This window comes from Cohnella fermenti (assembly GCF_004801405.1).
GTDB classification, from domain to species: Bacteria; Bacillota; Bacilli; order Paenibacillales; family Paenibacillaceae; genus Cohnella; species Cohnella fermenti.
The window spans coordinates 1-57,671 of the sequence record NZ_SSOB01000048.1; the positions used below are offsets into that span (position 1 = coordinate 1).

Consider the following 57,671-nt stretch of genomic DNA (forward strand, 5'->3'; position numbering starts at 1 on the left):
TTACAAAGGGGTACACGGTAATGAATACAGGATTGAGGATGTCCGTAGCACAACTGCAGAATAGTCTCATGGAACGCAAAACAAAGGACCGTCAGGGAATGAACTCATCCCTGACGGTTTTTCTTACAATGCAGCCTGGCCGGTTTATGCATGATCGAGGGCAGGTAACATGACGCGAACGCTGCTATTTTTGTCGACGACGAGGACTTGTGTCATATTTAATGACAAGGAGAGCGTTTTCAAAACGAATTTTCTGTCTTGGAGCGATTGACAGCGTGCAGAACGGGAATATATAATGGGTCTAACAACTGGTATAGACAACTAAATGACTATATCATTGACTGTGAGGGAGAGGGAGATGACGGATCCGACGGGATTGATTGACAAGCAGAGCGTTGTGCCGTTGTACTATCAGCTTAAAGAATACCTGAAGCGGGAAATCGAGAGCGGACACTACCAGGTGGACGAACTGATCCCGTCCGAGAGGGAATTGTCCGAGAGGTTCGAGATTAACCGAATGACGGTGAGGCAAGCCATCAACGAATTGGTTCAGGAGGGGATGCTGCAGCGCCAACGGGGAGTTGGGACGTTCGTCTCCAAACGGAAGATTGAGCAGCCGTTGACCCGACTGAGCAACTTCACTTCGGACATGGTCAATCGCGGAATGAAGCCTGGCGCCCGGTTCCTGAGCATGGATGTGATTCCGGCTACTGCATCAATTGCGCAGAAGCTGCAAATTCAAGAAGGCGTCAACGTGATCGAACTGATTCGAATCCGCACCGGAGACGGGGAACCGATGGCGCTTGAGAAGTGCTATCTCGTTTATGAGTGGACAAGCTCTCTGGTTGGAATCAACATGGAGGATCAATCGTTGTACAAGGTACTGGAGGAGAAATGCGGCCTGAAGCTGACAAGAGCCGTTCAGACTATCGAGATTACGTATGTCACTCCTTCCGAAGCGCACTTTCTGGAGGTCGCTGGCAATGATGCCGTCATGTTGATTGAACGAATTACTTATGAAGAGAATAAGGAGACGCCCGTTGAATATGTAAAATCTCTGTACCGTGGAGACCGGTACAAGTTCTCCATCGAGATGAACATCTAGTTGATCACAAGGGAGGCTGTCGAATTGAGCCAGACATTGAAGATGTCATTTGAGATTTGGCCGAACATGCCATGGGGAAGATTGGAGATCTGTGGTCCGGCCTGGAACTCATGGGGGGACAAGGAGCTTGATTGGTGCATCAGGCGGATAGCGAAGTACGGCTATGAGGGCTTCGACGTTATATACCCCAAGATCATGGAGCTTCGGCCGCATGAATATGCGGATGCCGTAGTTAAGGTCAAACGGGCAATGGAGGAGACGGGGCTCGGGTTCTCTTCAATCGGTTGCCATACGACATTCGTCAGTCCGCGCTACTTCGACAGAGAAAATGGAATCGCCAAATTCAAGAAAGCGATTGATTCGGCTGCTGATATGGGGGCGGAAACCGTCGTTACTCTTGTTGGGGACGGTTATTACGACCCGCCGCTCTATAACCTGATGACCCGCAAGGAAGCGTGGAAGCAGGTGGTGGAGGCAACGCGAGACGTTGCCGATTATGCGGGTGGCAAAGGCGTGGACGTCAGCATTGAGCTGATTCAAGGAACCCTTATCAATAGTGTGGATGCGATGCTGAAGTTGCTGGAGCTTGTCGATCGCCCGAATGTCTACTGCTGTGTAGATGTTGGTACGTTCTATACGACGGTCAAGCCCCGAATGCCGATCCGCGAGGCAATTCTAAAGCTCGGCGATCGGATCAAGGTTACGCACGTGAAGGACGAGGTCGGGTTCCCGAACATCATGCAATCGCAGCATGTCTGGTTCGGCGGAGGTTACGCGGACTTCAAGGAGATGGCAGACGCTCTGAAGGAAGTCGGCTATCAGAACTTTAACTCGGTGGAATGGGAAGCTTGGCAGGCGGGCGGTTTATACGGGGTCGGAGAACCTTCCGGAATCGGTCTTGCCGACTTCGACCGGGTTGCCGAGGAAGCGTTGGAGTATCTCGAGGAGTTCGGGTGGGGCAAGGCAAGATGATCTCCAGGCTGCTTGCTGCCGTCCCGCCCGAAGAAACGAATTCGTTATTGATGCGTCTGATCCGGGAAGAAAGCCACGCCGACAGTCCCGGCCAGGAACGGTCGACGGCGCAGACTATGGCCGACGAATTGAAGAAGGCGGGCATTCCCTGCGAATGGGACGAAGTATTGCCCAATCGCTTCAACCTGATCGCCCGTCTGCCTGGCTGCGGCAACGGCCCTTCGCTTATGCTCAACGGGCACTTGGATACGGTGCCGGCTTATGGAATGGACATGGCCTTTGCTCCCTTCATCCGGGAGGGGAGGATGTATGGCCGAGGAAGCGTTGATATGAAGGGCGCGCTTGCAGCCATGGTCAGCGTTCTTATTGCATTCAGCCGCACCGGGATCGGATTGTCAGGCGAGCTCATGCTGGCGGCTACCGTCGGCGAGGAGACTTACAGTCCGGGAGCGTACAAGCTTGCGTCGGCGAAACGGCCCGCCGATTACGCAATTGTTGGGGAACCGACGGAGTTGCGCATTGGAATTGCCCACAAAGGGGTTGCTTGGTACGAGGCTGTATTCGAGGGGAAAAGCGTTCACGGTAGCGTTCCGCAAAGCGGAGTCAATGCGGTGTACCACGCCGCTCGTTGGATCGAGCGTCTGAGAGGCGAGCATCTTCCGGAGCTGTCAAGGCGGAGACATCCCTTGCTGGGTTCTCCAACGTTGAATATCGGCGTCATTGAGGGAGGTACAAGGCCGGTCATTGTTCCGGGGCTGTGCAAGGTGCTGTTCGAACGGCGTCTGATTCCCGGGGAGTCCGCCGATACGGCTCTCGAAGAACTGCGGGATACGCTCGCCAAGGCAGGGCAGGGGGAAGAGGGCTGGAGAGCACGCGTAACGACAATGGATAATTTCCACGGCGTTCCGCATGGCCCGTTGGATACGCCGGCGAGCAGTCGAATTGTATTGGCTTTGCGTGAGGCTGCGGAGCAACTGGGGATCACGAGTGTCGAGCCGGCCGGGCTGCCGTTCTGGACCGACGGAGCGCTCATCGGCGCTGCGGGCACCGAGACCGTCGTTTGCGGACCGGGTCGAATTGAAGAAGCGCATTCGGATCTGGAGTATGTGGAACTGGAGCAGCTTCGGCAAGCCTTCCTTCTTTACAGTGCGGCAGCCTGCCGTATTTGCGGAGTTGTCGGAGAGGGAGGAGGCATCTAATGCTATTTCTCGGCTTCGAATGCACCGGTTGCAGACGCTTCTATCCCCCCGATCTTCTCTATTGTTGTTCCTCCTGCGGCGCAAGTCTCGATGCCGTCTATAATTATGAGCGTTGGCTCGCTTCGTTGTCCGCTGAGGAATGGCTGTTCCGCCCGGGCGAAGGAGTGCTTAAATATCGCGAGCTTCTGCCATTGCGCCCGTCGGCCTCTCCCATCTCGTTGGGGGAAGGGAATACTCCGCTTCTCAAAATTCGAAATATTTCAAATATTATGAATATTGAAAATATTTATATTAAAAATGAAACCGTAAATCCGACTCTTTCTTTTAAAGACCGCGCTCAGGCGGTGGCCGTCAATGCGGCGGCGGATCTTGGGCTGTCCGATGTGATCTGCGCTTCTACCGGCAATACGGGTGTCGCCGCCGCCGCTTATGCCGCTCGAGCCGGATTGGGTTGCCTCGTGTATGTACCGGCGGGCACGCCGGAAGAGAAGCTGGCGATTATACGGGCCTTCGGCGCGGAGCTTCGAATTGTGGAAGGAAACTATGGAGACGCTTATGAACAGGCTGCCCGCGAGGCTCTTGGACGGGGGGCATTCAATCTTACCTCCACGTACTTGAATCCTTATTCCATCGAAGGTCACAAGACGATTGCTTACGAGATTGCCGGGGCCTTCGGCGGCGTTCCCGATTGGATTGTCGTGCCGATAGGAGCCGGGCCTCTGCTCAGCGCCATCTACAAAGGATTCCGCGAGCTTCGGCTTGCCGGTTGGATTGACCGTCTTCCCCGAATGGCGGGCGTGCAGGCTGCGGGCTGCGCGCCAATCGTCAAAGCCTTCGAGGCGGGCGATGCCGATGTCGCACCATGGGATTCCCCCCGAACCATCGCTTCCGGCATAGCCGACCCTCTGACAACATATCCTGCGGACGGTACCAGGACGCTCCGGATTATCCGCGAATCGGGCGGAGCGGCAATAGGTGTCGACGAAGGCGACATATTGGGCTTCCGGGAGTGTCTGGCCAGGGAAGAGGGGATCGTGGTCGAAGCGGCTTCGGCGACGGCTATGGCTGCGCTGGTCCGGCTTAAGGAGCAGGGGTGGCTTGACAAGGGCCAATCGATTGTAACGGTTGCAACGGGTCATGGACTCAAGGACATGGCCGTGTCAACAATATAATAAATGTGGAGAGGGAGAAACATCAATGAGCAGAAAAAGCTGGTTAATCGCAGGTTCGACCTTACTTGCCGCACAAATGGCACTCGCCGGCTGTTCGGACGGTACATCCAATGACAAGGTCAGTCCTTCCGCTTCAAGCGCCGCGTCGGGCACGGCCGGTTCCGGCAGCGGAGAAGTAACGCAAATTACCTTGTGGCACATGGAGGAACCGCCGAATCGGGTTGAGAGATTCAACGAAATTATCGATCAATTCAACGCCGCCAATCCGGATATTAAAGTGACGGCCCAGGTGCAAAGCTGGAATGACGCCTATACCAAGTTCCCTGCCGCCATCCAGTCCGGCAACGGGCCGGATCTGCTGTTCACGATTCCGGATTACACGACGGTCATCAAGCAACTGGGCGTTGTACAGCCGGTTGACGACATTGTCAAGTCGCTCGACGAGAAGCACGGCTTCCTGGAGGCGGCCGTTACTCCTTACCAATACGACGATCATGTATGGGCCGTCCCTGCGTACGGAATGGTTCAAGTGCTCTGGTACCGCAAGGATCTGCTGGATGCCGCCGGCATTACTCCTCCGAAGACGTGGGACGAGCTCGCTGAGGCTGCGGACAAGCTTACGACGGGCAGCCAGTATGGAATTGCGCTTCCCGCATCCAAATCTATGGCAACGGATCAAGTGCTCTACAGCTTCCTTGTTACGGCGGGGGCCAAAAATATCATTGACGGCAACAATCTGATCACCTTCAACAGCGAGAACATCGTTAAGGCTTACGAGATGTATGCCAAGCTGCTCAAGGATTCGCCGGCGGACAGCAATACCTACACCTGGGGCGAGCCTCAGGCCCAATTCAACGCAGGAACGGCCGCCATGGCGATTGAGAAGGGCCAATATCTGTCCACCTTCGAAGAAGAATCCGGGCGGCCGTCGACGGACCTGGGCATCACAACGATGCCGGTCGCCGACGGCGGCGAGGAAGGAAGCATCTACTACTCCAACGCGATCATGATGCTGACTGACGATTCGGCCAAACAGGCGGCTATCGCCAAGTTCTTCGATTATCTGTACGATCCGTCCAACTACGGCAACTTCCTCAACGCGGAGCCGGGCTTGTTCCTTCCAGTGACGGAAGACGGAGCCGCTGAAGGAAGCAGCTTCTGGAGCGATCCCGTTATTGCCAAGTACAAGGACCAAGTGCAGGTACTGCTCGACGCTTCGAAGAACGGCCAATTGTTCGGCTTCACGAACGGGGTAGCCAGCAAGATCGGTCAAATCTCCGGACCCAATTATCTGGCTCAGACGCTGGAGCAAATTACGTCCAAGGGCGCTTCCGCCGCAGAGGCCGTCGATTGGGGCCAGAACCAGATGGAGAACGCCGTAAAATAAACGCGTTCAATTCAAGAGAGGAAGGACAGTCGGGCGGTTTACCCGCCCGACTTCCATGAGGAGGAAACAGAATGGAGTTTGCAGGCAAGCGTTCCGGTTGGAGCAAGCTGTTGCCGTATGCGCTGGTTGCTCCGATCATCGCGTGGATTCTGACGACAATATTCTGGCCGCTCGGAACCGTTACCCGGGAGAGTTTCTACAACACAGGCTTCGTCGGGACACAAGGCAGCTTCATCGGATTCGATAATTACAAGACCGTACTGTCATCCGGCGACTATTGGGCATCGTGGGGGAAAAGCTTCTATTGGGTTCTCGGGAACGGATTCCTGCAGACGTCATTGGCTTTTCTTACGGCATTGCTGCTGAATCGGCCGGGGAGATTGATTTCGTTTTTCCGCACATGGATGATCATTCCGTGGATTATTCCGACCATCGTAGTGGCGATTTTCTGGCAATGGATCTTTAACGGGTCTTACGGCATCCTTAATCATGCTTTGGTATCGATAGGCATTATTGACAAACCGATTAATCTGATTGGGGATACGGCATGGTCGATGCCGATTCTTATCTTTATCAATACGTGGCATTGGTTCCCGTTCATGACGATCATCGTGCTTGCGGGGCTAACGATCATCGATCGGGAGATGTACGAGGCGGCGGATGTCGACGGAGCAGGCAAATGGAAGCAATTCTGGACCATAACCTTCCCTTCGCTCGGCAAAATCATGTTCGCTCTCGGTCTGGTCGGCACGCTGTGGTCGTTTAATGTGTTCGATCTGATCGAGATTCTGACAAGCGGCGGTCCTGCTGGGGCGACGACGACGGTTCCGTTGTATATTTATCAAATTGCGTTCGAGAATTTCCATATTGGGCAAGCGTCCGCCGCCTCGATTGTAACGGCTGCATGCCTGCTGATCTTCGTGGGGCTGTTTATCAAATTCGGCTCGCCCAAGGACGAGTAAAGGAGGCGGAAGTGGTGAGAGCAGGCCGCTTGATTGTCGCCATAGTGCTGCTGCTGTTAATTGTATTTCCGTTCTATTGGGTCATCAGTTCCTCCTTCAAACCGACAAACCAAATTCTGAAGCCGGAGTTCTTCCCTCATTCTTTTACTCTGGAGCATTATCGCCAATTGTTCGCTCAGACAGCCTACAAACATAATCTGCTGAACAGCGTTCTCGTTGCGGCGGCTACGCTTGCGTTCTCGGTCGCAGTCGTCATTCCGGCCTCGTTCGCTATTTATCGCATGAAGTTTCTGGGACGCAGTCTGGTGTTCAGGTTGATTCTGGCGACGTATATTTTCCCGGGCATTCTTCTTCTCGTGCCTGTCTATCAGATGATGTCAACTCTTCATCTCGTCGACTCGCTCTGGTCGCTCATTATTATTAATGTGACGTTCGCCGCTCCGTTCTCGATTTGGCTGATGCAGGGCTTCTTCGATTCGGTGCCCAAGGCGCTCGATGAAGCGGCTGCTCTGGATGGGGCGGGACCGATGCGGACCCTGACGACAGTAATCCTGCCTCTGATACGACCGGGTATCGCTACGATCGCCATTTACGGGTTTATTACATCCTGGACGGAATATTCGTTCGCATCCGTCTTGATCACGTCGGACGCCCTTCGCACACTTCCGGTGGGCCTTAAGGCAATTATGGGACAATATACGGTTCGTTGGGGATGGACGACGGCCGGAGCCGTTCTTACACTGCTTCCGGTAGTTCTGTTCTTTGCGCTTTTCGGCAAATTTTTTGTCAGGGGGCTGACGGCCGGCGCCGTGAAATAACGCCGTATTTGATAGGGGGAGGAGGTTCTTGATGAACGATGATGAATGATAAAGTTCGCCTCGGCGTCATCGGAACCGGGCGATTCGGAAGGCTCCATCTCAAGGTGCTGTCGCGGCTGCCCGAGGTTCGGATAGCTGCGCTGTCCGATACGGATCGTGGCGCGTTGGAGGAGGCCGGAGCGCAATTCGGCATCTCTTCGCACAATCTCTACGATGACCCGCTGATGCTGATCATGGACCCGGACATCGACGCGGTGGACATCGTCAGCGACGAGTCCTCGCATGGGCCCCTGATCCTCTCCGCGCTTCGCAACGGGAAGCACGTCATTGTCGAGAAGCCGCTATGCGTCATGGAGCCGCAGGCGAGGGAGATCGCGCAAGCGAGCAGGGACAGCGGCAAGCTTGTGCTCGTCGGACAAATATCTCGTTTCGGGCAGCCTTACCGGATGATCAAGAGAGCGGTCGACGAAGGGAGATTGGGGAAGGTGGCTGCTATTCGGGCCAAGCGGAACTTCAGCCGTTCCTGGTTCGAGGCGTTCGGCAATCGAATTCATCCGGTATACGAGTCGGGCATTCACGAGATCGACCTTGTCGTGTGGTATGCGAACTCCCGATGTACGGAGGTGTCGGCCTTCGAACGCAAAGCGGCCGGGTATCGGTATCCGGACGTGTTCTCGGCCTTGCTCGCCTTTGAGAACGGGATTGTCGCTTCAATCGATTCAAGCTGGCTGCTCCCGCGCGGAGCTCCACGCAATCTCGTCGAGAATCTCGAACTGGACGGGACGATCGACGCAGAGATAGAGGTCATAGGGGAAGCGGGAACGGCCCGCTATCAATTGGCGCATCCGGGCTTCAACATATGGACTTCGGAGGAGACGCTGTACCCCGATGCCATGCTGTGGCCGCTGGAGGAGGAAGAACGGGTCGGGGGAGCGATCGCGGCGGAATTGACACACTTTGTCCACTCCATTCTTGCCGGGCGGCCGTCATCGGTCATGCCGCTGGAGGAGTCCGTGCAGGCGATCCGAATCGCGGACGCCATTGTCCGATCTGCGGCGCAGAACAGAACGATTCAATTGGAGGAGGAATAAGATGAGCTGCCCATACGAACGGCTAAAGGAGTTGGGGCTGACGATTCCGGTTATCACTCCCCGGTTTACGTTCGAGCCCGGCGTTCTGGCGGGAAGACTGCTTTATCTGTCGGGACAGACGCCCGAGATCGACGGCAATATGCAGTTTGTCGGACGCTTGGGAGCGGAACTGGATGTCGAGACCGGCAAGCAAGCGGCACGGCTGGCGGCGCTCAATTGCATTGGCGAGATGGAGTTGACGCTTGGGTCGCTGGACAGAGTCGAAAGAATCGTGAGGGTGATCGGATACGTTCGCTCGGCCCCCGGGTTCGGCGAGCAGCCGCTGGTCATGAACGGCGCTTCGGAATTGCTGATCGAAGTATTCGGCGAAGCCGGCAAGCATGCAAGGGCTGCGCTTGGAACGAGTGAGCTTCCTTTCGGCGCTCCGGTGGAGCTGGAGATGATTGTTCTGGTTCGGGAGGAAGAATGAGATTGCTTCGAGACGTCTATTTGACGGCCAGCGGAAGGCTCGGATACGACTTCACTCATGCCGCCGACTGCAATGCGTATCTGGTCGATACCGGCGAATCGCTTGTTCTGATCGATTCCGGTGCGGGATTGCCGGCTGACGAACTGCTTGACAATGTCGTATCGGCCGGTTTTGCTCCCGAAGAGGTCTCGCATCTGCTGCTTACGCATCTGCATGCGGATCATTCCGGCGGGGCCCAAGCCATTCGAAGTTCGACGGGAGCGCTTGTCGCCTGTTGCCGAGAAGCGGCGCCGGTTCTGGAGGAGCGGCGGGCGGACCTGATCGACTTGCCCCGGGCGATCGCGGCGGGAATCTATCCCTACGATTACGAATGGAAGGGCAGCACGGTCGATATGCGGTTGAATGACGGACAGGAGCTGCGGATTGGCCGTTATCGCATCAACGTTTTGTATACGCCGGGCCATTCTTCGTTCGATACAAGCTATTTGTTTGATGATGGAGAGGGATCGTCATTCCTGTTCAGCGGCGACACCGTGTTCGCGGGAGGCAAGATCTCTTTGCTGAGCACATTTGATTTCCAGATGCAGAAGCTGGCTTCGAGCATCGCCAGGCTGGCGCGAATGGACTTCCGGGCGTTGCTGCCCGGACACGGCCCGGCTGCGCTCGGGAACGGAGCTCTCCATGTTCAAGCTGCCGCTCGTGTGTTCTCGCGTCTTGGCGTGCCTGAATCAATCGGATAAGCAAGGAAAGGAATGAAAGTGATGAGTCATAATTTTGTCAATGAGATGATGGAAATGATCCGGCTTGTCGAGCGGGAGGAACGGTCCTCTGTTGACGAGGCTGCCGAATGGATAGCCGAGTCGATAGCAGCGGATGGGCTGCTTCATTTGTTCGGCTGCGGCCATTCGCATATTCTGGTGGAGGACTTCTTCTACAGGGCCGGCGGTCTTGTTCAGATCAACGCCATTCTGGAGACCAGCATCATGCTGCACGAAGGAGCTGTTAAGAGCTCGAAGATCGAACGAATGGAGCATTATGCCGGTCATATTCTCGACAATTATACGATCGCGCCCGGAGAGACGATCATTGTTATCTCCAATTCAGGAATAAACGGCCTGCCTGTCGATATGGCCATTGAGGCGAAGAAGAGGGGGCTTCGGGTCATCGCCCTGACTTCATCTTCTTACTACGGATTGGAGTCCCGTCACAGCTCCGGGCTGAAGTTGAAGGATGTCGCCGATCTTGTTCTGGACAATCATATTCCATACGGAGATGCGTTGGTGCCCGTGCCTCTGGCCGGAGGCCATATGGCTTCCGGATCGACGATTATCGGAGCCATGCTGCTGCAGATGGTGATGATCGCCGTGGTCTCCAAGCTGGCGGAGCGAGGAATTGTTCCTTCTGTCTACACAAGCGGCAATGTGCCTGGCGGCGCGGAGAAGAACGAACAATTTATTCGGACGTATCGCAGCCGCATCAGACATCTATAGGAGACGAGAACAGGGAAGGTGATTCCGAATGGAGAAGACGCTGCTGCTGGGCGTCGATGTCGGTTCGACTTCGGTTAAGTGCGTTGCCGTCTCCCCGGACGGCGCAATAGCTGCATCTTCGACGGGAGCCTACCCGCTTGACTCTCCGAACCCCGGGTGGGTCGAGCAGAAGGCGGAGCATTGGTGGAGAGCCGCTCTGGGTGCGATCAGACACTGTGTATCGTTGGCCGGCGGTAAAAATATGGCTGCAATCTCGTTCTCTGGTCATATGAGTGCTATGGTGCTGCTGGATGGGAGGAACAGACCGGTGAGGCCCAGCATGCTTGTTGCTGACAATCGATCGCAGCCGCAGGTGCAATGGCTGAAGGATAGATATGGCAGCGCCATCCTTGAGTCGACAGGGAACATCCCTGTGGCCGCATTCGTCGCCCCCCGATTGTTATGGTTGAAGGAGCACGATCCGGAAGCGCTCGACGCGGCTCAATGCTTCCTCTTCCCCAAGGATTACATCCGCTTTCGTTTGACCGGAAGGCTGGAGACGGAGCCGACGGATGCCGGCAATACGCTTCTGTACGACATCGCGGCGCAGGACTGGAATTACAAGCTGATTCGCGAGCTGAAGCTGAACGAAGAGATGTTCCCGCCCTTGCGGCGAACGGCGGAGCCGGTTGGTCGGTTGTCGCGGGAAGCATCGGCTCTCACCGGCTTGCCGGAAGGAATTCCGATCGTTGCGGGCGGCGCCGACATGGCTTGCAGTCAGCTCGGAACCGGGGCGATAAAGGAAGGGCGAATAGCGGTGACGCTCAGCACATCGATTCAGGTCACCGTTCCGCTGCGCCGACCGACAAGCAAGCTTGCGGGAGCGTTCACGTTCCATCCTTCCGCGTCGGAAGGAGCGGTGTATGCGATGGGCAGTCTGTTTAACGGAGGTCTGGGCGTCGATTGGGGAATGAAGCTCCTTATGTCGTCCGGAGCCGGAAGGGCTGCGAAGAAGACCAAGCTAGAGCGTTGGACGAAGGAGATGGAGAGCGAATCTCCGGGCAGCGGAGGCTTGCTGTTCTTGCCGTTCCTTGTGGGAAGCGGAACGCCTCGCTTCGATTCGAACGACAGGGGAACATGGCTGGGGCTGTCGATTGGCCAGAGCAAACCGCAATTGCTGCATTCCGTTCTGGAAGGAATTACGTACAGCATTCGCGAGAACATGGAATGGCTTGCTCTTGAGGGGAGCACAACTCAACAGCTCGTTGTCGGAGGAGGGGGCAGCCGCAATCCGGTCTGGAGACGTTTGATCGCCAACATCTGCGCCAGATCGGTCGCGGTGCTGGAGAATCGGGACGCTTCAGCGCTTGGAGCGGCCATGCTCGCGGGCATTGGCGCGGGCATCTACCGCTCCCCGGAGGACGCCGCGGCCCAGGCAGTGCGAATAGCGGAGGAGATCGAACCGGACTCCGGCACGATCGGGGAATACGACAGGCTTTATGCGCAATATAAGGAAGCTTACCGCGCTTTAAATCAGTTCTACAGGGATCGTTCCAATTGAAGGAGCACGAGAGAGCAGCCGCCAGCGGGCTGCTCTCTCGTGCTCTTGGCGTCGCGTCTATCTATCGGGGGGCTCGGACGCACCGAGAGGTGAGGAAGCGGCGAAACGGCAAACCGCAGCAAATCTCAGCGATCCGGCATACAGCCCGCCGCCCAATTCGCGTTCTATAGCCAATCGTCGGACAGCTCGCTGTCCTCAAGCAACGGCTCTCCCTCCTGGTCGGCCAAGTAGCGCTTGTAGGCGCGGTTGCGGACAATGCCGACGTCGTGCCCGGTGATGTCCGTCGCCAGGAAGCTCTCGATCGGCTCCACGAAGCCGTCGTTCTCGTCGGACTCGATCGCCATCGATCCGTAGTTGTCGATATCGTTGTCCTCCGCCATTGCCGGGCTGTTCGAGCTGCCCCACGATTCGACGATCTGCCAGGTATCCTCGCCGTCGAAGCCGTTCCATCCCTCGAGTTCGTCCAGGCTTGTCTGGCCGAAAGGTGGCTTTAGCAATGTCTCCTCGACGGGCCGCCTCTCGGACAAGTGCTGCATAGGCTCATGATCGATGCAATAAATGGCGGTCGGCAGAGCTTCCAGGCGCTCCTCCGGAATGAATCGTCCGCAGGCGACGCACCGTCCGTATTCGCCGGTATCCATGCGGCCGAGCGCGGCTTCGATTCGTTCGAGCCGCAGGGAGGCGCTCTCGAGCAGCGCGATGTCCTTGCCGCGCTCGAACGTCTCCGTCGCCGCATCGGCGGGATGATTGTCGATGCCGGAGAGGTCGCCGGTGGCGTCCTTATAGGAATCGGACAAGCCGAAGCGGGAGCCTTCATGAATGAGGCGTTCGGTCTCTTCCTTGTCTTGAAGCAGCCTTCGGCGAAGGGAATCGAGGCGGTCGTCTGTCCGGTTAAAGGTCATCGTTCTTCGCTCCTTCCGTAGGTTACGGCTTGTTACGGCTCCCCGTAGTGTACTCGGACGATGGCCAAGTTATGAGCAAGGCAATGCCCGAAGCGGCGGAATAAACCTGCCGCATGGACGGTCCATCGGCCTATATGGTAAAATCATCAGGATGGAATTATAGGCTGGAAAGGCGGACCCTATTGCATGCAATCGAGACGAGTAGGCATTTGGTTTTATTACGTGTGGGCAGTCGTCGTGTTCGCCATCGACTACGGTTCGAAGAAGCTGATCGAACATACGCTGGCTTTATACGAGCAAATCTCCGTCATCGGGAACTTCTTCCTGATCACGTCGATTCGCAACCGGGGAGCGGCCTTTGGCATCCTTCAGGAGAAGCGGTTCTTCTTTATCCTGATCACGCTGGTCGTTGTCGTCGCGATTCTCTGGTATCTTCACCGCACGTACAAGTCGGGCTCGAGGCTGATGCTCTTCGCTCTGGCCACCGTTCTCGGCGGGGCTGTCGGCAATTTTCTCGATCGGGCCCTGTTCGGAGAAGTTGTGGACTTCCTGCAATTCAACTTCGGTTCGTATACGTTCCCGATCTTCAACATGGCCGATGTGTCCATCTGCGTCGGCGTAGGCATGATAATACTGGATTCGCTGTTAACGGGTAGACAGGAGAAGAAGAATGAACATGAGCAAGCGGAACAACCCCAAGATGAACAGACCGTATAACGAAGAAGAAGCGGCGGTGCCTAAGGCGAATGCCGAACGCGCGGAAAATCCGGACGTCGAAGACGCGGAAGAGAGCGCGGAGGGTACGATGAGCTGGACCGTGGCGGAGGAGCAGGCGGGGGAGCGGATCGACAAGTTCGTGACCGATGCGATCGGCAATCCGTCGATTTCCCGCTCGCAGGTGCAGGAGTGGATTCGCGCCGGGCACATCACCGTCGCCTCCGGGAACGTAAAGCCCAACGCAAGAGTGGCCGCCGGAGACGAGATCGTTGTTGTTTTCCCCGAACCCGAATCGCTGGAGGCGCTCCCGGAGGACATTCCGCTTGAGATCGTCTTCGAGGACGCCGACATCATTGTCATCAACAAGCCGCGCGGCATGGTGGTCCATCCGGCATACGGGCATTCGAGCGGAACGGTCGTCAACGCGCTGCTGCATCACTGCAAGGACCTGTCCGGCATCAACGGCGTGATGCGCCCGGGCATCGTCCACCGCATCGACAAGGACACGTCGGGGCTGCTGATGGCCGCGAAGAACGACCTGGCCCACGCCTCGCTCGCCGCCCAGCTCAAGGAGCACAGTGTGAACCGCCGCTACCTGGCGCTTGTGTACGGCAACGTTCCGCACGACCGCGGAACGATCGACGCGCCGATCGGGCGCGACAAGTACGACCGCAAGATGTTCGCCGTCACGGACAAGAACTCGAAGCGCTCGGTGACGCACTTCGACGTGATCGAGCGCTTCGGCGACTACACGCTCGTCGGCCTTCGCCTGGAGACGGGCCGGACGCACCAGATTCGCGTGCACATGAAGTACATCGGCCATCCGCTTGTCGGCGATCCGATGTACGGCGGCCGAAGCGGGCGCACGCTCGGCATGGACGGTCAGGCGCTGCATGCCGGAGAGCTTGGCTTCGTCCACCCGCGGACCGGGGAACGACACGACTTCGAGGCGGCGCTTCCCGAGGATATGGAGCATGCGCTCCACATGCTTCGCAATCGCTAGCTTCAAGCGGTGCAAACATTCGGCGCAATAATGCATGGCGGACGGGAAGGCGTTCCTTCATAGTAGATAGCGTACCCCCGTGGCGACGAGTTGGTCGGCGCGGAGAATGTTCGGGGAACGATCGATTCTACTTGATTAAGGAGTGTCTGGCATGAGCGTCGAACAATATCAATCCACGTTTATCCAAGAGCAATTCGCCGATCGGATCGGCGGCGCAAGTTATGGCAAGGATACGAACATCTACAAGTTTGAGAAAATCAAGCGAGCCAAAGCGGCGGCCAAGCAAGCGAACCCGGGCGTCGAGCTGATCGACATGGGCGTGGGCGAGCCGGACGAGATGGCGGATGCCGGCGTCGTGGCCAAGCTTGCCGAAGAAGCGGCCAAGCCCGAGAATCGCGGCTATGCCGACAACGGCATTCCGGAATTCAAGGAAGCGGCGGCCAAGTATTTGAAGGACGTTTTCTCGGTTGACGGCATCGACGCCGCAACGGAAGTGCTGCACACGATCGGCTCCAAGCCGGCTCTCGCGATGCTGCCGTCCGTCTTCATCAATCCGGGCGACGTGACGATCATGACCGTTCCGGGTTATCCGGTCATGGGCACGCACACGAAGTACCTCGGCGGCGAAGTGTACAATGTGAAGCTGACGAAGGAGAACAACTTCCTGCCGGACTTGGACGCCATTCCGGAAGAGATCGCATTGCGCGCGAAGCTGTTCTACCTGAACTACCCGAACAACCCGACGGGCGCGACGGCTACGGTCGAATTCTTCACGAAGGTTGTCGCTTGGGCGAAGAAGTACAACGTCGTGATCGTTCACGACGCCCCTTACGCCGCGCTGACGTATGACGGCCTAAAGCCGCTCAGCTTCCTGTCGGTTCCGGGAGCTAAGGATGTCGGCGTCGAGCTTCACTCGCTGTCGAAGTCCTACAATATGACGGGCTGGCGGATCGGCTTCATCGCCGGCAACCCGCTGATCGTCAAGGCGTTCGGCGACGTGAAGGACAACAACGACTCCGGCCAATTCATCGCGATTCAGAAGGCGGCCGCTTACGGCCTGGCGAATCCGCAGATTACCGAAGCGATCTCGGAGAAGTATTCCCGCCGCCACAACCTGCTGGTCGGCGTTCTGAACGAGCTGGGCTTCAAGGCGGAGAAGCCGAAGGGCTCCTTCTTCCTGTACGTCGAAGCGCCGAAGGGCGTCAAGGGCGGCCAGCGCTTCGAGTCCGGCGAGGCGTTCTCGCAGTTCCTGATCCGCGAGAAGCTGATCTCCACTGTTCCGTGGGATGACGCAGGCAGCTTCGTCCGGTTCTCCGTCACCTTCATCGCGAAGGACCAAGCCGACGAGATCCGCGTCATCGACGAGATCAAGAGCCGCTTGGCCGATGTCGAATTCGAATTCTAGAGGCTGGTTGGGGAAGCTCCGGAACCGCGCATAAGCGGGGCCGGAGCTTTTCGTCATGTCGGCGCTCGGGAGGGTTGGCGGACGGATGCCGGGATACCAGGATTATAGGTGAAAATTCACATTGGCGCGGCACGGGAACGGGCAGGTTGGGCGATTCTATGTGAAAAATAGCATAAATAGACAAATTTTCGCTTCGATTCGCCTTATTTATGCTAAAAACCACATAAAAACGTTGCGACTGCCTCCCGGCCAGACCGACTAATGCGAAAAAACGCATAAAACCGCATAAGCCAGGCGATTTATCTTATCGCTTGGGCAAATTAACCGGCATAATCGGTTGACAGAGCTTGTCGAAAGTGCGATAATTCTTCTGATGTAAGGTTGCCTTTAAGACAGTCCCGTGAGACTGGCAAGGTGGCGCGGCTAATTCGCATAAGCAGATGAAGAGCAGACGCTCGATCCTTCGACCGAATGGAAGGGGGAGAGCGTGCTTCGCCTGCGCGCGGATTCAACCTAAGCTTATCTTGCGCTCATGGCGCCGGATAAGCTTTTTTTGTCGCTTGTCGGCTCGCTGCGCTGCGAAGAAGGAGGGAAGAATCGCGTTGGATATCCGAGATACCCGCGTCATTATGGACGAGTCGGCCATACGCCGAGCTCTCACCCGGATCGCCCATGAGATCGTGGAGAGGAACAAAGGAATCGAAGGCTGCATTCTGGCCGGCATTCGCACGCGCGGCGTCTATCTGGCCCAGCGGATCGCCGAACGCATTCTCGAGATCGAAGGCCGACCCGTGCCCGTCGGCGAGGTGGACATCACCCGCTATCGGGACGATCGCCCGCACGAGGCTTCCATTGGAGCGGATAGTTGCGAGCTGCCGGTGCCGATCAAGGACATGACGGTCATTCTGTGCGACGACGTGCTGTATACCGGGCGGACGATCCGGGCAGCGATGGACGCGATCATGGATTGCGGCCGGCCCCAATCGATTCAGCTCGCCGTGCTCGTCGACCGCGGCCATCGCGAGCTTCCGATTCGCCCCGATTACGTGGGGAAGAACGTGCCGACTTCGCGGCAGGAACAGATTGCGGTCGGCCTCCGGGAATTCGATCGCACCGACGGAGTGACCATTATTCATCCCTGACTTAAGGAATACTAAACGGAATTGGAATTGAATTGTTCGCCCGTTTAGTGACAAATCGCAGTTATAGTTATACAATAAAATGTATAAAGATGCATTGGCGGCAACAATGGGCTATGATGAACGAAGAAACGGATGCGGCAGAGGAGGACGACTGGCAATGGCAACATGGATTCTGAACGCGCTGGTTGCAAACGAATCGAGCGACAAGCTTGAGACGAAGCACTTGAGAATAGAGAACGGAGTTATCGCGGAGCTGGCGGACGGCAGCTCCAGCCCCGATACGGCAGGCTGCGATACGATCGACGGGACGGGCAAGCTGCTCTCCCCCGGATTTATCGACATGCACGTGCATCTGCGCGAGCCGGGCTTCGAGCATAAGGAGACGATCGCCTCCGGCACGCGCTCGGCGGCGAAGGGCGGCTTCACGACGATCGCCTGCATGCCGAACACGCGGCCGGTCATCGACACGCCGGATACGGTGAAGCTCGTGCTCGATAAGGCCGATACGGAAGGCGTCGTCAAGGTGCTGCCTTACGCGGCGATCACGAAGAACGAGCTCGGCCGCGAGCTGACCGACTTCGCCGCGCTGAAGGAAGCCGGCGCGGTCGGCTTCACGGACGACGGAGTCGGCGTGCAGAACGCGCAGATGATGAAGAACGCGATGGCGCTCGCGAAGTCGCTCGACATGCCGGTTATCGCCCACTGCGAGGATGACACGCTGGTCGAGGGCGCGGCGGTGACGGAAGGCGCGTTCTCCCGCAAACACGGCCTGAAGGGCATTCCGAACGAGTCCGAAGCGATCCATGTCGGCCGCGACATTCTGCTGTCGGAAGCGACGGGCGTTCACTACCACATCTGCCACGTCAGCACGGAGCAGTCGGTTCGCCTGATCAAGCTGGGCAAGTCGGTCGGCGTGAACGTAACCGCGGAAGTGTGCCCGCACCACTTGGTGCTCTCCGACGAAGACATTCCGGATTCGATGGACGCGAATTGGAAGATGAACCCTCCGCTGCGCACGCCGCGCGATGTGGAAGCTTGCATTCAGGCGCTGGAGGAAGGGACGATCGACATCATCGTCACCGACCACGCGCCGCACAGCGCGGAGGAGAAAGCGAAGGGAATGGCCCGCGCTCCGTTCGGAATCGTCGGCTTCGAGACGGCATTCCCGCTGCTCTACACGAAGTTCGTCAAGACGGGACGCTGGACGCTGGACTTCCTGCTGCGCCGCATGACGAGCGACCCGGCGCGGGTGTTCCGCCTGCCGAGCGGCAAGCTTGAGCCGGGAGCGCCGGCGGACTTGGTGCTGCTCGATCTTGCGAACGAACGGGAAGTGAATCCCGAGACGTTCCTGACGCAAGGACGCAACACGCCGTTCACCGGCTGGAAGCTGTATGGCTGGCCGACGCTGACCATGGTGAACGGACGGGTCGTCTGGACGGAAGAGAACGGAATCAGCCAGGCATAAGCGATCGCGGACGGCTGCGATTGCGTACACATACTTAAGGAGGAATCGGGATGCAAGCGAGATTGTTACTGGAAGACGGCACCCTCTTCACGGGGAAGGGCTTCGGCGCCGAAGGGGCGTCCTCGGGCGAGGTTGTCTTCAACACCGGAATCACGGGCTACCAGGAGGTGCTCTCCGACCCGTCCTACTGCGGTCAGATCGTCACGATGACGTTCCCGCTCATCGGCAACTACGGAATCAACCGGGACGACTTCGAGGCCGTGCGCCCTTATATTCACGGCTTCGTCGTTCGCCGTCACGAGGACGTGCCGAGCAACTGGCGCGCCCAATATACGCTTGACCACCTGTTCAAGGAATACGGCATCATCGGCATCAGCGAGATCGACACTCGCATGCTGACGAGGAAGCTCCGCCAGCACGGCACGATGAAGGGCATTCTGTCGACCGGGAACGAGCGCGTCGAGGAGCTCGCCGAGCGCCTGTCCCTGTCCTCGCTGCTGCGCGACCAAGTCGCCCGCACTTCGACGAAGAGCGTCTTCTCGAGCCCGGGCAGCCGCGAGCGCATCGTCCTGATCGACTACGGCGCGAAGAGCGGCATCCTGCGCGAGCTGACGCAGCGCGGTTGCGACGTCGTCGTCGTCCCTCACGACACGACCGCCGACGAGATTCGCCGCCTGTCGCCGGACGGCATCCAGCTGTCCAACGGCCCCGGGGACCCGAAGGACGTTCCGCATGCGGTCGAGACGATCCGCCAACTGCTCGGCGAATTCCCGATCTTCGGCATCTGCCTGGGCCACCAACTGTTCGCCCTCGCCTGCGGCGCGGATACCGACAAGCTGAAGTTCGGCCACCGCGGCGGCAACCATCCGGTGAAGGAGCTCGAATCCGGACGCTGCTTCATCACCTCGCAGAACCACGGCTACACGGTCAAGGACGAGTCGATCGTCGGCACCGAGCTCGAAGTGACGCACATCAACAACAACGACAAGACGATTGAAGGCTTGAAGCACAAGAAGTTCCCGGCCTTCACGGTGCAGTACCATCCGGAAGCGGCCCCGGGCCCCTTCGACAACAGCTATCTTTTCGACCGCTTCATTCAGATGATTCGCGAACATAAATCCGCCAATCCGCAGCGTCCCCGTCAGGCGCAATTGGCAGAGACGCTGAGAGGAGAACTGCAGTATGCCCAGAAATAAAGACCTCAAGAAAATTCTCGTTATCGGCTCCGGCCCGATCGTCATCGGACAAGCGGCGGAATTCGACTACGCCGGTACGCAAGCTTGCCAAGCGCTTAAGGAAGAGGGACTGGAAGTTGTCCTGATCAACAGCAACCCGGCCACGATCATGACCGACACGAACATGGCCGACAAGGTATACATCGAACCGATCAACCTCGAATTCGTCTCCCAGATCATTCGCCAGGAGCGTCCGGACGGCTTGCTTCCGACGCTCGGCGGCCAGACCGGCCTGAACATGGCCGTTGAATTGGCTCGCGCCGGCGTTCTCGAGAAGGAGAAGGTGAAGCTGCTCGGCACGCAGTTGACGGCGATCGAGAAGGCCGAAGACCGCGACCTGTTCCGCGAGCTGATGCGCGAGCTGGAGCAGCCGGTTCCGGAGAGCGACATCGTCACGACGGTTCAAGGAGCCGTAGACTTCGCGAACACGATCGGTTATCCGGTTATCGTTCGTCCGGCTTACACGCTGGGCGGAACGGGCGGAGGCATCGTCGGCAACGAGGAAGAGCTGCGCGAGACGGTTGCGAACGGCATCCGCTACAGCCCGATCGGCCAATGCCTGATCGAGAAGTCGATCGCCGGCATGAAGGAAGTCGAGTACGAGGTTATGCGCGACGCGAACGACAACTGTATCGTCGTCTGCAACATGGAGAACCTCGATCCGGTAGGCGTCCATACGGGCGACAGCATCGTTGTGGCTCCGAGCCAGACGCTGTCCGACCGCGAGTACCAGATGCTCCGCTCGGCATCGCTGAAGATCATCCGCGCCCTGAACATCGAGGGCGGCTGCAACGTCCAATTCGCTCTTGATCCTCAGAGCTACCAATACTATGTCATCGAAGTCAATCCGCGCGTCAGCCGCTCGTCGGCGCTCGCCTCGAAGGCGACGGGCTATCCGATCGCCAAGATGGCGGCGAAGATCGCGGTCGGCTATACGCTTGACGAGATCGTCAACCCGGTTACGGGCCAGACGTATGCCTGCTTCGAGCCGACGCTGGACTACATCGTCAGCAAGATTCCGCGCTGGCCGTTCGACAAGTTCACGGACGCCAACCGCAAGCTCGGCACGCAGATGAAGGCGACCGGCGAAGTAATGGCCATCGGCCGCACGTTCGAAGAGTCGATCCATAAGGCGATCCGTTCCCTGGAGATCGGCGTTCACCGACTGCTGCTGAAGGATGCGCACGAGCTGGACGACGAGACGTTGACGACCCGCCTGGCGAAGCCTGACGACGAGCGCCTGTTCCTCGTTGCCGAAGCGTTCCGCCGCGGCTGGGGATTGCAGAAGATTCAGGACATCACGAACATCGACTGGTGGTTCCTCGACAAGCTCGAACGAATCGTCTCCTTCGAGGATACGATCCGCAGAGAGCCCGGCCTGACGCAAGAGACGCTGTACCAAGCGAAGCGCATGGGCTTCACGGATCGCGCGATCGCCGAGCTTCGCAAGGAAGGCCAAGGCGCCAGCGCCGCTCATACGGTCGAGGCGGACATTCGCGCGCTGCGCGTTCAGCAAGGCTTGAAGCCGGTCTATAAGATGGTCGATACGTGCGCGGCCGAGTTCGAAGCGACGACCCCTTACTACTACTCGACCTACGAGACGGAGAACGAAGTGATTCCGAGCACGAAGGAGAAGGTTATTGTTCTGGGCTCCGGCCCGATCCGGATCGGCCAGGGCATCGAGTTCGACTATTCGACGGTTCATGCGGTGTGGGCGCTTCGCAACGCCGGCTATGAAGCGGTCATTATCAACAACAACCCGGAGACGGTATCGACCGACTTCAACACGTCGGACCGTCTGTACTTCGAGCCGCTCTTCTTCGAAGACGTCATGAACGTCATCGAGCAAGAGAAGCCGATCGGCGTCATCGTGCAATTCGGCGGGCAGACGGCGATCAACCTGGCAGGACCGCTCTCCAAGGCAGGCGTGCGCATTCTCGGAACGTCGCTGGAGAGCATCGACGAAGCGGAAGACCGCAAGAAGTTCGAGGCGCTGCTTCGCAAGCTGAACATCCCGCAGCCGAAGGGCAGCACGGTCACTTCGGTCGACGAGGCGGTCGGCACGGCTCAGGAGCTTGGCTATCCGGTTCTTGTTCGACCTTCCTACGTCCTCGGCGGACGCGCGATGGAGATCGTCTACTCCGACGAAGAATTGCTTGCTTACATGAAGGTAGCTGTGAAAATCAATCCGGAGCATCCGGTTCTGATCGACCGCTACATGCTCGGCAAAGAGATTGAAGTCGACGCGATCTGCGACGGCGAAACGGTGCTCATCCCGGGCATCATGGAGCATATTGAACGCGCAGGCGTTCACTCCGGCGACTCGATCGCGGTCTATCCTCCGCAGACGCTGTCGGAGGACGTCAAGAAGCAAGCGATCGACATCACGACCCGCATCGCGAAGGAACTGAAGACGATCGGTCTGGTCAACATTCAGTTCGTCGTCTGGCAGGATCAAGTGTACGTTATCGAAGTTAATCCGCGCTCCTCGCGTACGGTGCCGTTCCTGTCCAAGGTCACGAACGTGCCGATGGCGAACTTGGCGACCCAAGCGATCCTCGGCGTGAAGCTTGGGGACTTGGGCTACAGCGAAGGCCTGTGGCCGGAAGACCAGTACGTCTCCGTCAAGGTGCCGGTATTCTCCTTCGCGAAGCTTCGCCGCGTCGACCCGACGCTTACTCCGGAGATGAAGTCCACCGGGGAAGTTATGGGTCGCGACCGCTTCTTCGCCAAGGCGCTGTTCAAGGGCCTTATCGGCTCCGGAATGAAGATTCCGCAATCCGGCTCGATCATCGCGACGATCGCCGACAAGGACAAGGACGAAGCGATCGAGATTCTGCGCGGCTTCTACCAGCTCGGCTACAAGCTGATGGCGACGGGCGGCACGGCCGACGCGCTCGAGCAGGCGGGCATGCGCGTCAAGCGTGTGAACAAGCTGAGCGAGAGCACGCCGAACATTCTCGACCTGATTCGCACCGGCCAAGCGCAATTCGTCGTCAACACGTTGACGAAGGGCAAGACGCCGGAGCGCGACGGATTCCGCATCCGCCGCGAGGCGGTCGAGAACGGGGTCGTCTGCTTGACCTCGCTGGACACGGTTCGCGCTCTCCTCAACATGCTTGAGGCACTTCGCTTCTCCAGCGAACCGATGCCGGTTCTTCAGTAACGATGGTTGTACGCCCGGTCTCCTCCGCCTTCAAGCGGGTGGGGCCCGGGCTTCTCTATGGGCAGGCTGCAAGGAATACACTAAAGCGATCGAAGGAGCGGGATAAACGTGACGACGACCAAGTTATCACCGGAACAGGCGGCAGGGAAAGTCATGGTGGCGCTGGACAAGCCGGACGCTCGCGCGGCTCTGCTGCTGGCCGAGCAGTTGCAGGGGAGCGGCTGCTGGGCGAAGGTAGGCCTGGAGCTGTTCTACGCGGCGGGGCCGGACATCATTGGCGAGCTCAAGGCTCGCGGCTTCCGGGTGTTCCTCGATCTTAAGCTGCACGACATCCCGAATACGGTCAAGGGCGGCTCCCGCAGCATCGCCCGGCTGGGCGTGGACATGTTCAACGTCCACGCGGGGGGCGGCCTCGCGATGATGCAGGCGGCGGTTCAAGGCGTTGAAGACGCCCTCGACGCGGGCGAGGCGTCGGCGAAGCCGCTTATCATCGCAGTGACCCAGCTTACGAGCACGAACCAGGCGACCTTGAATGACCAGCTTGGCATTCCCGGCACGGTAGAGGAAGCCGTTCTGCGCTGCGCCCGTCTGACGAAGGATGCCGGTCTCGACGGCGTTGTCGCGTCGCCGCTCGAAGTCGGCGCGATCAAGGCGGCTTGCGGGTCCACATTCCTCACCGTGACGCCGGGCATCCGGCCGCAGGGAGCGGATATCGGCGACCAGCAGCGGATCACAACGCCTTACGATGCGGTTCAAGGCGGAACCGACTACCTTGTCATCGGCCGACCGATCACGGGAGCCGCCGACCCGGCCGCCGCTCTGCAAACCATCCTTAAGGAGATGAGCTCATAATTATGTCGACCCTATCACTTGACCAAGTACCTGCCGAGATCGCCAAGGGCTTGCTGAGCATCGGCGCCGTCGCGCTGCGCCCGCACGAGCCGTTCACATGGACAAGCGGCATCAAGTCGCCCATCTATTGCGACAACCGTCTGACGATGTCCTATCCGGCCATTCGCGAGCTGATCGCGGAAGGCTTCGCGACGATCATCCGCGAGAAGTACCCGGATTGCCAGGCGGTTGCCGGCATCGCGACGGGCGGCATTCCGCATGCGGCCTGGGTCGCCCAGAAGCTGAACCTTCCGATGCTGTACGTTCGCGACAAGGCGAAGGGCCATGGCAAGGCGAATCAGATCGAGGGCCACTTCGAGGCGGGACAGAAGGTTGTCCTGATCGAAGATTTGATCTCCACCGGAGGCAGCTCCCTGAAGGCGGCGGTAGCGGTTCGCGAAGCCGGCTGCTCGGTGCAGGGGGTCGTCGCGATCTTCACCTACCAGTTCCAGAACGCCCTCGATGCCTTCGCCGCGGAGAACATCCCGCTCGACACGCTGTCCAACTATACAGCGCTGATTCAGACGGCCGTGAAGTCCGGCGCGATCCGCGAAGAGGACGTCTCCCTGCTCCAAGCATGGAGGGAGAACCCTTCCGCGTACGGCGCTTAATCGCAGCCGATTCGCCGTGCGGCTCCGATCGGTCGCAGCCCCGATTCCTTGCTGCTGTTGAGCCCCGTCTGCCGCAACTCATCCTCCGAAAGCCTTCTTCGCCGGGCTATTGGAGGATGTTTTTTTAACATATAAGAATCGATAAGTTATGGGGCAGCCCATTTAGAATCGTGCGGGAGGGGGGACCGGGCATCTCGCCGGACTCGCCGGATACGAGGAATGTATGTGAAATATCACATTCGAGCGTCGCGATAACGGGCAGGTTGGACGATTCTATGTGAAAAATAGCCTATATAGAGAAAATACCGGCTTCAGTTGCCGCATGTAGGCTAAAAATCACATAAAACGCCGAGATTGCGGCTCATTCAAACCGATAAATGTGAAAAACCACATAAAATCGCAAAAGCCGGCGGACTAGGGGGCAAAAGCTGGCGGATCAGAGGACAAAAGCCGGCGGATCAGAGGGCAAAAGACGTCGGGGCAGAGGTGCGAACAGCGTCGGGTGGAACGGTCAGGGCGCGATGTCTCGACCGTCTTTGCTCTGCCGATCGTTCAGGATGGGAAGGAGTGGGGAAGCACCCGGCGGCGGTCGGGGGGCGGCGAAGGGCCAAGAGGTTCCTGAGCCGCGGGGAGGAGAGGCATAAGCGCGGAGAAGGGGGATAGCGCCTTGCCGCATGACGCTGGAGCTGATGGATAGGAGTACAAACGGATACGCTCGCACTCAAAGGACGCCGTTAGGCGTTTTTCTTATTCTCCCGTTCGCTCAGGAACCCCGCATAGCAGGCATAGTAAGCGCGTGCCATGGCAGGAGCGGCACTATACCGTGTTCTCCGGCCTTAGGCCGCTTCTCCCCTTCGTTCAGGAGCGGCGGATCTGAGCAGTGGGAGGCGGTCCTGAGTGAACGGGAGAGGAGGCATAATGGAATTGAAGGGGACAAATGGGCTGCGGCGGAGGCCATGAAATATATATGTAAATTCCAATTGACATACTTGGTAATATTGGGTAGGATAAATCTCAAGCACAGAGAGAGTCGACCGGGCCGCCGGAGATTCAACGCTGTCGCGATCGCCTGTACGGATGGGCGGCTGCGGCTTGGCGTTGGATCTTTTTTTTATATCGTCAGAGCAGAAGGGGAGAAAAGAATGGAGCTATTCTGGTTTATCCCAACTTACGGAGACGGGCGCCACATCGGTACGAGCCGAGGGGCGCGCGAGCTGTCGCCGGCTTACTTGCGTCAGGTCGCAACCGCGGCCGACGATCTCGGCTATGAAGGGGTGCTGCTGCCGACGGGAAGGTCGTGCGAGGATGCCTGGGTGACCGCTTCTTCGCTTATCCCCGCAACCCGCCGGCTGAAGTTCCTCGTCGCGGTCCGTCCCGGGCTGATGAGCCCGACGCTTGCGGCGAGGATGGCATCGACGTTCGATCGGACGTCGGAGGGGAGGCTTCTTGTCAACGTGGTGGCGGGAGGCGATCCCGAGGAGCTGGAGGCGGACGGCATCTTCCTCGAGCATGACGAGCGGTATGAGCTGACCGACGAGTTCTTCCACATATGGCGGAAGGTGCTGAGCCAGGAGGAGGTGACGCTCTACGGCGATCACCTCCAGGTCAAGGGAGCGCGGCTCTTCTATCCTCCGGAACAGAAGCCGTATCCGCCGCTGTTCTTCGGCGGTTCCTCGCCGAAGGCGATCGATGTCGCGGCGAAGCATTGCGATGTGTACTTGACGTGGGGAGAACCTCCCGCGCAGGTCAAGAAGAAGGTGGAAGCCGTGCGCAAGCGGGCGGCGGTCGAAGGCAGGGAGCTGACGTTCGGCATTCGGCTTCACATCATCGTGCGCGAGACGGAACAGGAAGCGTGGGCGGCGGCCGACGATCTGATCCGGCATCTGGACGACGAGACGATCGCGAAGGCGCAGCGGGTGTATGCGAGGATGGATTCCCATGGCCAGCGCCGGATGGCCGAGCTGCACGGCGGCAGCCGCGACTCGCTGGTCGTCTCCCCGAATCTGTGGGCGGGCATCGGACTCGTTCGCGGAGGAGCGGGCACGGCATTGGTCGGCGATCCCGAGACGGTGGCGAAGAGAATCAAGGAATATGCCGATCTCGGCATCGAGAAGTTCATTCTGTCGGGTTACCCCCATCTGGAGGAAGCCTATCGCATCGCCGAGCTGCTCTTCCCTCTGCTCCCGCTGACCGCCGGCGCCAGCAAGAACGGGGAATCCCGGAATCGGGCGGCGCGGTTGCGCAAGTCGGGAGAGATCGTGGCGTACGATCATCTTCCGTCCTCCGGGAACTGAGGCGGGTCCGCTATGCGAGTGCGCCCGTGGAACGGATGGCTGTCTCTGTTGTCGATCGGCTTCCTGCTCTCGTTATGGTGGGTCTCGACCGGGCTTGGTTGGGTCGATCCGCTCTTCGTCCCTTCGCCCCGGCAAGTGTGGGCGGCCTTCGTCGACATCTGCCGCGAAGGCTACAAGGGAAGCCCGCTCGCCGTCCACATCGGCGAGAGCCTGAAGCGGCTTCTCTTGGCGTTCCTGATGGCGCTCGCGACCGCGATTCCGCTCGGCCTTCTGAGCGGGTATTCGCCGAAGGCGAGGGCGCTCGTCGATCCGCTCATCGAGTTCTACCGTCCCTTGCCTCCGCTTGCCTACTACACGCTCCTTGTTCTATGGCTCGGAATCGGCGACTCGTCCAAGATCGCGCTGCTGTTCCTGGCAGCGTTCGCGCCTCTGTATATCGCCGTTGCGGCCGGGGTTGCCCGAATCCCTCGGGATCGAATCCTGGCGGCGCGTTCGCTCGGGGCGAGCCGCGCTAAAGTGTTCGCATTCGTGATTTTCCCATCGTGCTTGCCTGATATATTCACCGGAATCCGAACGGCGATGGGGATGGCGTATACGACGCTGGTCGCGGCGGAGATGGTTGCAGCCGTCTCCGGGGTAGGCTGGATGGTGCTCGATGCCAGCAAGTTCCTGCGCAGCGACATCATCTTCGTCGGAATTGGGTTGATGGGCCTTATCGCGGTTCTGCTGGATCTGTTCATTCGCTGGCTGGCGAGGACGCAGGTGCCGTGGAACGGCAAGGAATAATTGATTTATCCATTATAGTTGGGGGAGTGTCTATTCATGGCGCGAAGAAAAAAAGCAAAGCTATCGGCCGTCATTCTGGCGATTGCGGCAACCGTGGCGTTATCGGCTTGCGGCAACGACAAGTCGGGGAGCGGCAGCCTGCCGAAGGAAGTGACGATCGGCTATCAGGTTATTCCGAACGCGGAGCTGCTTGTTAAGGCCCAAGGGCTTGCGGAGAAACAATTCCCCGATGTCCACATCAATTGGAAGCCGTTCGATTCCGGGCGCGACGTCAACACGGCGATTGCGGCGGGCGGCATCGATCTCGGCTTGGCAGGTTCCGTGCCGGTGGCCATCGGCATCTCCAATAAGTTGCCGTACCAGGTGTACTTCCTGCACGACATTATCGGCGAAGCCGAATCGCTGGCCGTTAGAGGCAGCGCGAACATCGCGTCCGTCAAGGATCTCGTCGGCAAGAAGGTGGCGACGCCGTTCGGCTCCACCGCGCACTTCAGCCTCCTGTCCGCGCTTAAGCTCGAAGGCGTGAATCCGACGCAGGTGACGATTCTCGACTTGCAGCCGCAAGACATTCTTGCCGCCTGGCAGCGCAAGGATATCGATGCCGCGTTCGTCTGGAATCCGACGCTCGCGAAGCTGCTGCAGGAAGACGGCAACATTCTCGTGACGGCGCAGCAATTGTCCGAGCAGGGAGCCATCACGGCCGATGTCGGAGTCGTTCGCACGAAGTTCGCGGAACAATATCCCGAGTTCGTGAAGCAGTACGTCGGCGTGCTGGACGCCGCGATCGAGCAGTACCGCGACAAGCCGGAGGAAGCGGCCAAGGCGCTCGCACCGCTGCTCAGCACGGACGAAGCGGATGCGCTGGCGCAGACGAAGCAGCTCGTCTGGCTGACGTCCAAGGAGCAGCAGGATGCCAAGTATCTCGGCGGCGAGGCGGAGAACAGCGGGTTCGCGAAGGTGCTTCAGGAGACCGGACAATTCCTTGCGGATCAGAAGCTCGTCGAGACTGTTCCGGAGCTGAAGGAATTCGAGGCGGCCATCAATCAACAGGCGTTGAAGCGATAAATGATCGACTTGGCGACCGAAGCAAGAGGGAAGCGTCTGGTTTCTATTGAGAATATGGCTTTTCAATATGGCAGCGGGCGAAGAGCGAAGGCTGTTCTTAACGGGATTGATCTGGAGCTGCGGGAAAATGAATTCGTGTGTGTGCTGGGGGCGTCCGGCTGCGGCAAAACTTCGCTGCTGAGGCTGATCGCGGGCTACGAGCGGCCGACGTCCGGGAGCGTGAACGTTCTCGGCGCCGCGCGGAGCGGGCCGCGTCCCGAGGTGGGGGTTGTCTTCCAGCATGCGAACCTGTTCCCTTGGCTGACGATTCGCCGCAATGTCGAGTTCGGCCTCCGGATGCAGGGCGCCGGCCGGGAGGAGCGGAGGGAACGCGCGGAGGATGCGCTGCGTCTCGTCGGGCTGATCGATGCCGCGGACCGGCTTCCGTACGAGCTGTCCGGAGGTATGAAGCAGCGGGCGGCCATCGCGCGGACGATCGCGGCATCGCCGACGATCATCCTCATGGACGAACCGTTCGGAGCGCTCGATGCGATCACGCGCGAGAGTCTGCAGCAGCAGCTGCGGGAGCTCTGGCTCTCGTCGCGGCAATCCGTTCTGTTTATTACGCACGATGTGGACGAAGCGCTTCTGCTTGCGACCCGAATCGTTGTGCTCGGAGGCTCTCCGGGGGCCGTCTTGTTCGACCGGCCGAACCCGCTGCATTCGGAGGAGGGGACGGCGGATCAACTGCGGAGGCGTTACGAGTACGGGAAGCAGCGCGAGAAGCTCGTCGAGACTCTCAAGCGATGACGGGGAGGCATGTCCGGAAGGTCGGCTTGTTTGAACCTTTGGTCCTCTGGTGAATAGGATGGAAGGATAGCCAAGCGACGAAAGGAAGATCACAATGCCGAAACAATTGCTGGAGCAACTATGGGAGACGACGGACGACCTTCTCTACCGGGTTCGGATATACGACCGCAAGCTCGCCTATTCGGAAGAGATCATGCGCATTGACGAGCTTCACGGCAAGCTTGCCAGCCTGCGGGTGACGGATGACGAGGATCTGATCGCTTACGGAATCGAGAAGCTTCGCGGGCTGCGGCTGCGCCTTCTTACGATGATGGAGGATCTGCTGTTTACCGCTTGACGGGGCGAATGAGGGGTAAACGGAGCAAGAGGCCGGTTGCGCGTCGGGCGCGGACCGGCCTCTTCGTGTTATGCCCTGCCAGAACTTGCATGTCTACCAATTCCCTGCAATTTGATAGGATGAGTATATTCTATCTAATCTGAGGTGGTATTGGCATGAGATTCGCTAGAACGCGCCGCGCGCTGATTCCCCTGGCCGCGGCGCTGGCAATCGGCGTCGGAGCGGTGCCGGCCGCAGCCCCGCAAGCGGCCTCCGCAGCGGCTTCCGCCGCCTTCCATGATATTGCGAACAGCTATGCGAAGGACGATATCGCCGCGCTCGCGGCCAAAGGGATCGTCACGGGAACGAGCGCGGGGCTCTACGAGCCCGACAAAGCCGTGACGAGGGCGGAGTTCGCCGCTCTGCTCATCCGGCTGTTCGGTCTGGAGGAGACAAGCGGCGGCATCGCTTCGTTCCAGGATGTCAAGGCGTCCAATTGGTTCTATGGCGCGGTGCAAGCGGCTTCCAAGCTGGGGCTTGTCGCCGGAACAAGCGCATCGGCGTTCCAGCCGAATGCCCCCGTTACCCGCGAGCAGGCCGCCGTTATTCTGGTTCGGGCGCTGAAGCTGACCGCGTCCGGCTCCGCAGCGCTTCCCTTCAAGGATGCCGGCTCGATCTCGGGTTATGCGGCGGCATCGGTGCGGGCCGTCTATCAAGCGGATCTGCTGCGGGGGGACGACAACGGCGCCTTCCGTCCGTCGGCCCAGCTTACCCGCGCGGAGATCGCCGTGCTTCTGAACCGGGTTCGCACGACCGGCGACTGGGAGAGTGAGTTCGAGTCCACCCCGAATACCGGCTTGCAGCTCGGCTGGCAATACGGGCAGACGCTGGCCGAGTATCAAGAGAGCGTATCTCGTTCCACCGTCAACGTTCTCGTTCCCCGCGTTTTTTTCCTCGAATCCGCTTCTTCCGTCACCGACAGCACAAGCGCTTCTCTTATGCAATGGGCCGCGGCGAACGGCAAGCAGGTATGGGGCCAGTTCGGCAACCGCTTCGATTCGGAGACGACCCATGCGCTGCTCGCCAGCCAGGCGAACCGGCAGACGGTTGTCTCCCGGATCGCCGCACTTGCGGACACCTACGGAATGGACGGCGTCAATCTCGACTTCGAGAACGTGGCCGGGGGCGATCGGCAGGCGCTTACCGCGTTCATCGGAGAGCTGGCGGCCGCCCTTCACGAACGCGGAGCGGTGCTGGCGGTCGACGTCTCGCCCGATCTGGGCACGGACTGGACGGCGGCGTTCGATTACGAAGCGATCGGCGAAGCGGCCGACTACGTTGTGCTGATGGCCTATGACGAGCATTGGGCCAACTCGCCGGTCGCGGGTTCGGTATCGTCGCTAAGCTGGCTGAAGACCGGCCTGTCGACGCTGCTGCAGGCGGTTCCGGCCGAGAAGACGATCGTGGCGCTGCCGTTCTACACGCAGGATTGGACGCTCGGCTCCGCCGTCTCGTCGGAGGAGCTGTCGATGAAGGAGCAGAATGCGCGTATCCAGTCTCTCGCCTCCGCGACCAAGTCGTGGAACGCCGGCTTGGGACAGTACGTGTTCACTTATGCCAAGAGCGGGAAGACGCACCGGATCTGGACGGAAGACAGCCGTTCGTTGACCGCGAAGGTGCTGCAATCGCTGGAGCAGGGCGCCGCGGGCTTCGCTTACTGGTACATCGGCGCCGAGTCGTCGGACGTGTGGCCGAGCTTGCGCAATGCATACAAGTACGAAGCGTTCGACTTCGGTTAGTCGTTCGACTTCGGCTAAGCAGGCGAGCCGTCATTAAAGGGAATTGCGCCACGCTTCGATGTCCTTGTTGAGCTTGCTCAGGTCGGGCACGGGAGTCTCTTCGTCCTTCAGGGAATAGTCGGTCTTGAGCCGCATAATCCGATAGACGCTCTCGTCGATCCGCGCCTCGTCCAGCTCGCCGCTCGCGACGGCATTCAGCAGAGCTTCCCGCACGGTCTTGAGGTTGTCCGCGCCGTGGGCGACGAGCAGGATGTCGTTGCCTGCCTGCACGGCATCAACCGCCGCCGCAGGCAGCGTATAATGCTTGGCGATCGCCCCCATCGTCAGGTCGTCGGTGATGACGACGCCATCGTAGCCGAGCTTCTCCCGCAGCCAGTGGCCGACCAGCTCGTCGGAGAGGGAGGCGGGCCGCTCGGAATCGAGCTTCGGATACAGAATGTGGGCGACCATGATCGCTTCGGCGTCCGCGTCGATGGCGGCTTCGAACGGAACCCATTCCAGCTTGGTCAACTCGTCCGCGGTTTTGTTCACGACCGGGAGATCGAGATGCGAATCGACGGAGGTGTCGCCGTGGCCGGGGAAGTGCTTCGCCACCGGAATGACGCCGCCCTTCCGCAGCCCTTCAAGCTCGGAGACGCCCAGCTCGGCGACGAGTTGGGGGGAGCTGCCGAAGGAGCGGGAGCCGATGACCGGATTGTCCGGGTTGCTGTTCACGTCGAGAACGGGCGCGAAGTCGAGGTTGAACCCGGCGGAGAGCAGCTCGCGGGCAAGGAGCTGCCCCATCTGTCCCGCCAGCTTGGCGTCTGCGGTCTCGCCGACGACCTGGTTGGTCGGAATCTTCGCGTAATCGCTGCTCGGCAGCCGGCTGACCTTGCCGCCTTCCTGGTCGACGCTCATGAACAGCGGGATGTCGGTGTGCTCCTTGTTATAGCTCTTGAGCGAATTGATCAAGGAGACGGTTCCCTTCACGCCGTCGATGTTGTCGGCGTACAGGATGACGCCTCCGACATGGGAATCCGCGAGCATGGAGCGGGCGTCCGCTCCCATCGTCTTCCCCTCGATGCCGGCGATAATCATCTGCCCGATCTTCTCGGACAGCGTCATCCGTTCGATTCGTTCGCGGATCGGGTCCGCGGCTTCGGAAGCCGGTGCCGAAGCGTTAGGAGAAGCTCCGGGCGAGGCGGAAGGCGACGCGGACGGAGAGGGGGACGGCGAAGCCGAGGGCGACGAAGGGACGGCGGAAGAGGTCGGGCTCGGCAGGCCGGGAGATGCGGTTCCCTGGCCTCCCGCAGAACAGCCCCCGAGCGGAAGCAGGACGGCAACGGCCAGAAGGACAGCCCGGAACGGGAGCGCTGTCGTTCTCATCTTGAATATCTCCTCCTTCTACAGTACGGGAATAAGACGATTGCGAAGGCGATTCGGTTCAACGTCCGCAAGATAACAAAACAGATAACAAAAGCTCCACGCTCCCCGGTCAAGCCGGCGGGTGTGGAGCTTGCTGTTGTTAGGATGGTCCGGAGCTTCCCAATCTATTACGCCTTCGCAACCTCGAACGAGCTCTTGAGCGAGACGATTCGGTTAAACACCGGGCGGGCGGGTGCGCTGAGCTTCGAATCGACGTTAAAGTAGCCGTGACGGAAAAACTGGAATTTGTCCTGAGCGGCCGCTTCCTTCATGTTCGGCTCGACGAAGCCTTGCAGCGTCTCGAGCGAGTTCGGGTTGATGCGGTCGAGGAAGGACGCCTCCTCGTCTGCGTTCTCGTCATTATCGTTGATCAGCGGCTCGAACTGGCGGAACTCCGCAGCAACGGCCTGGGAAGCTTCGACCCAATGGATCGTTCCCTTGACCTTGCGGCCGGTGAAGCCGGAGCCGCTCTTCGTCTCGGGATCGTACGTGCAGCGGAGCTCGACGACGTCGCCGGCCTCGTTCTTCACGACTTCCTCGCACTTGATGAAGTAGGCGTGCTTCAGCCGAACCTCATTGCCGGGGAACAGGCGGAAGTACTTCGGCGGAGGCGTCTCCATGAAGTCGTCTTGCTCGATGTAGAGCTCGCGCGAGAACGGGATTCGGCGGCTGCCCATCGCTTCGTTCTCGGAGTTGTTCTCCGCTTCGAGCCATTCGACTTCGCCTTCCGGATAGTTCGTGATGACGACCTTGAGCGGGCGAAGGACGGCCATCGTCCGGGGCGCCTTCAGCTTCAGGTCCTCGCGGATGAAGTGCTCGAGCATTCTCTCGTCGACGACGCCGTAGCTCTTCGCGACGCCGATCTCGCGGCAGAACGCGCGGATCGCCTCCGGCGTGTAGCCCTTGCGGCGAAGGCCGGAGATCGTCGGCATGCGCGGGTCGTCCCAGCCGTCGACGATGTTCGCGTCGACGAGCGCCTTCAGCTTCCGCTTGCTCATCACGGTGTTCGTGATGTTCAGGCGGTTGAATTCGTACTGGCGAGGCTTCGCCTCCATCTCGCATTGCTCGACGACCCAATCGTAGAACGGGCGTTGGTCTTCGAATTCCAGCGTGCAGATGGAATGGGTGACGCCCTCGATCGCATCTTCGATCGGGTGCGCGAATGCGTACATCGGATAGATGACCCAGGCGTCGCCGGTATTATGGTGATGGGCATGAACGATCCGATAGATGACCGGGTCGCGCATGTTGATGTTCGGAGAAGCCATATCGATCTTCGCACGGAGAACCTTCTCGCCGTTCCCGAATTCGCCGTTCTTCATTCGCCCGAACAGCTCGAGGTTCTCCTCGACGGAGCGGTCCCGGTACGGGCTGTTCGTCCCCGGCTCGCTCAGCGTGCCGCGGCTTTCGCGAATCTGCTCGGCGGATTGATCGTCGACGTATGCCAGCCCCTTGCGAATCAGCAGCAGCGCGCGCTCGTACATCTCCCCGAAGTAGTCCGAGGCGAAGAACAAGCCGTCCCAGTCGAAGCCGAGCCACTTGACGTCCTGCTTGATCGATTCGACATATTCGACATCCTCCTTGACGGGGTTCGTGTCGTCGAAGCGCAGGTTCGTCCGGCCCTTGAACTCGTCGGCGAGCTCAAAGTTCAGGCAGATCGACTTGGCATGCCCGATATGCAGATAGCCGTTCGGTTCCGGCGGGAAGCGGGTCACTATCTCGGTCACGCGCCCGGCCGCGAGGTCCTCTACGACAATATTTCTGATGAAGTTGTTAGATGATGCCGTTCTGCTCTCCACTCCGACCAACCTTTCTCGAGTCAAACGCGTTATTTCTTCATCATACACAAAATCTCCCTCCCTTATAAAGAGGAAACGAAAAAAAGATGGCGTTCGGAAGCCGAATTCCCGCGTCTGCCGGCGACTTTCGGGGAAGGTTGGCGGACGCCTTCTCATTATTCTCATAAAATCTACCTAAAGCCGTAACTTTTTCGAATGCTTATTCGTTATTATTGTTGGATGCGCAACTGGAAGAGGGAGGGATTCCGAATAGAGAGCAAAGAGCCGCTTCTTGTCGTGCAGGGAGTCGAGCGATCCTTCGATGTCGGGCATCAGAAGCTGAAGGTGCTGAAGGGGATCGATCTTACGTTATATCCGGAGCAGCTTGTCATGCTGAAGGGCCGATCGGGCTCGGGCAAGACGACGCTGATGAATCTGATGGGAGGGCTCGACACGCCGACGTCCGGTCAGATCTGGTTCCGCAAGCAGCCGTTCCACGAATGGGACGATGACCGCAGAACAGTCGTTAGACGGAAGGATATCGGATTTATTTTCCAAGCGTATGCCTTGATGCCGCTCTTGTCCGCTTACGAGAACGTGGAGCTGTCGATGCGAATGGCCGGCATTCCCCGCTCCGAATGGAAGCCGCGGGTGACGTCCTGCCTCGAGCTCGTCGGACTCGGCAAGCGAATGCACCACAGGCCGTCCGAGATGTCCGGGGGCGAGCAGCAGCGGGTCGCCATCGCGAAGGCGATCGCCCATAAGCCGAGCCTTCTGCTTGCGGACGAACCGACGGCGGAGCTCGATTCCCAGATGGCCGCGCAAGTGATGGCGGTATTCCGGGAGATTGTCGCGACCGAGAAGCTTACGATCTGCATGACGACACACGATACGACGATTATGGAGGTAGCCGACCATGTCTATGAGATGGCGGACGGCGTCTTCGCCCAAGGGTGAGCGCGAGTCCGAACAAGCAAAGCCGAAGAGAAGAACCGCGGCCGGCCTTCTGGCCGTGCTGTCTCTGTCCGTCGCGGTAACGGGCTGCAGCCTGCTGCCGGACGAACCCGTGGAAGAGGATCTGTCCGCGATTCAACTGCCGCAGATCTCGAAGAAGCCGGAATACGAGGTGACGACGAAGACGCTCGAGAAGAAGGCGTCGTTCTCCGCGCGTTTGCTGTCGACGCAGGAGAAGTCGATCTATTACACGTCGAAGAGCTTGTCCGGCAAGTTTATCAAGAAGCTGTACATACAGAACGGCAGCAAGGTGACGGCCGGCCAGGTCATCGCGGAGCTGGACGTGGAGGACATGAAGAAGTCTCTTCGCAACCAGCAGCTCTCGATGAGGAAGGCGGAGCTCGCCATGAAGGAGACGCTGCGCAAGAAGGACGAGATGGACCCGATCGACTTCGAGGAGCAGCAGATCGCGTTCGAGGAGCAGCGCCAGGCGATCGCCGACCTCGAGCAGGATATTGCCGATGCGGTGCTGACGGCGCCGTTCGCCGGGGAGGTCGTGTCGCTTACCGCCAAGGAAGGCGATGCGGTCGAGGCGTATAAATCGCTCGGCGTGATTGCGAATCCAAGCGAGCTGATTGTCGCAGCCGAGCCGTCGAAGGATTACCTCGAGAAGATTACGGTCGGCATGGAAGCGACGATCGACGTGAACGGCACCGCGACGGTGACGGGCAAGGTGAAGAGCCTGCCGACGGCGACAAGCACGAGCGGCAACGGCCAGAACGGCGGGACGAACGAGACGAAGAGCATGGACCAGTACCTGCTCATCGAAGCGAAGGATCTGCCCAGTACGGCGGTCCGCGGCACGTACCTGACCGTGTCGATCATTCTCAGCCGCAAGGAGAACGCGACCGTCATTCCGCTCTCCGCGCTGCGAACGGTAGGAGCCCGCACCTACGTGCAGGTCGCCGAGGCCGACGGCAGCAAGCGGGAGGTCGATGTCGAGGTCGGCCAGATGACCTCGACGGATGCCGAAGTGCTGCAGGGCTTAACACCGGGGCAGAAAGTCGTGGGTCAATAACGGATGGGGGCGCTGATCCGATTCCTCTTCCGCAAGATGTGGAACACGCGCTGGTTGACGCTCAGTACTCTGGCCGGACTGCTTCTCGCCGTCGCGTTCACCACAAGCATTCCGATGTATGCGGACGGAGCGCTTAAGCGCGTCGTCGCGCAGTCGCTTCAGGAGAACAGCGAAGGGCTGCCCGCAGGGGCGCTTCGCGTGCTCTATCAGTCGACCGACGGCAAGACCGACCCGGACGCCTTCCGCAGCGTCGACGAGTACATTACCGAGGACATCCCGGCGAAGATCGGCTTCCCGCGCCAGGCGACGCAGAACAGCTTGACGATTCGCAGCGCCGAGGTGCAGCCGGAAGATCCGAGCGCGGTGGACGCGAGCCGCACGCGCAAGATGACGCTGAGCTCCTTCAGCGGGCTGAAGGAGCAGGTCGAGATGGCGGGCGGCGAGTGGTATGCCGACCGGGCGGCCGAAGACGGCACGATCCAGGCCGTCATGATGGAGGAGGCGATGTTCCGCAGCGACCTGCACGTTGGCGATGTGCTTCTCTATCCTATCTATTCGGGCCTTAATATTACGCTGAGAATCGAGATCGTCGGCTCCTTCAAGCCCAAGGAGAGCTCCGGAGGCTATTGGTATCAAGGGCTCGACAGCCTGATGTCGACGCTGTTCGTCGCCGAGCCGGCGATGAAGGAGGATCTCGTCGCCGGGCAAGGCATTCCGCTGCAGATGGCGAGCTGGTATGCGGCTTACGATCTGAGGGAGATCAAGACGAGCCAGCTCTCGCCTCTCGAGGACACGCTCGGCCGCATCGACATCGACGTGTACCAGAAGCTGAAGGGGACCCACCTGGACATCTCCTTCGACGAGATGCTCGGGCAGTTCCGCCGCGACAGCCTCCAGTTGCAGACGATGCTGTTCACGCTGGCCGCACCGATGATCGCGATGGTGTTCTACTTCATCACGATGAACGCCCGCCAGGCGCTGGAGAAGCAGCGTTCGGACATCGCGGTCATGCGCAGCCGCGGGGCCGGCAAGCGGCAGATTCTGCTTATCTTCCTGATGGAAGGCGTTCTGCTCGGTCTGATCTCGCTGCTCGCAGGGCCGTTCATCGGCTGGTTCATGGCGAAGAGCATCGGTTCGGCGAGCGGGTTCCTAGAATTCGTCAACCGCAAGGCGATTCCGGTCGGCTTCGGGACGGAGAGCATTCTCGCCGGCCTTGCCGCCGTTCTTGTCGCGATCGGCGCGGCGGTCATTCCGGCGTTCGTCTACACGCGAACGTCGATCGTCGACCATAAGCGGCGGATGGCGAGAAGCGACCAGTCGCCGACCTGGCAGCGATGGTTCCTCGATGTCGCGCTGCTCGGCGTCGCCGCTTACGGCTGGTATCTGTTCAACGAGCGCCAGATGGTCAGCTTCAAGACGGGAATGACGACGGATCAGCTTAACGTTCAGCCGTTCCTGTTCTTCGTCCCTGCGATCAGCATCTTCGCGGCGGGATTGTTCTTCCTAAGGCTGTTCCCGCTGCTGCTGAAGCTGTTCAACCGTCTGTGGCGAACGATTCTGCCGGTTCCGCTTTACTTGACGCTGACGCAGTTGTCCCGCTCGTCCCGCTCTTATTATCCGCTTATGATTCTGCTCATTCTGACGCTCGGCCTCGGGGTGTACAACGCTTCCGCGGCGCGCACGATCGATTTGAACTCGGAGGAGCGAATTCTGTACCAGTACGGAACCGACGTCGTCGTGACGACCGTATGGGAAGGGACCGCGGACCTGAACTCCGGCAGCGGTTCCGGCGGAGGCTCCGGCCAGGGCGGGGGGCAAGGCGGCCAGGGGGGCCAAGGCGGCGGGCAAGGGCAGACGTCCGGCCCGTCCAAGGTCATCTACTCGGAGCCGCCGTTCGAGGTGTTCCGCACGCTGCCCGGCGTGGAGCAAGCCGCGAGGGTGCTTCAAGCCAAGGTGGACGTGAGGGTGAACGACCGGTCGGCCGGCCAAGGGACGATCGTCGGCATCGACAACGTCGACTTCGCCCGCGTCGCCTGGTTCCGGGACGATCTGTACCCGGCAAACCCGTATAAGTATCTCGCGCTTATGGGCAAGGGCGCGGAGTACTCGCTGATCTCCTCCAACCTGGCGGAGAAGTACAACCTGAAGCCCGGCGACGAGATTCAGGCGGTCGTGCAGGAGCAGGTCGTGCGCTTTATCGTTGCGGCGGTGCTGCCGTATTGGCCGGCGCAATATCCGTCCGAGTCGCCGTTCATCGTGGCGAACCTCGATTATGTGTACGACGAGGCGCCGATGATGCCGTACGACGTCTGGCTGAAGATGGAGCCGGAGGCGAAGGTCGCGCCGCTCATTCCGGAGCTTCAGGAGAAGGGGATCGAGATCGCGGCGATCAGCGACGCGAGAAGCGAGCTGATCGCACAGAGCAAGCATCCGGCGCGCGGCGGCGTGTTCGGCATTCTGAGCCTCGGCTTCCTGGTGACGATCGTCGTCTCGCTGTCCGGCTACATTCTGTTCTGGTTCTTCAACCTGTCCGGACGGATTGTGCAGATCGGCATTCTGAGAGCGATGGGATTGTCGCGCAAGCAGCTTACCGGCATGCTGCTGCTCGAGCAGGTGTTCACCGCGGGATTGTCCATCGGGCTCGGCATCGGCATCGGGAAGCTCGCAAGCATTCTGTTCCTCCCGTTCCTGCAGACGACGGACAACGCCGCAGGACAGATTCCGCCGTTCCGCGTCGTCTTCGACAACGTGGACACGAACCGGCTGTATATCGTCGTCGGCGTCATGATGCTGATCGGCGTCGCGATGCTGGTTGCCCATATCAGACGCCTCAAGGTCCATCAGGCCGTGAAGCTCGGAGAGGAGCGCTAATCGCATGATCCATTGCGAAGGACTCGTAAAGATTTACAAGACGGACGATCTGGAGGTCGTCGCCCTCCAAGGCTTGAACCTGTCGGTTCAGGAAGGCGAGATGATGGCTATCATCGGCAACAGCGGCAGCGGGAAGTCGACGCTGCTGAACATTCTCGGCGGTCTCGACCGCCCCTCCGCCGGCCAGGTCAAGGTCGGTCCGTGGGACCTGCTCAAGGCGACCGAAGAGGATCTGGTCAAGTACAAGCGGGACACGGTCGGCTTCATCTGGCAGAACAACGCCCGCAATCTGCTTCCGTTCCTGAGCGCGCTCGAGAACGTCGAGATGCCGATGATGTTCTCCGGCAAGACGGACCGCGCGTACGCGAAGCAACTGCTCGAGTGGGTCGGGCTGAAGGAACGGATGCACAACAAGCTGACGCAGCTGTCGGGAGGGGAGCAGCAGCGCGTCGCGATCGCGATCTCTCTTGCGAACAAGCCGCAGATGCTGCTCGCCGATGAACCAACGGGCTCCGTCGACACTCGCACCTCGGACGTTATCATGGATATTTTCCGCCGGTTTAATCGTGAACTTGGACTGACGATCGTCATCGTTACGCACGATCTGTCGCTGGCCGGCAAGGTGGACCGCGTTGTTGCGATCCGCGACGGCCTCACGAGCACAGAGTTCATCAAGCGGAATCCGAACCTGGACGACGCCAAGGTTCCGCACGGAACCGGCTCCGCGCTCGGAGAGGTGCACGAAGCGTACGTCGTTGTCGACCGTTACGGCCGGCTGCAGATTCCGAAGGAGTATCTGCAGAGCCTCGGCATCGACGACAAGGCAAGCCTGGAATTCGACGGAGAGAAGATCGGCATCAAAGCTCCGAAATCATTGGAGGGGGAAACCGCATGACTACGTTTTACGCTTCGAAGGCAAGAAAGTGGGTGCTCGTCGGCACAAGTCTCGCCATGCTCGTCCCGATTCTGGCCGCCTGCAGCGACGGGGGCAGCAACGATCCGAACAATCGCCGCACGCTCCGCATCGGCACGATGTACGGCAGCTCGAGCGACGAATCTTACTTCCGGCAGCAATACACCGACCTGTTCGAATTCGCGAACTCGAACATCGACATCGAGATTGTTCCGGCGATCGATTACACCGAGTCGCAGTTCAACACGGCGGAAGAGAACCAGAACAACAACAACGACCCGATCAAGAAAGTGAAGGAATTGATGACGGGCGCCAATCCGATCGATGTCATGATTCTTGACTCCGGCGTGCTCGGCAGCCTTATTCAAGACAATCTCCTGATGCCTCTCGACGCGAAGATGAAGGAGGACAAAATCGATCCGAACGATTACGTCCCGGCCGTCATCGACGGAATCAAGGCACAGGGGGACGATCAGCTCTATGCGCTTGCGCCGACCTATACACCATCCGCTCTCTTCTATAATAAGAAGATTTTCAGCAAGATGAACGTCAGCCCGCCGCAGGAGAACATCACGTGGGATCAGCTGTTTAACCTGGCTCGGCAGCTCAAGAGCGGAGAAGGCAAGGATGCGACGTTCGGCTTCTCGTTTAACCAATGGGGCTACAGCGATCCTTACAACGATATGATCAACTATGCCGCTCCGCTGCAGCTCAAGCTCTTCGATTCGAACGCGGAGAAGATGACGGTCAATACGCCGCAATGGGAGAACGTCTGGACGACGATCTCGCAGTTGTACAAGGATCATATTCTGCCGACGACGGAAGATCTGCAGATCGATTACAACAATGTCGATAACACGCGATACAACCCGTTCCAACAGCAGACATTCTTTAACGGCAAGTCCGCCATGGTCATCGCCAACTACAGCTTTATCAACGATATCGACTCCTACAACAAGAACTACCAGAAGTTCGAAGGCATGGAGGCGCTCGATTGGGACGTCGTCCAGGTGCCGACCTTCTCGGAAGCGCCGGGCGTCAGCAGCTACATCTACATGAGTTCGCTCGCCGGCATCAACGCGAAGGCGCCGAATCCGGACGACGCTTGGAAGTTCGTGAAGTTCATGAACGGCAAGGACTGGGGCAAGCTGAAGTCCCGCAGCAGCTACGAGATGCCGGCGCTGAAGGAATTCATCAAGGTGAAGGACGGCATGTCCTATAACATCGATGCGTTCACGACGACCAAGCCGATCTTGAATTCGAACACGTACGCCGAGCAGCAGCTCTACACCGAGCGGCCGAACCTGTACCAGATCCAGTCGCTGGCCCAGACCGAGTTCAACAAGGTGATCCAGAACGAGATGACGGTCAAGGAGGCGCTCGCCGAATTCGAGACGAAGGGCAACGACCTGCTGCAGAAAATCAAGCTGAATCCTTCCGGACCGATGGAAGGAGTAGGCGGCGATGTGTACGGCGGCGGCGGAGCGATCGAGATCAAACCGATGATTGACTGATCGCTGCGAATGAATGCTTCGCCAGATCCGGCTATTCTCTAGAACCGGCTATTCTCCAGCACTCATCTCCCGACTAACAACAATCGACGGACATCCAACACCGCGGGATTCAGGACAGAGGGGACGACTCTGGATTCCGCGGCTTTTTTTCGGTTTTTTATCGTTCTTTTATATAGAAGGAGGGGCTTATCATCGTAAAGAAAACAAAAACAATCGCCGCCACGTTATCTCTGCTTATGCTTGCGCCGCTTGCCGCCGCTTGCTCGAGCGACAATTCGGACGACCCGAACAACCGCCGCACGCTGCGCATCGGGATGCTGTACGGCAGCACGGACAACGAGTCCTACTTCCGCCAGCAATACACGGACATGTTCGAGCTTGCGAGCGGCAACATCGACATCGAGATCGTGAACGCGTACGACTGGAGCGAGATGCAGTACGCCACCGAGGAAGAACGCAAGGAGAACCCGCAGCCGGAGACGATGGAGCTGTACAAGAAGCTGCTGACCGGCACGAATCCGGTGGACGTCGTTATGCTGGACACGGGAACGATTGCCGAGCTGGTCCAGAACAACCTGATCAAGCCGCTCGATTCGCTGCTCAAGAAGGATAAGATCGATCTGGCCGAGTATGTGCCTTCGGTCATCGACTACATACGCGAGCAAGGGAACGGGCAGATCTACGGACTGACGCCGACGTTCTCTTCGTCCGCCTTGTTCTACAACAAGAAGCTGTTCAGCGAGAAGGGCGTAACGCCTCCGACCGACGACATGACGTGGGAGCAGATCTACACGCTGGCGCGTCAACTGGCCTCGGGAGAAGGGGAGGACGCGGTTTACGGGCTCGCTCTCAACGACTGGGGCGGCGGCTTGCAATTCTATAACGTGCAGAACATCGTCGCTCCGCTCAAGCTCAGAACGTTCGATACGGAGGGAGAGAAGATGACGGTCGATACGCCGCAGTGGGAGCAAGCCTGGTCGGAACCGATCAAGCTATACCAGGACCATGTCATCCCGAAGCCGGAGGATCTCCAGAAGGAGCAGCCGCAGGACGGCAACTACCGCTATGATCCTTATCAGCAGCGACCTTTCTTCTCCGGACGAGTGGCGATGATGATCGGCAGCTACAACATGGTGAACGAACTGGCGACCTTCAATCAGAATGTGGAGAAAATGGACGGCTACGAAGCGATCGATTGGGACGTGGTCACGTATCCGCAACTGTCGCAGGCACCGGGCATCGGCGGCAACATGTATCTGAGCCAGCTCATGGGCATCAACGCGACTGCGCCCAACGAGAAGGATGCTTGGGAGTTCATCAAGTTCGTCAACGGCGAGGATACCGCCAAGTTCAAGGCGCGCAGCCAATACGAGCTCAGCACGCTGCAGCAGTTCGTCAAGCCGAGGGAAGGATCGACGTTCCACATGGAGGCGTTCACGAAGCTGAAGCCGGTCTCGTACGAGATGAACGATGCGGACGAGAAGCTGTACAAGGATCGTCCGAACCTCAATCTGCTGTACACCTTGAGCGAACAGGCGTTCAACAAGGCGCTCAGCGGGGACATGTCGGTCAAGGAGGCGCTTGCCGACTGGCAGGCGAAGGGCGACGAGCTGCTGCAGAAGATCAAGGCGAACCCGACCGGGGACATCGACATGTCGGCGTACGTGGATCAGAACGCGATGACCGATAGGGACAGGGTCATGGCAGCCGCCGGCATGGCCGTCGGAGGGTAAGCAAAGGTGGAATGACGGAAGATCGGAAGACCGGGAGACCGGAAAGACGGAAGACCGGGAGACCGGGAGACCGGAAAGTAGGAAAGCAGGAAAGACGGAAAGACGGAAAGACGGAAGACGGGAAGAGCCGCCCTAGTGGGCGGTTTTTCCCCATTCATGGAACATTCGCGAGTAAGCCTAATGGTTGCCGTATATGCTAAGACCATAGCCGCCGGCCCTGCGGACCGGCGATCCATGAATCCGGGAGGGAACGAGGATGAGATGGGTGTATTGGTCCAGGTTATACGACAGCAAGTTCCAGGCGGGCTGTCTCGTGCGCCGAATGGAGAATGACGGCTGGCTGTTCGGCGTCGAGATGCCGAGGGAGATCGAGGTGTACCGTTCGCGCAAAGGCAAGTACGGGGTGCGCTACGTGCCGTGAGCGGCGGGAGAGGAGGTTGCTGGTTGGAAACGGTGAGGGGCGAGTAAGCGGGGAGAGGTGATTTTGAAGCAGGGCAAGAGACGAGCCGGATGGGGCGGGAGTTTGAAGCGGGTGAGGTTCGCATCTGGTCCGTCGACTTGCTCTTCGCTCTTGGCTGGCTGGCCGCCGATGTGGTATGGTCTAGGGAGAAGGAGCGATGCCCTATGAGAAGAATGCCCTTGTCCGCGGATACCGCCGTCAAGCTTGCCAAGCACTTGAACGTCCCGTTGGAGCATCTGATGCACATGCCCCAGCACATTCTGATCCAGAAGCTGGCCGAACTGGCCAAGGCCGAGCAAGAGAACAATTCGGACGAAGCAGGGGATAACAGGAATAACCGAGGGGAATAAGCCGTATACTCTAGCGAGCAACTCAATAAATATTTCCGATAATAATTCGAAGAATGCCTTGACGAAGAGGATGGAAGTGTTGTATATTAATTCTTGTCGCCATTAAGATAAGCGACCATACAACGACGCGGGGTGGAGCAGCCCGGTAGCTCGTCGGGCTCATAACCCGAAGGCCGCAGGTTCAAATCCTGCCCCCGCAACCAACTTCCTCGTAGGACCATAACGAACGAGGGCCCTTAGCTCAGTGGTTAGAGCTGTCGGCTCATAACCGATTGGTCGGGGGTTCGAGTCCCTCAGGGCCCACCACCAGACAACAGACAACCTTGTGAATCAAGGTTTTTTTGATTTTTAGGGAGAATTTGCAGAGTGGGTTCGGAGCAGATTTGTTGCCCGATTCCCCCGATTTTGTTTGACGGACCGCGCCCATTCATGGTAATATGTAACTCGTTGACCGGACGAGCGCTCCATCGTTCGCCCGAACTTCATCCATGCCGGGGTGGCGGAATTGGCAGACGCACGGGACTTAAAATCCCGCGATGGGTGACCATCGTACGGGTTCGACCCCCGTCCTCGGCACCACAACTATTAAGAATCTCAAGGGTTTCAGCTCATTCATTTGGGCTGGAGCCCTTTTTCGACGTTAAGGAAATATATATATTTCCGATTTATCGGGGCCGAACAAGGGACGGCCTGCCATCGCTTAAAGCTATGGACTGAGCGCGGCGGCTTATTCGAGCCTATCCAAGAGGGAAGATATCCGTCGCTAAATTCGGTGAAGCCGCCGATGCCGCTCTTATTGCCGGATTTTATGCGAAAAATCACATTGGTGCAGCTTGATGACGGGGAGATTGGGCGAATCTATGTGAAAAACAGCGTACATGGAGAAAATTCCGGCTCGAGTTGCCTTATGTATGTTAAAAACCACATAAAACGCCTCGATACCCCCTCAATCCAGGTCGACGAATGTGAAAAATCATATAAAATCGCAAAAGTTCTTGGGCCAAGGGGGACGAATAGCGATATTAGTCAGATTGTTATCGAATGCCTGAGATCGTGAAATCTGATACACCATTACACTGGCACTTGATGCTAATATTCCAATATTCACGGCGTCGATGGCTGCGGTGATTAGTCATATAGATAACATTCTGGCTTGCGAGTCTTTTTATTTCATCCAACTCTTAAGTGTACTGTAATAATTTGTAGTTTATCAGGCTGTTTCCTTCCTAAATGTTGGGATATGCTTGAGACATCATAGGAAGGGGCTGAATTGATGAAGAAGTGGATGAAGAAGGCTGGATTGGTGGCTGCGAGCGTGGCGGCGATGACGACGTTGGTATCGGCGGGGCCGGCAAGGGCCGATATTGGGAGGGTATTCTATTTCACTATTCAAAACAATACCATCTGCGATGCTACAGGGAGATACACATCATTGTATTTAAATATTAGTAACATTGGTTCCTCATCAGCAAACGTTACCGTTCATTTGTACAATAATGCGGGTGTTGAAGTATCTCCAACGGGAATAACGAACCTTGCGTATAATTTCCCTTCTAATTTAACGATAAATTCCGATACAACTATAGGATCAAGGTCTTCACTGAATTACATGACAATTTTTGGAGTCGGCGGAGCCGGAAATGTGTGTGGTGATATACCTGCATATGGAAAAATCGTCGTGGACGAAGGTGGAGCTATCATTGCTAACGGAGAGATAAAGGGAACGGTGCAAAGTAGCAGTTTTGTCGCACAGGACATGCCCATTCTCATCAACAACGGTCAGCCATTCTAACCGTAACGCCGGGTCTGCGGACTCGTTTTTTTTATTTTCGAAGCATCTCACAATCCGAATGGCTGCGTCGAAGTCCATTAGCAACGGCAAGCCGCTACGCTGGATAGAACCTTAGACCTACAGTTTCAGCGCCCAAGAGGCGTTTTTCTTTTTCCATTAGCAGGAAAATGGTCGCATTAGGTCGAAAAACAAGGGGAATACCCATTCGTAAAACTACATTTTGGAGGGTTTATGGCAAAGACATACTATGCTGAGGGAAGGCAAGTTGCTTATTTTATAAGAGGACTTTGCATCCTTATTGGGTTAGCGATCTATTTTAACATGTCAAGGTTGCATTGGGGCTTCTTCATCGGCATTTTATTTGGCTCCATAGTTGCGGGAGAAATCTTAGGCTCTATGTGGACGAGGAGAAGACGTTTAACGGCTCAACAGGCTAAGAAAAAATCCAACGCAAAGAGCAAGATTTTGCCAGACAAATCGACTAAAAGCAAGCAGCTTAGCGACCAGGAGCTTGTTCATGCAGATGTTGATACGTTGTCTGGATCCGATTTTGAACGACTAATGGAGCTATACTTCATATACAAAGGCTATAGTGTAACCCGAATCGGCGGAGCAGGAGACCACGAAGTCGATTTAATCCTTAAGGGCAAGGAGGGTTACAAGATCGCCGTCCAATGTAAGCGCTGGAAGCGAGATGTGGGAAATGATATCGTCCTGAGGCTGAAGGCCGGCAAACAAGTCCATGGTTGTTACGACGCTTGGATTGTGACGACTAGCAACTTCACAAGATCAGCAAAGGAAGCAGCGGAGCGGCTCAATATAAAGTTGATCAATGGAATTTCGTTGCATGACAAGCTCTCTAACTGGCGTAAGTCTGTTTCAGCGACCGAAGTCAAGCCCAAAGTAAGTCGCAGTAGGTGATTTGGCTATTACACAATAATGGAGTGTTTAGATGATGATTTACTTATTAGCGGGAATAATGCTCGCTTTAATCTTGATGGCAAGGTCTCCGAAAATCAAGGGGATGATCGGTGAGTCGTCCGTTCGTCATAAGTTAAGCAAACTAGACTCCAAGGAATACATAGCCCTGCATGATCTTATGATTAAGCGGCCAGACGGGAAGACGTCGCAAATCGATCATGTTGTCATCTCAAGATATGGAGTGTTCGTCATTGAGACGAAAAATTACACGGGGTGGATTGTGGGAAGCGAGAAATCGGAGTATTGGACTCAGGTAATTTACAAACGCAAGGAGAGGTTGTACAACCCAATCCGACAGAACTATGGACACATCAAGGCGCTGGAGAGCTATTTGGATGATGATTCAATAACGTTTATTCCCATTATTGCGTTCAGCACAAGGGCTGATCTGAAGCTTGAGCAGATGAGTACGGATGTTGTTTATACGACCAGATTGGTATCGACCATTCAGAAGTATAAGGATGCCTTGTTATCCGAAGAGCAGATACATCGAGTTCAAACGGCGTTATCGGCTAAGACGATCCATACTCGCGAAGAGCGGAAGAAGCATGTCTCCGACATCAAGGCAAGCATAAGGGAGAAGGAAGCTCTTGCGAGCGCGGGAATATGTCCGAGGTGTAACGGCAAGCTGGTTGAACGAAAGGGCAAGAATGGAGCATTTGTTGGCTGTAGCAGCTATCCTAAGTGTAGGTACACAAGCAACAGTGTTTAGCGAGTAGTGGATAGGGGAAATCGGGGGACCTGAGATCTGTGAATGACGGGCGGTAGGTGGTGGCAGGAAGCAATGCTAGGTTTCTGTTGCGAATACCAAGGGTTGGAAATATAATGAGGTTCAACTCGTTTAAACGGGTTGACAGTGGCGAGGATAGGGGCAGTGACATTAGTTTAGACCTGCTATTTAGCGGTGAGCCCTTTAAAATTACCGGAGGTAGCTTATGAAGATCAGGAAGGCGACAGAGCAGGACATAGCCGCGCTGACCCTCATGCGCTGGGAGTTCACGCTGGAGCACCAGCCGGAAGTGCAGGATGATTACGATCTGTTCGAGACGGAATGTCGAGCGTTCCTGGAGCAGGCCATACGAGGTGAGCGCTGGCATATCTGGGTCGCGGAACTGGATGGTGTTATTGCGTCTCATATGTATATCCAGATCATCGATAAGGTGCCGCGGCCGGGGCGCACTACTTACCCTTTTGCCTATATGACCAATGTTTATACCGATCCCGACTATCGATCTCGCGGCATCGGCAGTCGGATACTGGAGACGATTCGGGAGTGGGCGGCGGCCAACAAATTTGAATTTATTCTGGTCTGGCCGAGCGAAGACAGCAGGGACTTCTATTCGCGGAACGGGTACTCGCTGTGCGATGATCCGATGGAGCTTCATCTCTCTTGATTCTCTTAAGGGGGAGACAATGATACGGCATAAGGAGAGGCAGCAATGAACCCAGCAGAATTCCAACAATATGTAAAACAATTCAGCGAAGATAAGGGCTTCGACACGAGCACGATCGAGCAGCGGATGCTGTATCTGATGACGGAGGTCGGGGAGCTGGCCAAGGAGGTGCTGACCGTCTCCTTCCATCCGGACGAGAAGAGGCGCGAGAATCTCGGTTATGAGATGTACGATGTCGTCTGGAATATCTTCGACCTGGCGAACAAGCTGGACATCGATCTGGAGAAGGCATTCCGGGAGAAGCTGGCGATCAACGAGCGGCGGACGTGGTGAACGCGACTGCTTGCGAATGGAATAAATTTCAAGAATCGTTCGAACAGGATTTTGCCCGGTTCACGTGGAATTTCTCAATTTGGGAAAACAATCCTGAGCATGGTGGGGGAGTCACAAATGACGAAGCAGTATGCGATCGACCTGGCGAAGAAGCTGTACCGCGACAATGAGCGCTCCTACTTCGTCGTGAACGACGGAGGGCCGGACGATTACCGCGTCGTCGACAAGGAAGAGAAGAATCGGGACAATCTCAATCGTTATGTCGTGTTCAGCATTGAAGTCGACTAACGGATCGTTAACCGAATAGCGCGACGGAATGGGAATCCCCCTGGCGGACGGCGGTCAATCGACCGCAAGCCTCCAAGGGGATTCCTTGTTTATTGGCCGATCAGATTGGCGAACAATTGCTGCAGACGCCGCGTGACGGGACCGGCGGAGCCGCCGCCGATCGGCCGGCCGTCCACGGCAACGATAGGGGTCACTTCGACCGTCGTGCCCGTGATGAACGCTTCTTCGGCCTCGTGAAGCTCCTCAAGCGAGAAGGGGCGCTCTTCCGCCGGGATGCCGGCCGCCTGCGCGAGGCGGAGGATGACGGCGCGGGTGACGCCGTGAAGGATCAGGTTGTTGGCCGGATGTGTAACAAGGGAGCCATTCTGCACGATCATGATGTTGGAGGCGCAGCATTCCGTCACGAGGCCGGAGCGGTGGAGGATCGCATCGTCGGCTCCCGCGTCCAGCGCCTCTTGCTTCGCGAGCACGTTAGGAAGCAGGTTCAGCGTCTTGTAGTCGCAATGCAGCCAGCGGATGTCCTCGACCGTCTTGGCCCGGATTCCGGCTTCCATGGCAGCGACGGGGCGCGGGAACTCGGTTGTGTAGGCCACGAGGACAGGTGCGACCCCCTGGGGCAAAGGAAGGGAGCGAGGCGAGGTTCCGCGAGTGATCTGAACGTACAGCGTTCCCTCGGTCAGCCGGTTGCGGGCGATCAGCTCCTCGAGCTTCGTTTGAAGCGGACCGCTCTCTATCGGCATCTGCAGGCGCAGGCCCGCAGCGGTACGTTCGAGCCTGCGGAAGTGAAGCTCCGGCTCGAACAGGCGGCCGCCGTAGACGCGGAACACGTCATAGATTCCGTCCCCGTAATAATACCCCCGGTCTTCCGGAGAGATATTCACCTCTTCCTTCGGAAGGAAGCGGCCATCGAACAAATAAATGTCGCCCATTGCAGATTTCCTCTTTTCCTACTAGGATCACATGTCTATTGATTGTTATAATGAATTCAAAGAACGTTTTTGTAAACCCCTTTTACGAGTTGGAGGAATCTTGCTATCATGACCGCTATCTTCCGCAACGACTGGGAGCCGCTTCTCGGCCCGGAATTGGAGAAGCCTTATTACAGGCAATTGCGCAGCCAACTGGCCCAAGAGTATCGGGACCGGACGATTCACCCGGACATGCATCATATCTACCAGGCGCTTCATCTGACCTCGTACGAGGAGACGAAGGTGGTCATTCTCGGCCAGGACCCGTACCACGGTCCCGGACAAGCCCACGGCCTCAGCTTCTCGGTGCTGCCGGGCGTACGAATTCCCCCTTCGCTGCAGAACATCTACAAGGAGATTCAGAGCGATCTCGGCTTGCCGATCCCGAATCACGGCTTCTTGGAGCACTGGGCGAAGCAGGGGGTTCTGCTGCTCAACGCTGTGCTGACGGTGCGCGACGGAATGCCGAACTCCCACAAGCAGCTCGGCTGGGAGACGTTCACGACGGCGGTCATCGCCGCGCTCAACGAGAGAGAGCGTCCCATCGTGTTTATCCTGTGGGGGCGCAATGCGCAGGAGAAGGCGGCGTTCATCGACCGCTCGCGGCACCACGTCATCGCGTCGGCGCATCCGAGCCCGCTGTCGGCGCACAACGGCTTCTTCGGAAGCAAGCCGTTCTCGAAGGCGAACGCGTTCCTGCGGGCAAGCGGGCAGGAGGAGATCGACTGGAGCGTCCCTCCCCTCTCCTGAATCGAACAGAACAGGCAGTCCCGAAGAGGCGCATCGCGCTTCCGGGGACTGCCTGTTTGATTCCTTAAACTATTCGTAGATCGGGAAGCCTGTCGAGCCGCTTGCGCCGTCTCCGGGAGGGGAGGACACGGTGGAGTTCGCATCCGTCTCCTCGGAGCCGAGAACGGGTTCGTAGCCGGACGGAATGTAGGCGTACGCCTTGACCTCGGTGATCACTTGCGCGTACATCTTGTCCGGATCGGGCGCAAGCGCACGGTAATGGATGATCGCGTCGCCGTCCTTGAAGTCGATGCGGGATACTTCGAAGCCGTAGCCGGGGTGAGGGACAGTGGCGCTCAGCGTCACCTTCGTAATATCGCTCGAATACGCGGCAGACGTCAGGGAGACGTCGCTAAGGACGGATGCCTGCGGCTCTCCCGCTTCCGGAAGCGGCGTCTTCTCGACGAACTCGATGGCGCCATCGAGCATGACGGCGGCTTCGCTGCGGGTGATGGCAGCCTGCGGCCGGAAGTTCTGATCGGCGCCGAGCGAAGCGATGCCGGTGATGAGCAGCTTCTGGATGCTGTCCGAATAAGCCGGGGTGGTCTCGTCCGCATCGTCGTACATCATGTATTGCTCGGTATAGGCGTAGTCGCCCTTCGTAGAGATCGCTTGGAAAAGCCAGTGGGAGAACTGTTCTCTCGTAATTTTCTGCGTTGGGTCGATGTCGCGGGGCACGTCCAGCCCGTTCAGTTGCGCGATAATAAACGTCATCGCGTAGGAGGCGTCATCCTTCACCTTCGTGTAATAATCGCTGGCCTTCGGTTCCTTGAAGAAGTTGAAGCTGTCGATGTTAAGCCCCATGCCTCGGACAATCAAGGTCAGCGCCGTCGCTCCGTCAACCGAAGCCCCGGGCTGGAACAAGTTGTTGCCGATTCCTTGGACAACTCCCCGATTTTTCAAATCCATAATCTGCTTGTAGCCGGGATCGCTCTTGATATCGTTGAATGCGAACGCCGATCCGCTCAGCAGGACGCAAGACAGGGCGAGAGCGGCTGCTGCAGTTGCCGTCTTGGTTCTCATTGCCATTCTGAACGCCTCCTTCATAGGAATTGCGGGGGTTGCCCGCTTCTTATCGTATCAGACGCACGCTCGGCGGATAAGGTTGCACAAAAAAGAGCCTTTCGGCGGTAGACCGAGGCTCTCTGGCTTCTAAAGTATGGTGATCTGGACAGGGATCGAACCTGTGACCCCTACCCTGTCAAGATAAGTCCCCCTGTTTTATAACGAACCTCTGTGGGCACAAAACGAGATGAGTCAAGGAACAGGTAAGACGTAAATGCTAGTTAGTACATAGCCGCTGCGTTACAAACTTCAAATATTCTTGACCAAAATCTTGACCATTTTAATGTAATGTTCAGGGCTGATTTCTTCGGTTGGGCAGGGGGAGTCGTTAGGCTCCGACACATGGATATACTGTGAAGTTCGGGATATCGTGTGTATGCTTACAAAAAAACTCTTTATTATATAGCACCTAGCCCTGGTAGTCTTTGTCTTAACCATCTTATTTGTCCTCTATGATTAATTTCATCTTCAAAAACATGGAACCAAATAAAGTAATTATTTGATGGTAATCCCGACCATTCTCGCTCTTCATATAACCAAGCATCATCTAATAGGGAAAACTCATTTAAAGTTCTACTTCGTACTTGTTCCATTTTATCTAAATAAAAATCTAGAGTATTCCCTTTGATTTCTTTCCTTCCCTTTTCACCTAGTTCATACGCTGCAAGCCATTCACTTAATTCTTCTTCATTCGGTTTCCTATTATCAAATATTTCTATCTGAAAACCAATCTCCACCGCTGCTATATGTAGCAATAATGCTCCAATTGAATTGCTCGTTGAATCTTGTAAATAATCAAGTTCATCACTTGATAATCCTTTAACTGCATTGATTGTTGTATGTCTTGCATAATTCATCATTGATACAAGTTGACTAATCTGATTACTCATTCCTTTTACATTCATGATTTTAAATTGATTATCTACCATCATGAAACTCTCCTTTTAAAGTTACTCTCAAAGTTCACATGACGTTTCCGTATCCACGACGTCCCACCGACTTAAGGCTCATTAGGAGTCGGCTACGACGCATTTAGTCGGTGCAGATTTGTTCGCAGAATCCCCTTCCAGTCACTTCTCGCGGACCGAGGGCCGTCAGACCCGAAGCGTGGATATAATGTTAAGTGATGTTATCAGACATCCTGAAATAACAATCAAAATCTTAATGGTATCGCTGATTTTAGGACAGTTACTTTTGACGGTTCTTCTGTTTGATAACCGTTATAACTAAGAAAAAGTTCTACGCCTTTTTGGGCGATATCAATGTTGTTTTTGGGACCAATAGTTATAAATTCTATTGGTAATTTATCCTTTGGTTTGACTTCGATGTACGGAATAACGATTGAGTTAAAAGGCCTAAACCTAACAAGTCTATCAGTATCTTGTTCGTCTATCATGAATGCAACTCGGAACTCTTCTTCGTGATAAAAGGAAGGATGTTTAAAAAACATCGCATAATTTAACAGTTTAAAGTTAAGTGAATTGAAATATTTCTGTAATTCAATTGCAACTTGTGTATCAAATTGCGAAGTCGAAGAAACGCATAAGTTATCTACTAATAATTCATAATTATCTGTAATATCGTTGAAAATGATATTTTCTTGATCTTCCTTATTGTAATTCACCTTACCGATTTGGATTATACTCCCTGACCCATGCTCTATTATATTAATCAAGTCTTCTCTCTTCAGCCCTATATTATATCCATCACCATTAGAGTAATTGGAGAATAGAGTAAGGGAATCTCTATTCTCAGACAATGAAAGTAGAAATGTTTGTTTAGCATAGTACAGATACATTTCAGGACGATTTTTAAGTGATTTCTTTAAATTTGTAATTATACTTTTTAAAATCTTTCCGTTGGAATCTTTCTTATGGATAATTCCTTCAAATGAATTCTCGATTTCAATAATAGTATCCAGTAATATTGCATTCAAATATGTTATCTCTAACGAATCATTTAAAAAGTCAGCCCTCGATACCCAAAAACAATTGTTACTTACAATACCCATTAGACCGGTATTACTTGTGTAGTGATATAAATAGTTTGATGTGCTTTGTTCAATTGCAATATTAATTTTTCCGTCAGAATCAAGAAGAAATTGGGTGTTTGTCATAGTTTAACCTTCCCTCTGACAATTTTTCTTAACGTTGGTATTCGCGAAGTCAATGAAGTCGCTACATATGGAACTCTATCAAATAATGTGTTCACCAAGTTTTCCATATCCTCACAATGGATGATTTTAGTTAAACGTAACAAAATACTTCTATAAATGCAACTAGAGCAGAAGCCATTGCTTCTGCTCTCTTTACTGTCTCTTAAAATAAGGATACGGAGGTTATTCGAGTATGAATAATGCGAGAAAGCAAACCTATAAGGACCTATTGGCTAATACACTCCGAGAAGATGCTAATGGATATTTAATTGGAGAACTGACCACTCGTTATCCGAATCCTGGTGCATTGATTGATGTAACCGAACAGGAACTCATGAGCATTAAGGGGATTGGAACATCCAAAGCCAAGCAGATTATTGCTGCCGTTCAGCTTGTAAAAGAATTCGCTGCTCCCTTGCCGGAACCTACTGTTGTTCGTACCCCGAATGACGTGTTTTCCATTATGGCGTCTGAGTTGCGTTACTCTCCCAAGGAGCTTTTCGTCTGCCTGTTTTTAAATACGAAGAATCATATTATTGCTAAGGATGTTATCTCAATAGGAACATTAAGCAATGCGATCGTACATCCAAGAGAAGTATTTAGAGCCGCTATTAAACGGAATAGCGCTTCGATCATTTGCTGCCACAATCATCCCAGCGGCAATCCTGAACCTAGTTCCGAGGATGTTCAAATCACGAAACGCCTTGTCAGCGTTGGTGAGCTTATTGGCATAGACGTACTGGATCACATCATTATTGGCGGACACCGTTATATCAGCATGAGGGAAAAGGGCTTGATGGAGATTGGACCATGACACTCCAAGTCAGTCCGACGAAAGTTTATCGATATGCGAGAACATTAAAGCTATCATATCCAGCGCCATCTGCTGCTCTTTCTCAGGTCGATTCAAGATAATCTTTCTGATTTTATTGATGTAGTAATCATTGGACTTCTCAATCGATTCTTGCAGCAAGTCATCGACTGTAACGCCTAATTGATTAGAAAGCCGAATAAGAGTATCCAGCGTTAAGGAGCGTTCCCCTCTCTCAATCTGCCCAATATAGGCATGAGAGACATCTATCTTCTCAGCCAACATCTCCTGAGTCCAATCCTGCTTGAGCCGTTCTTGGCGAAGTCGACCGCCTAGCACTTTATAGTCCATCGTCTATCCCTCCCCATTAACAGTAGTTATTTCGGAGAGGCAATTTAACGAACTATAAGTTTCAAAATATTTACCAATTGTTTCATTTGGTATATAGTAATTAGGAGTAGTTCGAATTGCTTAAGAAATTTGGGATGAAATAGTCGAGTTAAGTCGGGAGGTGCGAGTAGAGGGGGATAAATAAGTCAATAGTCGGAACTTGCCTGATACAGAGGCCGTTGTACAACACTGAACCTAATTGTTTCAAAGGGGAATCATTCGATGTTCTGTTCAAACTGTGGGAGTAGCCTGAGTGTTCAGAGTAACTTTTGCAACGCCTGCGGGGTCAAGGTGTCATCTCCTGCGTCATCAAATACTGAAGCGACAGGACCAACAGGGCCGATTGCAGCGGGGCAATCGTCATTGATCGACCGATTGATTGGCAAAAATGCTGCGTATTACCGTAGTCGTTGGGCGCGTCCCGGCCATAACAAGGGGTGGAACTGGGCAGCGTTCTTCTGGTGGCCGTACTGGATGGGTTATCGAAAAATGTATAAGCTACTGTTCATTATGATTGTAGCGGTACATCTCTTGATCGTTACTCCCTTGATGATGTTGGAACACACTTATTTATATCCGATTATCGTATTGGGATTGAGCGTACACTTTGGCATGTACAGCAACAATCATTACCTGGATCATATTAACAAGCAGCAGAAGAAGCACCTGAGTAATCCAGCACTGCATCCGGCCGAAGTGATTGGTGGAACCAGTTGGGGCGGACTCGTCGGTACAGTCGTTCTACTGATCATACTGTGGATGGCCATTCTCTTGTTTGCTCCGGGATTGTTGGTTAAATAAGTCCATCTCTAAGGCTAAGTCAAGACAAATGTATGGAGGAGAACGATTAAAATGAGAAGCAAAATTCTGAATAAGTACGTTGTTGCCACAGTTGCGAGCGTCGCATTGTTCACTTCCGCAACGACTGTAGAAGCTGCCCAATTCGTTAAGAAGGCAGTAACTCAAGTTTCAACTGCAAGTTTGTTCAATACAAAATCCACCGATTCTCTTACCAATGGCAATGTAGAAATTGCTTCCAAGTTGGTGTATTCGTTGGGGACGACTTTGGAAAAGGCAACCAGTTTTAAAGCTGACGATGTCATTAAAAATGCAGCATCATTCTTTGGGAAACCAGTTTTTGTTTATGGTAACTTGGTAGCAAATGTTGGCACAGAGAAGGATAGCGCATTCTACAAGGAGCACATTACCAACGAACTCTATCTGTACGATCAATACAATAACTATTACAAAGTATATGTATCGAGCGATGATGTTCTGAACTATTTGGGCGATGAACAAGTTATCCTGTCCGGTTACATTGTTGGTCTTGAAGACATTCAGTATGAGGGAGAGGAGGAGCCAACTACTCATATTGTATTGGTCGCAAACCAACGCAGCATTGAAGAGATTGAAGACCTTTCGGACTTGGAAAGTTTCCCTTCCAAGAAGTCCGATATTGATTACTTCCGCATTCTGAATGAATACGTAAAATATTTTGATTATGTGGTGGATAACTATGATCCTACGGATGAAGAGTACAATTTTGGTCTTGAACCGTTCAATGCCACATTTTCGACGTTCCTAAACAAGTCGCAACAATTCAAGAATGAATACACGAATTGGGCGGACCTGACGTTCGAGGTACTGCTTGATGAGAAGTATCAGACGATTGGAATCAACGATTTAATCAAGAATGCATATAACTATAAACTTCAATTCAAGAAGCTCGTTGAAAAGCAAGCGACTAAAGCTGTGACTGCAAATACTACAATCTTAAGCCTTCTTAAAGAAGGACGGATTAGAGTTGGCGATGCAAACTTTTCAACTGATCCTGGTCGTGCACGGACTGCTGTTTCAAT

Annotated in this window: 52 protein-coding genes, 3 tRNA genes and 1 pseudogene (1 of these 56 running past the window's edge); 48 read left to right on the forward strand and 8 right to left on the reverse strand. The window is 56.5% G+C overall.

Features of this window, described 5'->3' with window-relative positions:
* Positions 1 to 358 precede the first annotated feature (358 nt).
* From E6C55_RS27285 to E6C55_RS27340, 12 genes are all read left to right on the forward strand, one after another.
* Positions 359 to 1,105, forward strand: a complete 747-nt coding sequence (locus E6C55_RS27285) for a GntR family transcriptional regulator (protein ID WP_211093661.1) — start codon at positions 359 to 361, stop codon at positions 1,103 to 1,105.
* 24 nt (positions 1,106 to 1,129) lie between these two features.
* Entirely contained in the window at positions 1,130 to 2,077 is a 948-nt protein-coding gene (locus E6C55_RS27290; RefSeq protein ID WP_136373002.1) for a sugar phosphate isomerase/epimerase family protein, read from the forward strand.
* Positions 2,059 to 3,276 carry a M20 family metallopeptidase gene (locus tag E6C55_RS27295; protein ID WP_168735902.1) on the forward strand — a complete coding sequence of 406 codons (1,218 nt, stop codon included), beginning with the start codon at positions 2,059 to 2,061 and terminating at the stop codon, positions 3,274 to 3,276. The genes E6C55_RS27290 and E6C55_RS27295 overlap by 19 nt, the downstream gene beginning before the upstream one ends.
* Entirely contained in the window at positions 3,276 to 4,448 is a 1,173-nt protein-coding gene (locus E6C55_RS27300) for a threonine synthase (RefSeq protein WP_136373004.1), read from the forward strand. The genes E6C55_RS27295 and E6C55_RS27300 overlap by 1 nt, the downstream gene beginning before the upstream one ends.
* A 25-nt stretch (positions 4,449 to 4,473) precedes the next feature.
* Entirely contained in the window at positions 4,474 to 5,835 is a 1,362-nt protein-coding gene (locus E6C55_RS27305) for an ABC transporter substrate-binding protein (RefSeq protein ID WP_168735903.1), read from the forward strand.
* Between the two features lie 71 nt (positions 5,836 to 5,906).
* Positions 5,907 to 6,797 (forward strand): carbohydrate ABC transporter permease, encoded by an 891-nt coding sequence (locus tag E6C55_RS27310; protein ID WP_136373006.1) that lies wholly within the window; start codon positions 5,907 to 5,909, stop codon positions 6,795 to 6,797.
* A gap of 14 nt (positions 6,798 to 6,811) precedes the next feature.
* Positions 6,812 to 7,615, forward strand: coding sequence for a carbohydrate ABC transporter permease (locus tag E6C55_RS27315; protein ID WP_211093662.1), 804 nt, complete (start codon positions 6,812 to 6,814; stop codon positions 7,613 to 7,615).
* Positions 7,616 to 7,653: 38 nt separating this feature from the next.
* Positions 7,654 to 8,706, forward strand: coding sequence for a Gfo/Idh/MocA family protein (locus E6C55_RS27320; RefSeq protein ID WP_136373008.1), 1,053 nt, complete (start codon positions 7,654 to 7,656; stop codon positions 8,704 to 8,706).
* 1 nt (position 8,707) lies between these two features.
* On the forward strand, positions 8,708 to 9,175 hold the full coding sequence (locus tag E6C55_RS27325; protein WP_136373009.1) for a RidA family protein: 468 nt from the start codon (positions 8,708 to 8,710) through the stop codon (positions 9,173 to 9,175).
* Positions 9,172 to 9,915 (forward strand): MBL fold metallo-hydrolase, encoded by a 744-nt coding sequence (locus E6C55_RS27330; protein ID WP_136373010.1) that lies wholly within the window; start codon positions 9,172 to 9,174, stop codon positions 9,913 to 9,915. The genes E6C55_RS27325 and E6C55_RS27330 overlap by 4 nt, the downstream gene beginning before the upstream one ends.
* A gap of 21 nt (positions 9,916 to 9,936) precedes the next feature.
* On the forward strand, positions 9,937 to 10,665 hold the full coding sequence (locus tag E6C55_RS27335) for a sugar isomerase domain-containing protein (RefSeq protein WP_168735904.1): 729 nt from the start codon (positions 9,937 to 9,939) through the stop codon (positions 10,663 to 10,665).
* Positions 10,666 to 10,693: 28 nt separating this feature from the next.
* A complete protein-coding gene (locus tag E6C55_RS27340; protein WP_136373012.1) occupies positions 10,694 to 12,205 on the forward strand; it encodes a xylulokinase in 1,512 nt (503 codons plus the stop codon).
* A 164-nt stretch (positions 12,206 to 12,369) separates the two neighbouring features.
* Here the strand turns inward: E6C55_RS27340 and E6C55_RS27345 are convergent, their stop codons facing one another.
* The gene (locus E6C55_RS27345; RefSeq protein ID WP_136373013.1) at positions 12,370 to 13,107 is read right to left on the reverse strand and encodes a TraR/DksA C4-type zinc finger protein; all 738 of its coding nucleotides are present in this window, start codon (positions 13,105 to 13,107) and stop codon (positions 12,370 to 12,372) included.
* Between the two features lie 186 nt (positions 13,108 to 13,293).
* Between E6C55_RS27345 and lspA the strand changes: the two genes are divergently transcribed.
* The 15 genes from lspA (at position 13,294) to E6C55_RS27420 (ending at position 31,791) form a co-directional block, all read left to right on the forward strand.
* On the forward strand, positions 13,294 to 13,824 hold the full coding sequence (gene lspA / locus E6C55_RS27350) for a signal peptidase II (protein ID WP_136373014.1): 531 nt from the start codon (positions 13,294 to 13,296) through the stop codon (positions 13,822 to 13,824).
* Between the two features lie 88 nt (positions 13,825 to 13,912).
* Positions 13,913 to 14,827: an RluA family pseudouridine synthase gene (locus E6C55_RS27355; protein WP_230986888.1), complete on the forward strand. Its 915-nt coding sequence runs from the start codon at positions 13,913 to 13,915 to the stop codon at positions 14,825 to 14,827.
* A 151-nt stretch (positions 14,828 to 14,978) separates the two neighbouring features.
* Positions 14,979 to 16,232 carry an LL-diaminopimelate aminotransferase gene (locus E6C55_RS27360; RefSeq protein ID WP_136373015.1) on the forward strand — a complete coding sequence of 418 codons (1,254 nt, stop codon included), beginning with the start codon at positions 14,979 to 14,981 and terminating at the stop codon, positions 16,230 to 16,232.
* 629 nt (positions 16,233 to 16,861) lie between these two features.
* Positions 16,862 to 17,374 (forward strand): bifunctional pyr operon transcriptional regulator/uracil phosphoribosyltransferase PyrR, encoded by a 513-nt coding sequence (gene pyrR / locus E6C55_RS27365; RefSeq protein ID WP_136373059.1) that lies wholly within the window; start codon positions 16,862 to 16,864, stop codon positions 17,372 to 17,374.
* Between the two features lie 157 nt (positions 17,375 to 17,531).
* Positions 17,532 to 18,839 (forward strand): dihydroorotase, encoded by a 1,308-nt coding sequence (locus E6C55_RS27370; protein ID WP_136373016.1) that lies wholly within the window; start codon positions 17,532 to 17,534, stop codon positions 18,837 to 18,839.
* Positions 18,840 to 18,889: 50 nt separating this feature from the next.
* Positions 18,890 to 20,035 carry a carbamoyl phosphate synthase small subunit gene (locus E6C55_RS27375; RefSeq protein WP_136373017.1) on the forward strand — a complete coding sequence of 382 codons (1,146 nt, stop codon included), beginning with the start codon at positions 18,890 to 18,892 and terminating at the stop codon, positions 20,033 to 20,035.
* On the forward strand, positions 20,022 to 23,240 hold the full coding sequence (gene carB / locus E6C55_RS27380) for a carbamoyl-phosphate synthase large subunit (protein ID WP_136373018.1): 3,219 nt from the start codon (positions 20,022 to 20,024) through the stop codon (positions 23,238 to 23,240). The genes E6C55_RS27375 and carB overlap by 14 nt, the downstream gene beginning before the upstream one ends.
* A gap of 108 nt (positions 23,241 to 23,348) precedes the next feature.
* Positions 23,349 to 24,092, forward strand: coding sequence for an orotidine-5'-phosphate decarboxylase (gene pyrF / locus E6C55_RS27385; protein ID WP_269145565.1), 744 nt, complete (start codon positions 23,349 to 23,351; stop codon positions 24,090 to 24,092).
* A gap of 2 nt (positions 24,093 to 24,094) precedes the next feature.
* The gene (gene pyrE, locus E6C55_RS27390; RefSeq protein WP_136373019.1) at positions 24,095 to 24,742 is read left to right on the forward strand and encodes an orotate phosphoribosyltransferase; all 648 of its coding nucleotides are present in this window, start codon (positions 24,095 to 24,097) and stop codon (positions 24,740 to 24,742) included.
* 1,142 nt (positions 24,743 to 25,884) lie between these two features.
* Entirely contained in the window at positions 25,885 to 27,036 is a 1,152-nt protein-coding gene (ssuD, locus tag E6C55_RS27395; protein ID WP_136373020.1) for an FMNH2-dependent alkanesulfonate monooxygenase, read from the forward strand.
* A gap of 12 nt (positions 27,037 to 27,048) precedes the next feature.
* Positions 27,049 to 27,822 carry an ABC transporter permease subunit gene (locus tag E6C55_RS27400; protein ID WP_136373021.1) on the forward strand — a complete coding sequence of 258 codons (774 nt, stop codon included), beginning with the start codon at positions 27,049 to 27,051 and terminating at the stop codon, positions 27,820 to 27,822.
* Positions 27,823 to 27,858: 36 nt separating this feature from the next.
* On the forward strand, positions 27,859 to 28,887 hold the full coding sequence (locus E6C55_RS27405; protein ID WP_136373022.1) for a taurine ABC transporter substrate-binding protein: 1,029 nt from the start codon (positions 27,859 to 27,861) through the stop codon (positions 28,885 to 28,887).
* Positions 28,888 to 29,676: an ABC transporter ATP-binding protein gene (locus E6C55_RS27410; RefSeq protein WP_136373023.1), complete on the forward strand. Its 789-nt coding sequence runs from the start codon at positions 28,888 to 28,890 to the stop codon at positions 29,674 to 29,676.
* Between the two features lie 94 nt (positions 29,677 to 29,770).
* Entirely contained in the window at positions 29,771 to 30,013 is a 243-nt protein-coding gene (locus E6C55_RS27415; protein ID WP_136373024.1) for a hypothetical protein, read from the forward strand.
* Positions 30,014 to 30,168: 155 nt separating this feature from the next.
* Entirely contained in the window at positions 30,169 to 31,791 is a 1,623-nt protein-coding gene (locus E6C55_RS27420) for an S-layer homology domain-containing protein (RefSeq protein ID WP_136373025.1), read from the forward strand.
* 33 nt (positions 31,792 to 31,824) lie between these two features.
* On the opposite strand, the gene nagZ is transcribed toward E6C55_RS27420, so the two are convergent.
* Together nagZ and E6C55_RS27430 are read right to left on the reverse strand one after the other, a co-directional pair.
* The gene (gene nagZ / locus E6C55_RS27425) at positions 31,825 to 33,156 is read right to left on the reverse strand and encodes a beta-N-acetylhexosaminidase (RefSeq protein ID WP_136373026.1); all 1,332 of its coding nucleotides are present in this window, start codon (positions 33,154 to 33,156) and stop codon (positions 31,825 to 31,827) included.
* A 167-nt stretch (positions 33,157 to 33,323) separates the two neighbouring features.
* Positions 33,324 to 34,994 (reverse strand): glutamine--tRNA ligase/YqeY domain fusion protein, encoded by a 1,671-nt coding sequence (locus E6C55_RS27430; protein ID WP_407923772.1) that lies wholly within the window; start codon positions 34,992 to 34,994, stop codon positions 33,324 to 33,326.
* Between the two features lie 258 nt (positions 34,995 to 35,252).
* On the opposite strand from E6C55_RS27430, the pseudogene E6C55_RS27435 reads away from it, so the two are divergent.
* The 17 genes and pseudogenes from E6C55_RS27435 to E6C55_RS33960 all read left to right on the forward strand — a co-directional run.
* Positions 35,253 to 35,930, forward strand: a pseudogene (locus E6C55_RS27435) (ABC transporter ATP-binding protein); the annotation flags it as partial.
* A complete protein-coding gene (locus tag E6C55_RS27440; protein WP_168735905.1) occupies positions 35,890 to 37,005 on the forward strand; it encodes an efflux RND transporter periplasmic adaptor subunit in 1,116 nt (371 codons plus the stop codon). The pseudogene E6C55_RS27435 and the gene E6C55_RS27440, both read left to right, overlap by 41 nt.
* Before the next feature lie 3 nt (positions 37,006 to 37,008).
* Positions 37,009 to 39,876, forward strand: a complete 2,868-nt coding sequence (locus E6C55_RS27445; RefSeq protein WP_136373028.1) for an ABC transporter permease — start codon at positions 37,009 to 37,011, stop codon at positions 39,874 to 39,876.
* A 4-nt stretch (positions 39,877 to 39,880) separates the two neighbouring features.
* The gene (locus E6C55_RS27450; protein ID WP_136373029.1) at positions 39,881 to 40,771 is read left to right on the forward strand and encodes an ABC transporter ATP-binding protein; all 891 of its coding nucleotides are present in this window, start codon (positions 39,881 to 39,883) and stop codon (positions 40,769 to 40,771) included.
* Positions 40,768 to 42,303, forward strand: coding sequence for an ABC transporter substrate-binding protein (locus tag E6C55_RS27455; protein WP_136373030.1), 1,536 nt, complete (start codon positions 40,768 to 40,770; stop codon positions 42,301 to 42,303). Before E6C55_RS27450 ends, E6C55_RS27455 begins: the two co-directional genes overlap by 4 nt.
* A 236-nt stretch (positions 42,304 to 42,539) precedes the next feature.
* On the forward strand, positions 42,540 to 44,036 hold the full coding sequence (locus E6C55_RS27460) for an ABC transporter substrate-binding protein (protein ID WP_136373031.1): 1,497 nt from the start codon (positions 42,540 to 42,542) through the stop codon (positions 44,034 to 44,036).
* A 256-nt stretch (positions 44,037 to 44,292) separates the two neighbouring features.
* On the forward strand, positions 44,293 to 44,457 hold the full coding sequence (locus E6C55_RS33955; protein ID WP_168735906.1) for a hypothetical protein: 165 nt from the start codon (positions 44,293 to 44,295) through the stop codon (positions 44,455 to 44,457).
* 203 nt (positions 44,458 to 44,660) lie between these two features.
* Entirely contained in the window at positions 44,661 to 44,846 is a 186-nt protein-coding gene (locus E6C55_RS27465) for a YycC family protein (RefSeq protein WP_136373063.1), read from the forward strand.
* 126 nt (positions 44,847 to 44,972) lie between these two features.
* Positions 44,973 to 45,049, forward strand: a tRNA-Met gene (locus E6C55_RS27470).
* A 27-nt stretch (positions 45,050 to 45,076) separates the two neighbouring features.
* Positions 45,077 to 45,152 (forward strand) — tRNA-Ile (locus E6C55_RS27475).
* A gap of 184 nt (positions 45,153 to 45,336) precedes the next feature.
* Positions 45,337 to 45,425 (forward strand) — tRNA-Leu (locus tag E6C55_RS27480).
* Between the two features lie 694 nt (positions 45,426 to 46,119).
* On the forward strand, positions 46,120 to 46,638 hold the full coding sequence (locus tag E6C55_RS27485; protein WP_136373032.1) for a hypothetical protein: 519 nt from the start codon (positions 46,120 to 46,122) through the stop codon (positions 46,636 to 46,638).
* A 231-nt stretch (positions 46,639 to 46,869) separates the two neighbouring features.
* Positions 46,870 to 47,559, forward strand: a complete 690-nt coding sequence (locus tag E6C55_RS27490; protein WP_136373033.1) for a restriction endonuclease — start codon at positions 46,870 to 46,872, stop codon at positions 47,557 to 47,559.
* Positions 47,560 to 47,590: 31 nt separating this feature from the next.
* A complete protein-coding gene (locus tag E6C55_RS27495) occupies positions 47,591 to 48,331 on the forward strand; it encodes an NERD domain-containing protein (protein WP_230986887.1) in 741 nt (246 codons plus the stop codon).
* 223 nt (positions 48,332 to 48,554) lie between these two features.
* Positions 48,555 to 49,013: a GNAT family N-acetyltransferase gene (locus E6C55_RS27500; protein WP_136373034.1), complete on the forward strand. Its 459-nt coding sequence runs from the start codon at positions 48,555 to 48,557 to the stop codon at positions 49,011 to 49,013.
* Between the two features lie 45 nt (positions 49,014 to 49,058).
* The gene (locus tag E6C55_RS27505; protein ID WP_136373035.1) at positions 49,059 to 49,346 is read left to right on the forward strand and encodes a MazG nucleotide pyrophosphohydrolase domain-containing protein; all 288 of its coding nucleotides are present in this window, start codon (positions 49,059 to 49,061) and stop codon (positions 49,344 to 49,346) included.
* A gap of 117 nt (positions 49,347 to 49,463) precedes the next feature.
* Positions 49,464 to 49,634: a hypothetical protein gene (locus E6C55_RS33960; RefSeq protein ID WP_168735907.1), complete on the forward strand. Its 171-nt coding sequence runs from the start codon at positions 49,464 to 49,466 to the stop codon at positions 49,632 to 49,634.
* Between the two features lie 89 nt (positions 49,635 to 49,723).
* Here E6C55_RS33960 and dat read toward each other — a convergent pair whose 3' ends face one another.
* Positions 49,724 to 50,563 carry a D-amino-acid transaminase gene (dat, locus tag E6C55_RS27510; protein ID WP_136373036.1) on the reverse strand — a complete coding sequence of 280 codons (840 nt, stop codon included), beginning with the start codon at positions 50,561 to 50,563 and terminating at the stop codon, positions 49,724 to 49,726.
* A 108-nt stretch (positions 50,564 to 50,671) separates the two neighbouring features.
* Here dat and E6C55_RS27515 point away from each other — a divergent pair, with 108 nt between their 5' ends.
* Positions 50,672 to 51,352 (forward strand): uracil-DNA glycosylase, encoded by a 681-nt coding sequence (locus E6C55_RS27515; RefSeq protein WP_136373037.1) that lies wholly within the window; start codon positions 50,672 to 50,674, stop codon positions 51,350 to 51,352.
* Positions 51,353 to 51,421: 69 nt separating this feature from the next.
* Here the strand turns inward: E6C55_RS27515 and E6C55_RS27520 are convergent, their stop codons facing one another.
* From E6C55_RS27520 to E6C55_RS27530, 3 genes are all read right to left on the reverse strand, one after another.
* A complete protein-coding gene (locus E6C55_RS27520; RefSeq protein ID WP_168735908.1) occupies positions 51,422 to 52,420 on the reverse strand; it encodes an S-layer homology domain-containing protein in 999 nt (332 codons plus the stop codon).
* Positions 52,421 to 52,854: 434 nt separating this feature from the next.
* Entirely contained in the window at positions 52,855 to 53,385 is a 531-nt protein-coding gene (locus tag E6C55_RS27525; RefSeq protein ID WP_136373039.1) for a DinB family protein, read from the reverse strand.
* A 224-nt stretch (positions 53,386 to 53,609) separates the two neighbouring features.
* Positions 53,610 to 54,572, reverse strand: coding sequence for a DUF2971 domain-containing protein (locus E6C55_RS27530; RefSeq protein WP_136373040.1), 963 nt, complete (start codon positions 54,570 to 54,572; stop codon positions 53,610 to 53,612).
* 232 nt (positions 54,573 to 54,804) lie between these two features.
* Between E6C55_RS27530 and radC the strand changes: the two genes are divergently transcribed.
* Positions 54,805 to 55,425, forward strand: a complete 621-nt coding sequence (radC, locus tag E6C55_RS27535) for a RadC family protein (protein WP_136373041.1) — start codon at positions 54,805 to 54,807, stop codon at positions 55,423 to 55,425.
* 9 nt (positions 55,426 to 55,434) lie between these two features.
* Here radC and E6C55_RS27540 read toward each other — a convergent pair whose 3' ends face one another.
* Positions 55,435 to 55,773 carry a helix-turn-helix domain-containing protein gene (locus E6C55_RS27540; RefSeq protein WP_136373042.1) on the reverse strand — a complete coding sequence of 113 codons (339 nt, stop codon included), beginning with the start codon at positions 55,771 to 55,773 and terminating at the stop codon, positions 55,435 to 55,437.
* A gap of 261 nt (positions 55,774 to 56,034) precedes the next feature.
* Here E6C55_RS27540 and E6C55_RS27545 point away from each other — a divergent pair, with 261 nt between their 5' ends.
* Both E6C55_RS27545 and E6C55_RS27550 read left to right on the forward strand, forming a co-directional pair.
* A complete protein-coding gene (locus E6C55_RS27545; RefSeq protein WP_136373043.1) occupies positions 56,035 to 56,613 on the forward strand; it encodes a zinc ribbon domain-containing protein in 579 nt (192 codons plus the stop codon).
* 51 nt (positions 56,614 to 56,664) lie between these two features.
* Positions 56,665 to 57,671, forward strand: partial view of a hypothetical protein gene (locus tag E6C55_RS27550; protein WP_136373044.1) — the 5' portion only. 229 nt of this gene lie beyond the right edge of the window; only the first 1,007 of its 1,236 coding nucleotides appear in the window; its start codon is at positions 56,665 to 56,667; the stop codon falls past the right edge of the window.

Excerpts from the sequence above, each read along its gene's own strand:
- E6C55_RS27515 (WP_136373037.1), top strand. The coding sequence starts at position 50,672 with ATGACCGCTATCTTCCGCAACGACTGGGAGCCGCTTCTCGGCCCGGAA.
- E6C55_RS27320 (WP_136373008.1), top strand. The coding sequence starts at position 7,654 with ATGATGAATGATAAAGTTCGCCTCGGCGTCATCGGAACCGGGCGATTC.
- nagZ (WP_136373026.1), bottom strand. The coding sequence starts at position 33,156 with ATGAGAACGACAGCGCTCCCGTTCCGGGCTGTCCTTCTGGCCGTTGCC.
- carB (WP_136373018.1), top strand. The coding sequence starts at position 20,022 with ATGCCCAGAAATAAAGACCTCAAGAAAATTCTCGTTATCGGCTCCGGC.
- E6C55_RS27345 (WP_136373013.1), bottom strand. The coding sequence starts at position 13,107 with ATGACCTTTAACCGGACAGACGACCGCCTCGATTCCCTTCGCCGAAGG.
- E6C55_RS27355 (WP_230986888.1), top strand. The coding sequence starts at position 13,913 with ATGAGCTGGACCGTGGCGGAGGAGCAGGCGGGGGAGCGGATCGACAAG.
- E6C55_RS27490 (WP_136373033.1), top strand. The coding sequence starts at position 46,870 with ATGGCAAAGACATACTATGCTGAGGGAAGGCAAGTTGCTTATTTTATA.
- E6C55_RS27500 (WP_136373034.1), top strand. The coding sequence starts at position 48,555 with ATGAAGATCAGGAAGGCGACAGAGCAGGACATAGCCGCGCTGACCCTC.
- E6C55_RS27495 (WP_230986887.1), top strand. The coding sequence starts at position 47,591 with ATGATGATTTACTTATTAGCGGGAATAATGCTCGCTTTAATCTTGATG.
- E6C55_RS27285 (WP_211093661.1), top strand. The coding sequence starts at position 359 with ATGACGGATCCGACGGGATTGATTGACAAGCAGAGCGTTGTGCCGTTG.
- E6C55_RS27420 (WP_136373025.1), top strand. The coding sequence starts at position 30,169 with ATGAGATTCGCTAGAACGCGCCGCGCGCTGATTCCCCTGGCCGCGGCG.
- E6C55_RS27450 (WP_136373029.1), top strand. The coding sequence starts at position 39,881 with ATGATCCATTGCGAAGGACTCGTAAAGATTTACAAGACGGACGATCTG.
- E6C55_RS27415 (WP_136373024.1), top strand. The coding sequence starts at position 29,771 with ATGCCGAAACAATTGCTGGAGCAACTATGGGAGACGACGGACGACCTT.
- E6C55_RS27300 (WP_136373004.1), top strand. The coding sequence starts at position 3,276 with ATGCTATTTCTCGGCTTCGAATGCACCGGTTGCAGACGCTTCTATCCC.
- E6C55_RS27485 (WP_136373032.1), top strand. The coding sequence starts at position 46,120 with ATGAAGAAGTGGATGAAGAAGGCTGGATTGGTGGCTGCGAGCGTGGCG.
- E6C55_RS27370 (WP_136373016.1), top strand. The coding sequence starts at position 17,532 with ATGGCAACATGGATTCTGAACGCGCTGGTTGCAAACGAATCGAGCGAC.
- E6C55_RS27375 (WP_136373017.1), top strand. The coding sequence starts at position 18,890 with ATGCAAGCGAGATTGTTACTGGAAGACGGCACCCTCTTCACGGGGAAG.
- E6C55_RS27530 (WP_136373040.1), bottom strand. The coding sequence starts at position 54,572 with ATGACAAACACCCAATTTCTTCTTGATTCTGACGGAAAAATTAATATT.
- E6C55_RS27520 (WP_168735908.1), bottom strand. The coding sequence starts at position 52,420 with ATGGCAATGAGAACCAAGACGGCAACTGCAGCAGCCGCTCTCGCCCTG.
- E6C55_RS27445 (WP_136373028.1), top strand. The coding sequence starts at position 37,009 with ATGGGGGCGCTGATCCGATTCCTCTTCCGCAAGATGTGGAACACGCGC.
- E6C55_RS27360 (WP_136373015.1), top strand. The coding sequence starts at position 14,979 with ATGAGCGTCGAACAATATCAATCCACGTTTATCCAAGAGCAATTCGCC.
- E6C55_RS27545 (WP_136373043.1), top strand. The coding sequence starts at position 56,035 with ATGTTCTGTTCAAACTGTGGGAGTAGCCTGAGTGTTCAGAGTAACTTT.
- E6C55_RS27310 (WP_136373006.1), top strand. The coding sequence starts at position 5,907 with ATGGAGTTTGCAGGCAAGCGTTCCGGTTGGAGCAAGCTGTTGCCGTAT.
- lspA (WP_136373014.1), top strand. The coding sequence starts at position 13,294 with ATGCAATCGAGACGAGTAGGCATTTGGTTTTATTACGTGTGGGCAGTC.
- pyrE (WP_136373019.1), top strand. The coding sequence starts at position 24,095 with ATGTCGACCCTATCACTTGACCAAGTACCTGCCGAGATCGCCAAGGGC.
- E6C55_RS27410 (WP_136373023.1), top strand. The coding sequence starts at position 28,888 with ATGATCGACTTGGCGACCGAAGCAAGAGGGAAGCGTCTGGTTTCTATT.
- E6C55_RS27460 (WP_136373031.1), top strand. The coding sequence starts at position 42,540 with ATGCTTGCGCCGCTTGCCGCCGCTTGCTCGAGCGACAATTCGGACGAC.
- E6C55_RS27505 (WP_136373035.1), top strand. The coding sequence starts at position 49,059 with ATGAACCCAGCAGAATTCCAACAATATGTAAAACAATTCAGCGAAGAT.
- E6C55_RS27540 (WP_136373042.1), bottom strand. The coding sequence starts at position 55,773 with ATGGACTATAAAGTGCTAGGCGGTCGACTTCGCCAAGAACGGCTCAAG.
- E6C55_RS27325 (WP_136373009.1), top strand. The coding sequence starts at position 8,708 with ATGAGCTGCCCATACGAACGGCTAAAGGAGTTGGGGCTGACGATTCCG.
- dat (WP_136373036.1), bottom strand. The coding sequence starts at position 50,563 with ATGGGCGACATTTATTTGTTCGATGGCCGCTTCCTTCCGAAGGAAGAG.
- pyrR (WP_136373059.1), top strand. The coding sequence starts at position 16,862 with ATGGACGAGTCGGCCATACGCCGAGCTCTCACCCGGATCGCCCATGAG.
- E6C55_RS27440 (WP_168735905.1), top strand. The coding sequence starts at position 35,890 with ATGTCTATGAGATGGCGGACGGCGTCTTCGCCCAAGGGTGAGCGCGAG.
- E6C55_RS27525 (WP_136373039.1), bottom strand. The coding sequence starts at position 53,385 with ATGGTAGATAATCAATTTAAAATCATGAATGTAAAAGGAATGAGTAAT.
- E6C55_RS33960 (WP_168735907.1), top strand. The coding sequence starts at position 49,464 with ATGACGAAGCAGTATGCGATCGACCTGGCGAAGAAGCTGTACCGCGAC.
- E6C55_RS27455 (WP_136373030.1), top strand. The coding sequence starts at position 40,768 with ATGACTACGTTTTACGCTTCGAAGGCAAGAAAGTGGGTGCTCGTCGGC.
- E6C55_RS27305 (WP_168735903.1), top strand. The coding sequence starts at position 4,474 with ATGAGCAGAAAAAGCTGGTTAATCGCAGGTTCGACCTTACTTGCCGCA.
- E6C55_RS27340 (WP_136373012.1), top strand. The coding sequence starts at position 10,694 with ATGGAGAAGACGCTGCTGCTGGGCGTCGATGTCGGTTCGACTTCGGTT.
- E6C55_RS27400 (WP_136373021.1), top strand. The coding sequence starts at position 27,049 with ATGCGAGTGCGCCCGTGGAACGGATGGCTGTCTCTGTTGTCGATCGGC.
- E6C55_RS27335 (WP_168735904.1), top strand. The coding sequence starts at position 9,937 with ATGAGTCATAATTTTGTCAATGAGATGATGGAAATGATCCGGCTTGTC.
- ssuD (WP_136373020.1), top strand. The coding sequence starts at position 25,885 with ATGGAGCTATTCTGGTTTATCCCAACTTACGGAGACGGGCGCCACATC.
- E6C55_RS27330 (WP_136373010.1), top strand. The coding sequence starts at position 9,172 with ATGAGATTGCTTCGAGACGTCTATTTGACGGCCAGCGGAAGGCTCGGA.
- E6C55_RS33955 (WP_168735906.1), top strand. The coding sequence starts at position 44,293 with ATGAGATGGGTGTATTGGTCCAGGTTATACGACAGCAAGTTCCAGGCG.
- radC (WP_136373041.1), top strand. The coding sequence starts at position 54,805 with ATGAATAATGCGAGAAAGCAAACCTATAAGGACCTATTGGCTAATACA.
- E6C55_RS27405 (WP_136373022.1), top strand. The coding sequence starts at position 27,859 with ATGGCGCGAAGAAAAAAAGCAAAGCTATCGGCCGTCATTCTGGCGATT.
- E6C55_RS27465 (WP_136373063.1), top strand. The coding sequence starts at position 44,661 with ATGAGAAGAATGCCCTTGTCCGCGGATACCGCCGTCAAGCTTGCCAAG.